50 protein-coding genes, 4 tRNA genes, 3 rRNA genes and 3 pseudogenes (2 of these 60 only partly in view) are annotated in these 57,433 nt (G+C 57.7%); 26 read left to right on the forward strand and 34 right to left on the reverse strand.

Annotated features, from left to right (window positions below; translation table 11 throughout):
* Positions 1-191, forward strand: partial view of a deoxyribodipyrimidine photo-lyase gene (phrB, locus tag ACYZT1_RS20760; RefSeq protein ID WP_462016498.1) — the 3' end only. It extends 1,255 nt beyond the left edge of the window; 191 of the gene's 1,446 nt are visible here — the last part of the coding sequence; the start codon falls outside the window, past its left edge; it ends in the stop codon at positions 189-191.
* 154 nt (positions 192-345) lie between these two features.
* Positions 346-651 carry a YkgJ family cysteine cluster protein gene (locus ACYZT1_RS20765; RefSeq protein WP_462016499.1) on the forward strand — a complete coding sequence of 102 codons (306 nt, stop codon included), beginning with the start codon at positions 346-348 and terminating at the stop codon, positions 649-651.
* Positions 652-713: 62 nt separating this feature from the next.
* On the opposite strand, the gene ACYZT1_RS20770 is transcribed toward ACYZT1_RS20765, so the two are convergent.
* The 6 genes from ACYZT1_RS20770 to hemA form a co-directional block, all read right to left on the reverse strand.
* On the reverse strand, positions 714-1,232 hold the full coding sequence (locus ACYZT1_RS20770; RefSeq protein WP_462016500.1) for an acyloxyacyl hydrolase: 519 nt from the start codon (positions 1,230-1,232) through the stop codon (positions 714-716).
* A 118-nt stretch (positions 1,233-1,350) separates the two neighbouring features.
* Entirely contained in the window at positions 1,351-2,142 is a 792-nt protein-coding gene (gene murI, locus ACYZT1_RS20775) for a glutamate racemase (RefSeq protein WP_462016501.1), read from the reverse strand.
* Positions 2,135-2,890: a molybdopterin-synthase adenylyltransferase MoeB gene (locus ACYZT1_RS20780; RefSeq protein WP_462016502.1), complete on the reverse strand. Its 756-nt coding sequence runs from the start codon at positions 2,888-2,890 to the stop codon at positions 2,135-2,137. Before ACYZT1_RS20780 ends, murI begins: the two co-directional genes overlap by 8 nt.
* Positions 2,884-3,714, reverse strand: coding sequence for a peptide chain release factor N(5)-glutamine methyltransferase (gene prmC / locus ACYZT1_RS20785; RefSeq protein WP_462016503.1), 831 nt, complete (start codon positions 3,712-3,714; stop codon positions 2,884-2,886). Before prmC ends, ACYZT1_RS20780 begins: the two co-directional genes overlap by 7 nt.
* Positions 3,711-4,790, reverse strand: a complete 1,080-nt coding sequence (gene prfA / locus ACYZT1_RS20790; protein WP_462016504.1) for a peptide chain release factor 1 — start codon at positions 4,788-4,790, stop codon at positions 3,711-3,713. Before prfA ends, prmC begins: the two co-directional genes overlap by 4 nt.
* On the reverse strand, positions 4,787-6,076 hold the full coding sequence (hemA, locus tag ACYZT1_RS20795; RefSeq protein WP_462016505.1) for a glutamyl-tRNA reductase: 1,290 nt from the start codon (positions 6,074-6,076) through the stop codon (positions 4,787-4,789). Before hemA ends, prfA begins: the two co-directional genes overlap by 4 nt.
* A gap of 244 nt (positions 6,077-6,320) precedes the next feature.
* Between hemA and ACYZT1_RS20800 the strand changes: the two genes are divergently transcribed.
* The 8 genes from ACYZT1_RS20800 (at position 6,321) to ychF (ending at position 13,251) form a co-directional block, all read left to right on the forward strand.
* A complete protein-coding gene (locus tag ACYZT1_RS20800) occupies positions 6,321-8,045 on the forward strand; it encodes a tetratricopeptide repeat protein (RefSeq protein WP_462016506.1) in 1,725 nt (574 codons plus the stop codon).
* A 4-nt stretch (positions 8,046-8,049) separates the two neighbouring features.
* Complete coding sequence (gene lolB / locus ACYZT1_RS20805) at positions 8,050-8,667, forward strand: lipoprotein insertase outer membrane protein LolB (RefSeq protein ID WP_462016507.1); 618 nt, start codon at positions 8,050-8,052, stop codon at positions 8,665-8,667.
* A 2-nt stretch (positions 8,668-8,669) separates the two neighbouring features.
* Positions 8,670-9,521: a 4-(cytidine 5'-diphospho)-2-C-methyl-D-erythritol kinase gene (gene ispE, locus ACYZT1_RS20810; protein WP_462016508.1), complete on the forward strand. Its 852-nt coding sequence runs from the start codon at positions 8,670-8,672 to the stop codon at positions 9,519-9,521.
* A 36-nt stretch (positions 9,522-9,557) separates the two neighbouring features.
* Positions 9,558-9,632, forward strand: a tRNA-Gln gene (locus tag ACYZT1_RS20815).
* A gap of 45 nt (positions 9,633-9,677) precedes the next feature.
* Positions 9,678-10,619 carry a ribose-phosphate pyrophosphokinase gene (locus ACYZT1_RS20820; protein ID WP_003171603.1) on the forward strand — a complete coding sequence of 314 codons (942 nt, stop codon included), beginning with the start codon at positions 9,678-9,680 and terminating at the stop codon, positions 10,617-10,619.
* Between the two features lie 142 nt (positions 10,620-10,761).
* Complete coding sequence (locus ACYZT1_RS20825) at positions 10,762-11,370, forward strand: 50S ribosomal protein L25/general stress protein Ctc (protein WP_462016509.1); 609 nt, start codon at positions 10,762-10,764, stop codon at positions 11,368-11,370.
* Between the two features lie 172 nt (positions 11,371-11,542).
* Positions 11,543-12,127, forward strand: coding sequence for an aminoacyl-tRNA hydrolase (pth, locus tag ACYZT1_RS20830; protein ID WP_010458286.1), 585 nt, complete (start codon positions 11,543-11,545; stop codon positions 12,125-12,127).
* A 23-nt stretch (positions 12,128-12,150) separates the two neighbouring features.
* Positions 12,151-13,251, forward strand: a complete 1,101-nt coding sequence (ychF, locus tag ACYZT1_RS20835; RefSeq protein ID WP_462016510.1) for a redox-regulated ATPase YchF — start codon at positions 12,151-12,153, stop codon at positions 13,249-13,251.
* Between the two features lie 118 nt (positions 13,252-13,369).
* On the opposite strand, the gene ACYZT1_RS20840 is transcribed toward ychF, so the two are convergent.
* From ACYZT1_RS20840 to ACYZT1_RS20855, 4 genes and pseudogenes are all read right to left on the reverse strand, one after another.
* Complete coding sequence (locus ACYZT1_RS20840; RefSeq protein WP_462016511.1) at positions 13,370-13,843, reverse strand: HIT family protein; 474 nt, start codon at positions 13,841-13,843, stop codon at positions 13,370-13,372.
* A gap of 377 nt (positions 13,844-14,220) precedes the next feature.
* A complete protein-coding gene (locus tag ACYZT1_RS20845; protein ID WP_462016512.1) occupies positions 14,221-15,438 on the reverse strand; it encodes an MFS transporter in 1,218 nt (405 codons plus the stop codon).
* Between the two features lie 401 nt (positions 15,439-15,839).
* Positions 15,840-16,034, reverse strand: a pseudogene (locus ACYZT1_RS20850) (type II toxin-antitoxin system RelE/ParE family toxin); the annotation flags it as partial.
* A gap of 88 nt (positions 16,035-16,122) precedes the next feature.
* Positions 16,123-16,368, reverse strand: coding sequence for a type II toxin-antitoxin system ParD family antitoxin (locus ACYZT1_RS20855; protein ID WP_462016513.1), 246 nt, complete (start codon positions 16,366-16,368; stop codon positions 16,123-16,125).
* Between the two features lie 105 nt (positions 16,369-16,473).
* On the opposite strand from ACYZT1_RS20855, the pseudogene ACYZT1_RS20860 reads away from it, so the two are divergent.
* The 5 genes and pseudogenes from ACYZT1_RS20860 to ACYZT1_RS20880 form a co-directional block, all read left to right on the forward strand.
* A pseudogene (locus ACYZT1_RS20860) lies at positions 16,474-16,659 on the forward strand (hypothetical protein); the annotation flags it as partial.
* Between the two features lie 115 nt (positions 16,660-16,774).
* Positions 16,775-16,851, forward strand: a tRNA-Met gene (locus ACYZT1_RS20865).
* Positions 16,852-17,013: 162 nt separating this feature from the next.
* Positions 17,014-18,846, forward strand: a complete 1,833-nt coding sequence (ggt, locus tag ACYZT1_RS20870) for a gamma-glutamyltransferase (RefSeq protein ID WP_462016514.1) — start codon at positions 17,014-17,016, stop codon at positions 18,844-18,846.
* A 116-nt stretch (positions 18,847-18,962) separates the two neighbouring features.
* Entirely contained in the window at positions 18,963-19,772 is an 810-nt protein-coding gene (locus ACYZT1_RS20875) for an AraC family transcriptional regulator (protein ID WP_462016515.1), read from the forward strand.
* A 77-nt stretch (positions 19,773-19,849) separates the two neighbouring features.
* Positions 19,850-20,218: a cupin domain-containing protein gene (locus tag ACYZT1_RS20880; protein WP_462016516.1), complete on the forward strand. Its 369-nt coding sequence runs from the start codon at positions 19,850-19,852 to the stop codon at positions 20,216-20,218.
* Positions 20,219-20,275: 57 nt separating this feature from the next.
* Here the strand turns inward: ACYZT1_RS20880 and ACYZT1_RS20885 are convergent, their stop codons facing one another.
* Complete coding sequence (locus tag ACYZT1_RS20885; RefSeq protein ID WP_462016517.1) at positions 20,276-21,589, reverse strand: MFS transporter; 1,314 nt, start codon at positions 21,587-21,589, stop codon at positions 20,276-20,278.
* 200 nt (positions 21,590-21,789) lie between these two features.
* Here ACYZT1_RS20885 and ACYZT1_RS20890 point away from each other — a divergent pair, with 200 nt between their 5' ends.
* Positions 21,790-23,208 (forward strand): short-chain fatty acid transporter, encoded by a 1,419-nt coding sequence (locus ACYZT1_RS20890; protein WP_462016518.1) that lies wholly within the window; start codon positions 21,790-21,792, stop codon positions 23,206-23,208.
* A gap of 108 nt (positions 23,209-23,316) precedes the next feature.
* Complete coding sequence (locus tag ACYZT1_RS20895; protein ID WP_462016519.1) at positions 23,317-24,486, forward strand: hypothetical protein; 1,170 nt, start codon at positions 23,317-23,319, stop codon at positions 24,484-24,486.
* 94 nt (positions 24,487-24,580) lie between these two features.
* Here the strand turns inward: ACYZT1_RS20895 and can are convergent, their stop codons facing one another.
* Positions 24,581-25,225 (reverse strand): carbonate dehydratase, encoded by a 645-nt coding sequence (gene can, locus ACYZT1_RS20900; protein WP_462016520.1) that lies wholly within the window; start codon positions 25,223-25,225, stop codon positions 24,581-24,583.
* 182 nt (positions 25,226-25,407) lie between these two features.
* Between can and ACYZT1_RS20905 the strand changes: the two genes are divergently transcribed.
* A complete protein-coding gene (locus ACYZT1_RS20905; protein WP_462016521.1) occupies positions 25,408-25,812 on the forward strand; it encodes a serine kinase/phosphatase in 405 nt (134 codons plus the stop codon).
* Between the two features lie 32 nt (positions 25,813-25,844).
* Here the strand turns inward: ACYZT1_RS20905 and rimI are convergent, their stop codons facing one another.
* Together rimI and ACYZT1_RS20915 are read right to left on the reverse strand one after the other, a co-directional pair.
* Positions 25,845-26,297 carry a ribosomal protein S18-alanine N-acetyltransferase gene (gene rimI, locus ACYZT1_RS20910; RefSeq protein WP_028624736.1) on the reverse strand — a complete coding sequence of 151 codons (453 nt, stop codon included), beginning with the start codon at positions 26,295-26,297 and terminating at the stop codon, positions 25,845-25,847.
* A complete protein-coding gene (locus ACYZT1_RS20915) occupies positions 26,290-27,027 on the reverse strand; it encodes an energy transducer TonB (RefSeq protein WP_462019295.1) in 738 nt (245 codons plus the stop codon). The genes rimI and ACYZT1_RS20915 overlap by 8 nt, the downstream gene beginning before the upstream one ends.
* 236 nt (positions 27,028-27,263) lie before the next feature.
* On the opposite strand from ACYZT1_RS20915, the gene mksB reads away from it, so the two are divergent.
* From mksB to mksF, 3 genes are read left to right on the forward strand one after another with little or no spacing between them, the layout of a single operon-like run.
* Positions 27,264-28,538, forward strand: coding sequence for an Mks condensin complex protein MksB (gene mksB, locus ACYZT1_RS20920; protein ID WP_462016522.1), 1,275 nt, complete (start codon positions 27,264-27,266; stop codon positions 28,536-28,538).
* Positions 28,528-29,229 carry an Mks condensin complex protein MksE gene (gene mksE / locus ACYZT1_RS20925; protein ID WP_462016523.1) on the forward strand — a complete coding sequence of 234 codons (702 nt, stop codon included), beginning with the start codon at positions 28,528-28,530 and terminating at the stop codon, positions 29,227-29,229. Before mksB ends, mksE begins: the two co-directional genes overlap by 11 nt.
* The gene (gene mksF, locus ACYZT1_RS20930) at positions 29,226-32,057 is read left to right on the forward strand and encodes an Mks condensin complex protein MksF (protein WP_462016524.1); all 2,832 of its coding nucleotides are present in this window, start codon (positions 29,226-29,228) and stop codon (positions 32,055-32,057) included. Before mksE ends, mksF begins: the two co-directional genes overlap by 4 nt.
* A gap of 161 nt (positions 32,058-32,218) precedes the next feature.
* Here the strand turns inward: mksF and ACYZT1_RS20935 are convergent, their stop codons facing one another.
* The 14 genes from ACYZT1_RS20935 to ACYZT1_RS21000 form a co-directional block, all read right to left on the reverse strand.
* A complete protein-coding gene (locus ACYZT1_RS20935) occupies positions 32,219-34,522 on the reverse strand; it encodes a PqiB family protein (protein ID WP_462016525.1) in 2,304 nt (767 codons plus the stop codon).
* Complete coding sequence (locus ACYZT1_RS20940; RefSeq protein WP_462016526.1) at positions 34,515-35,138, reverse strand: paraquat-inducible protein A; 624 nt, start codon at positions 35,136-35,138, stop codon at positions 34,515-34,517. Before ACYZT1_RS20940 ends, ACYZT1_RS20935 begins: the two co-directional genes overlap by 8 nt.
* Positions 35,125-35,784 (reverse strand): paraquat-inducible protein A, encoded by a 660-nt coding sequence (locus ACYZT1_RS20945; RefSeq protein WP_462016527.1) that lies wholly within the window; start codon positions 35,782-35,784, stop codon positions 35,125-35,127. Before ACYZT1_RS20945 ends, ACYZT1_RS20940 begins: the two co-directional genes overlap by 14 nt.
* Positions 35,785-35,931: 147 nt before the next feature.
* A 5S ribosomal RNA gene (rrf, locus tag ACYZT1_RS20950) occupies positions 35,932-36,047 on the reverse strand.
* A gap of 180 nt (positions 36,048-36,227) precedes the next feature.
* Positions 36,228-39,119, reverse strand: a 23S ribosomal RNA gene (locus ACYZT1_RS20955).
* 236 nt (positions 39,120-39,355) lie between these two features.
* Positions 39,356-39,431: transfer RNA gene (locus ACYZT1_RS20960), tRNA-Ala, on the reverse strand.
* Positions 39,432-39,441: 10 nt separating this feature from the next.
* Positions 39,442-39,518: transfer RNA gene (locus ACYZT1_RS20965), tRNA-Ile, on the reverse strand.
* A gap of 123 nt (positions 39,519-39,641) precedes the next feature.
* A 16S ribosomal RNA gene (locus ACYZT1_RS20970) occupies positions 39,642-41,178 on the reverse strand.
* The 16S, 23S and 5S rRNA genes sit together here with 2 tRNA genes alongside, the layout of an rRNA operon.
* A gap of 556 nt (positions 41,179-41,734) precedes the next feature.
* The gene (gene msrQ / locus ACYZT1_RS20975) at positions 41,735-42,355 is read right to left on the reverse strand and encodes a protein-methionine-sulfoxide reductase heme-binding subunit MsrQ (protein ID WP_462016528.1); all 621 of its coding nucleotides are present in this window, start codon (positions 42,353-42,355) and stop codon (positions 41,735-41,737) included.
* Positions 42,355-43,368: a protein-methionine-sulfoxide reductase catalytic subunit MsrP gene (gene msrP / locus ACYZT1_RS20980; RefSeq protein ID WP_462016529.1), complete on the reverse strand. Its 1,014-nt coding sequence runs from the start codon at positions 43,366-43,368 to the stop codon at positions 42,355-42,357. The genes msrQ and msrP overlap by 1 nt, the downstream gene beginning before the upstream one ends.
* A gap of 63 nt (positions 43,369-43,431) precedes the next feature.
* Positions 43,432-44,289: a CDP-diacylglycerol--serine O-phosphatidyltransferase gene (gene pssA, locus ACYZT1_RS20985; RefSeq protein ID WP_462016530.1), complete on the reverse strand. Its 858-nt coding sequence runs from the start codon at positions 44,287-44,289 to the stop codon at positions 43,432-43,434.
* A 145-nt stretch (positions 44,290-44,434) separates the two neighbouring features.
* The gene (ilvC, locus tag ACYZT1_RS20990; protein ID WP_462016531.1) at positions 44,435-45,451 is read right to left on the reverse strand and encodes a ketol-acid reductoisomerase; all 1,017 of its coding nucleotides are present in this window, start codon (positions 45,449-45,451) and stop codon (positions 44,435-44,437) included.
* 48 nt (positions 45,452-45,499) lie between these two features.
* Positions 45,500-45,991, reverse strand: a complete 492-nt coding sequence (gene ilvN / locus ACYZT1_RS20995; protein ID WP_003176102.1) for an acetolactate synthase small subunit — start codon at positions 45,989-45,991, stop codon at positions 45,500-45,502.
* A gap of 2 nt (positions 45,992-45,993) precedes the next feature.
* A complete protein-coding gene (locus tag ACYZT1_RS21000; protein WP_462016532.1) occupies positions 45,994-47,718 on the reverse strand; it encodes an acetolactate synthase 3 large subunit in 1,725 nt (574 codons plus the stop codon).
* 399 nt (positions 47,719-48,117) lie between these two features.
* Here ACYZT1_RS21000 and ACYZT1_RS21005 point away from each other — a divergent pair, with 399 nt between their 5' ends.
* Complete coding sequence (locus tag ACYZT1_RS21005; RefSeq protein ID WP_462016533.1) at positions 48,118-48,534, forward strand: DUF4124 domain-containing protein; 417 nt, start codon at positions 48,118-48,120, stop codon at positions 48,532-48,534.
* A gap of 115 nt (positions 48,535-48,649) precedes the next feature.
* Here ACYZT1_RS21005 and ACYZT1_RS21010 read toward each other — a convergent pair whose 3' ends face one another.
* From ACYZT1_RS21010 to mrcB, 3 genes are read right to left on the reverse strand one after another with little or no spacing between them, the layout of a single operon-like run.
* Complete coding sequence (locus ACYZT1_RS21010) at positions 48,650-48,985, reverse strand: YqcC family protein (RefSeq protein ID WP_462016534.1); 336 nt, start codon at positions 48,983-48,985, stop codon at positions 48,650-48,652.
* The gene (locus tag ACYZT1_RS21015) at positions 48,985-49,719 is read right to left on the reverse strand and encodes a tetratricopeptide repeat protein (RefSeq protein WP_462016535.1); all 735 of its coding nucleotides are present in this window, start codon (positions 49,717-49,719) and stop codon (positions 48,985-48,987) included. Before ACYZT1_RS21015 ends, ACYZT1_RS21010 begins: the two co-directional genes overlap by 1 nt.
* A gap of 16 nt (positions 49,720-49,735) precedes the next feature.
* Complete coding sequence (gene mrcB / locus ACYZT1_RS21020; RefSeq protein WP_462016536.1) at positions 49,736-52,060, reverse strand: penicillin-binding protein 1B; 2,325 nt, start codon at positions 52,058-52,060, stop codon at positions 49,736-49,738.
* A gap of 117 nt (positions 52,061-52,177) precedes the next feature.
* On the opposite strand from mrcB, the gene ACYZT1_RS21025 reads away from it, so the two are divergent.
* The 4 genes and pseudogenes from ACYZT1_RS21025 to ACYZT1_RS21040 form a co-directional block, all read left to right on the forward strand.
* Positions 52,178-53,734 carry a bifunctional aminoglycoside phosphotransferase/ATP-binding protein gene (locus ACYZT1_RS21025; protein ID WP_462016537.1) on the forward strand — a complete coding sequence of 519 codons (1,557 nt, stop codon included), beginning with the start codon at positions 52,178-52,180 and terminating at the stop codon, positions 53,732-53,734.
* Positions 53,735-53,824: 90 nt separating this feature from the next.
* The gene (locus ACYZT1_RS21030; protein ID WP_462016538.1) at positions 53,825-54,169 is read left to right on the forward strand and encodes a pentapeptide repeat-containing protein; all 345 of its coding nucleotides are present in this window, start codon (positions 53,825-53,827) and stop codon (positions 54,167-54,169) included.
* Between the two features lie 240 nt (positions 54,170-54,409).
* Positions 54,410-54,682, forward strand: a complete 273-nt coding sequence (locus tag ACYZT1_RS21035; protein ID WP_007971093.1) for a TfoX/Sxy family protein — start codon at positions 54,410-54,412, stop codon at positions 54,680-54,682.
* Between the two features lie 66 nt (positions 54,683-54,748).
* Positions 54,749-54,918, forward strand: a pseudogene (locus ACYZT1_RS21040) (cAMP-binding protein); the annotation flags it as partial.
* 219 nt (positions 54,919-55,137) lie between these two features.
* Here ACYZT1_RS21040 and ACYZT1_RS21045 read toward each other — a convergent pair.
* The 3 genes in view from ACYZT1_RS21045 to ACYZT1_RS21055 are tightly spaced (at most 21 nt apart) and all read right to left on the reverse strand, a layout consistent with a single transcriptional unit that may run on beyond the window.
* Positions 55,138-55,989: a ChaN family lipoprotein gene (locus ACYZT1_RS21045; protein ID WP_462016539.1), complete on the reverse strand. Its 852-nt coding sequence runs from the start codon at positions 55,987-55,989 to the stop codon at positions 55,138-55,140.
* A gap of 21 nt (positions 55,990-56,010) precedes the next feature.
* The gene (locus ACYZT1_RS21050; RefSeq protein ID WP_462016540.1) at positions 56,011-56,778 is read right to left on the reverse strand and encodes a heme ABC transporter ATP-binding protein; all 768 of its coding nucleotides are present in this window, start codon (positions 56,776-56,778) and stop codon (positions 56,011-56,013) included.
* Positions 56,778-57,433, reverse strand: the 3' portion of a protein-coding gene (locus tag ACYZT1_RS21055) for a FecCD family ABC transporter permease (protein WP_462019296.1). Its footprint extends 328 nt past the window's final position; 656 of the gene's 984 nt are visible here — the last part of the coding sequence; its start codon lies beyond the right edge, outside the window; it ends in the stop codon at positions 56,778-56,780. Before ACYZT1_RS21055 ends, ACYZT1_RS21050 begins: the two co-directional genes overlap by 1 nt.

Here is a 57,433-nt window from a genome sequence, read left to right on the forward strand (position 1 = left end):
TCAAACGCTGGCTTCCGGAACTGGCGGCGCTCAATAAAAAGGACGTGCACAACCCGAGCCATCTGGGTGGCCTCTTCGGTGTGGCGGATTATCCGTCACCGATCGTCAACCTCGGTTCGTCCCGTGCTCGCGCGCTGGCAGCGTTCAGGAACTTGCCTTCTCGACAACCTGCCGGAGGTGAAGGCGATTGAGTACGGACTTTTTATCATTACCCGGCTGAACAATCGTTGCGATTGGTAAACGAATCATGCGCAGACAGCCACCGATCATGGCTAGTCCGGGGCTGCCCTGAACGCCCGTCAGGCCTTCACCCGCAATCAAGCGGTTTGCCTTACACTGCGCACCATGAAAACCATCGCCCACACGCAAATCGTCGAGCCCGCTGTCACGTGCTCTAGCTGCGCAGCCTGCTGTTGTCAGCTCGAAGTCATGCTGATCACGGACACCGGTGTGCCTGAACGGTTTATCGATACCGATGATTGGGGTGGGGAAGTGATGTTGCGTCTGGAGGACGGCTGGTGCGCCGCGCTGGATCGCGACAGCATGATGTGTACGATTTACGAAAAACGTCCGCTGATCTGCCGCGAATTCGAGATGGGCGCACCGGAGTGCCTCGAAGAACGCCAGGGCATCACCACGGCGTATCGCTGAGAGCGCCAGTGCCGGATATCCAATGTGGGAGCGAGCAAGCTGACTCCCACAGCGTCATCCCGTTACAGCGGCATCGTGTAGTGCAGCGCGTAGCTCTCTACACCATCGTTTTCACTGCTCAGGCCGGCGTTGGAATAGTGCGTGGCACGGATCCCGACTTCATGCCCGCCCTTGAAGCGCAAACCGAAACCGAGACGGTCTTCAAACTGGAAAGAACTGCCAAGGTTGTTGCTTTCGTATTCGGTGTTGGAAAAGAACGCCACACCGATACCGGCTTCAACATAAGGCTTCACGTTTTCCCCGGCGAACTCATAAACAAACACGGGAGAGAACGACAGGCTGTTGTTGCTGGATGTCTTGTCGCCTTCCCAATAGGTGTAAGCGCCGCTCCAGTAACCGGTCACCCGACCGACATCACTTTGCAGCCAGCTCTTGTCCCAGTCGAACTGCATGCCCAGTCGGTAGGTCATGGTCGAATCGCTGGTCGCGCCAACTCCAAACTCCACACCTGCCGCCTGTGCGGTGTAAGTGTGCCCCATCAGTGCGGCCGCAATCGCGGCCAAGCAGAATAGTCGCTTCACTTGTAACATCCTTTTTGCGAACTGAATTCGTAAGGTTTTTGGTCACTCAACAGACTAGCTATAGAAATCGACGTTTAAGCAGAAGTTCAGCCCGTTCAGGCGTTATTTCACATTTTTTTTACAATTCGAAGCTTCGCACATTGCCGGCCGAATTCCAAAGCGTCGGCAGGACATTCCGGAAATGCTCCGGATCGGCGCTGGTCCAGAACTGCGCGGCGCGTACAGGCCCCTCCGCCAGCAGGTCCCGCGCCGCCAGCAAGCGTTGAAGTTGCCGTGCGACTGCGGCGCCGGTGTCGATCAGGCTGATGTCATCCGCAAGCATCTGCCGGAGCATAGGTTTTAGAAACGGATAATGTGTGCAGCCGAGAATAATCGTGTCACACCCGGCGGCCAGCAACGGCTGGACGTAGCGCTCCAGCAACTGACGCAGGACGGGGCTGTGCAGGTCGCCCTTTTCAATCAGCTCCACAAGGCCCGGACATGGCTGGGTAATCACTCGCACATCCGTGGCAAAGCGGTCGAGCAATGCCGCGAATTTGGCACTCTGCAAAGTGCCGGTCGTGGCCAGCACTCCGACCACGCCGCTGCGGGTCGCGGCGGCAGCAGGCTTGACCGCCGGCTCCATGCCGACGATGGGCCAGTCGGGATAATCGCGGCGCAAATCGGCGACGCCGGCCACGGTCGCGGTGTTGCAGGCGAGCACGAACGCCTTGGCGCCCTGCTGACGAAAAAAACCGGCCATCACGCTGCAACGCTGACGAATGAATTCCGGCGTTTTTTCGCCATAGGGAACGTTGCCGCAATCGGCGACGTACAACAAGGACTCATTGGGCAGCAAGCGCTGGATTTCACCGAGCACCGACAATCCCCCGACCCCGGAATCGAACACCCCGATCGGCGCTTCACGCATGTGTCGGCCCACAGACACTGCAACCGGGATCACGCCTGACCCGCAGTTCTCGAAATCGCGAGCCCAGGGCATCGATCAACAACAGCCGTCCCACCAGCGGTTCGCCAAAACCTGCCAAAAGCTTTAACGCTTCCAGCGCCTGGAGGCTACCGACCAGGCCCACGAGAGGCCCGACGACACCGGCTTCACTGCACGTCAGCTCGGCTTCGCTGCCATGCCCGTATAAACAGTGATAGCAGGGACTTTCCGGGCGGCGCGGGTCAAACACCGACAGCTGCCCTTCAAGGCGAATCGCCGCGCCGCTCACCAGAGGCTTGCCGCCCGCCACGCACGCAGCGTTGACCGCTTCGCGGGTAGAGAAATTATCTGAGCAGTCCAGCACCAGGTCGACCGCAGCCACGACAGAGGCGAGCGAATCGTCGTCCAGCGCTGCGCGATGGGCGACCAGACCGATCTCGGGGTTGATGGCGCTCAACCGGCGCATCGCCGAGTCGACCTTGCTCACGCCGACGCTGCTGGTGTCGTGAATGATCTGGCGTTGCAGGTTGGTTAGATCGACCGTGTCGAAATCAGCCAAATGCAGTTCACCCACGCCTGCAGCGGCGAGGTAAAGCGCGACCGGCGAGCCGAGACCACCGAGGCCGACGATCAACACGCGGCTGCCCTTGAGTCGTAGCTGACCTTCGATGTCGACGTGCTGCAGCAGAATCTGCCGACTGTAGCGCAACAATTCCTGATCATTCAGCACGGCAGGCGCCCCAGACTGATGCGTTGGTGGCCGCCCAGATCGATGCGGCTATGGACTTCTTCGAAACCATGGGTCAGCAGCAAATCGCGCACGGCTTCAGCTTGATCGTAGCCGTGTTCGAGCATCAACCAGCCGCCAGCCTCGAGGTATTGCGGTGCCTGGGCGGCGATCAAACGTAAATCGTCGAGCCCATCGACACCTGCCACCAAAGCGCTCTCGGGCTCAAATCGAACATCGCCTTCGGCCAGATGCGGATCGGACGAGGCGATGTAAGGCGGGTTGCTGATGATCAGATTGAAGTGCTGACCCGCCAGGGCGCTGAACCAATGACTGCTGAGCACCGTGGCATTGTTCAGATGCAGGCGCTCGCGATTGCGTTCGGCCAGCGCAACGGCTTCGAGCACACGATCAACGGCCGTGACCTTCCAGGCCGGACGCTCGCTCGCGAGGGCCAATGCGATGGCGCCGCTGCCGGTGCCCAGATCCAGCACGTTGGCAGGCGTCGCCGGGAGCAATTCCAGCGCGGCTTCCACCAGCAGTTCGGTGTCCGGGCGCGGGATCAGCGTGTGCGGCGCGACTTCCAGATCGAGCTTCCAGAAACCCTGCTGGCCCAGAATATAAGCGACGGGCTCACCACCGCGGCGACGCTGCAAATAGGACGCAAACTTCAACGCCGCGTCGCTCGGGACAATGCGCTCCGGCCAGGTGTGCAGAAAACTGCGTGATTTGCCCAGCGCCGCCGCGAGCAGCAATTCGGCGTCCAGACGCGCCGTCGGCGAATCGGGCAGATCGGCCGCGCGCAGCAAACTGGCAATGATCGTCATTCTATCGCTGCCAATTGGTCAGCCTGGTATTCGGCCAGCAGGGGCTCGATGACCGCATCGACGCCGCCTGCAAGAATCTCATCAAGAGAATACAGCGTCAGGTTGACGCGATGGTCGGTGACCCGGCCCTGGGCAAAATTGTAGGTGCGAATGCGCTCGGAGCGATCGCCGGACCCCACCAGCAATTTGCGTTCGCTGGCGATCGCATTGGCGGCGGCGCTGGTCTGCTGGTCATTGAGTTTGGCCGACAACCATGCCATCGCCCGGGCACGGTTCTTGTGCTGCGAACGTTCTTCCTGACACTCGACAACGATGCCCGAGGGAATGTGCGTGATTCGGATCGCCGAGTCAGTCTTGTTGACGTGCTGGCCGCCGGCCCCCGAAGATTTGTAGGTGTCCACCCGGATATCCGCCGGGTTGATCTCGATCGCTTCCTGCTCATCCGGCTCGGGCAATACGGCCACGGTGCAGGCCGAGGTGTGGATTCGGCCCTGCGATTCTGTCGCCGGAACGCGCTGCACACGGTGCGCGCCGGACTCGAACTTCAACTTGGCGTAGACGTTCTCGCCTTCAACCCGGGCGATGACTTCTTTATAGCCGCCATGCTCGCCGATGTTTTCCGAGAGGATTTCCACGCGCCAGCCGCGACGCTCGGCGTACCGCGAATACATGCGGAACAGGTCGCCGGAGAAAATCGCCGCTTCGTCACCACCGGTGCCGGCGCGGATTTCGAGAAAGACGTTACGCCCGTCGTTGGGATCTTTGGGCAGCAGCAAACGTTGCAGGCTCGCCTCGATTTCGAGCAATTGTTCCTTGGCTTCGCGAACTTCTTCCACGGCCATTTCGCGCATGTCCGGGTCGCTGTCCTTGAGCAGTGCCTGCGCACCTTCGAGGTCGCTTTGCACTTTGAGCAGCTGTTTATAGGTATCGACCACCGGTTCGACTTCGGCGTATTCCTTGGAATAGGCGCGAAACCTGGTCTGATCGGCAATGATTTCGCCGTCGCCAAGCAACGCGGTCAGTTCTTCGAAACGATCCTGGAGGATGTCCAGCTTATTGAGCAGTGACGCTTTCATTGCGGTTTCTTATCCGAAAAGCTATCCGATGAGCCCTCACCGAGGGCAAAGAGTTCCTGGGCCATGGCCAGTGCGTCGAGGCGACCTTCGGCAGAAAGCTTTTTCAACTGCACGCTCGGGGCATGCAGGAGTTTGTTGGTGAGCCCGCGCGCCAATTGCACCAGCACGTCTTCGGCGCTGCTACCGTTGGCCAGCATGCGCTGGGCTTTCTGCAGTTCTTCATCACGCAGGCGCTCGCTCTGTTGGCGATAAGCCTTGAGCACATCCACCGCCGCCAACTCGCGCAGGCGCACCATGAAATCTTCGGCGCCGACCGAGACCATTTCTTCAGCGGCCTGGGCTGCACCTTGCCGGCTCTTGAGGTTTTCGGCGACCACTTCGTGAAGATCGTCGACGCTGTAAAGATAAACGTCGTCCAGCTCGCCGACTTCCGACTCGATGTCCCGCGGGACGGCGATATCCACCATGAAGATCGGCTTGTGTTTGCGCAGTTTCAGGGCGCTTTCCACGGCGCCCTTACCAAGGATCGGCAGCTGACTGGCGGTGGAACTGATAACGATGTCGCTGCGCACCAGCTCCGCCGGAATGTCCGAAAGCAATACCGCATGGGCACCGAACTGCTCGGCCAGGATGCTCGCGCGTTCCAGGGTGCGGTTGGCGACCACAATGCGTTTCACGCCCAGCTCATGCAAATGGCGAGCGACCAGAGTGATGGTCTCGCCTGCACCGATCAAAAGCGCCTGACTGCGTTGCAAATCACTGAAAATCTGTTTCGCCAGGCTCACCGCGGCGAATGCCACGGAGACCGGGTTCTCGCCGATGGCAGTGTCGGTTCGCACTTGTTTGGCGGCATTGAACGTCGCCTGGAACAAACGCCCCAGCAGTGGACCGATGGTGCCGGCCTCGCGGGCTACGGCGTAGGCCGACTTCATCTGGCCAAGAATCTGCGGCTCGCCCAGCACCAGCGAGTCGAGCCCGGAGGCGACGCGCATCATGTGACGAACTGCCGCATCATCTTCGTGCACATACGCACTGGCGCGCAGGTCTTCGAGGCTCAGATGATGATAATCGGCCAGCCAGCGCAACACGATGTCCGCCGAAAGGTGATCCTGTTCTATATAGAGTTCACTGCGATTGCAGGTAGAGAGGATCGCAGCTTCGCGGCTGTCGGTGAGTCGGCAGAGCTGCTGCAAGGCCTCAACCAGTTGCTCAGGGGTAAAGGCCACGCGCTCGCGGACGTCTACTGAAGCAGTCTTGTGGTTGATACCGAGTGCAAGGAAGGCCATTCAAAGTCGCTGGTGGTGACGTGAAGCCGGCAATTGTCCTACTTCGACAGATTGAGAACAACTACTCGATATCTATTGGGGTGGCAGGTTTTGTACAGGGCTGGGAGTGGTTCTCGTTTACACCCGCCCCTGTAAGAGCCGGCAGAGGTTGCGTGCGGCTTACGTCGTAAAATAGTCGGCGGTTATGTTTGGCCAACGCTTGTGTCATGATGATCCGACCGCAGGTTAGTCGTCCTCCTCCTATATGAATAGATCCTCCGCGTTGCTCCTCGCTTTTGTCTTCCTCAGTGGCTGCCAGGCCTTGGCACCCGTTCCGCCGGACGGTACGCCTCCGGTCGAAGACAGCGTTCCAGCTCCTGAAAAGCCCAAGGTTTACGGCTCATTCAGCGAAGAAACCGTCTTCAGCCTGTTGAGCGCCGAACTCGCTGGCCAGCGCAATCGTTTCGACATTGCCCTGGACAATTACGTCACTCAGGCAATCAATACCCAGGATCCGGGCGTCTCCGAAAGGGCATTCCGCATCGCCGAATACCTGGGCGCCGATCAGGCTGCCCTGGATACTGCACTGATCTGGGCGAAAAATGCCCCGGACGATCTCGAGGCGCAACGGGCTGCGGCTGTGCAACTGGCGCGGGCCGGTCGCTACGACGACTCCATGGTCTATATGGAAAAGGTCTTGCTGGGCAAAGGCGATACGCATTTCGACTTCCTTGCGCTGTCCGCCGCCGACACCGACCAGGAAACCCGCAACGGTCTGACGAAAAGTTTCGACCGGTTGCTGCAGCGCCATCCCAACAACAGCCAGCTGATTTTTGGCAAGGCCTTGCTCATGCAACAGGACGGAGACGCCAAAGGCGCGCTGGCCCTGCTGGAAGACCATCCGCCGGAAGCCGGCGAGATCGCCCCGATTCTGCTGCGTGCGCGCCTGCTGCAAGCGCTCGATCGTGGCGACGAAGCCTTGCCGCTGTTGAAGAAAAGCATTCGGACGTTTCCGGATGACAAGCGTCTGCGCCTGACTTATGCACGAACGCTGGTCGAACAGAACCGCATGGACGACGCCAAAGTCGAATTCTCCAGCCTGGTTCAGCAGTATCCGGAAGACGACGAACTGCGTTACTCCCTGGCACTGGTGTGCCTGGAGGCCAAGGCCTGGGACGAGGCCAAAGGTTATCTCGAAGATCTGATCGCACGGGAAAGCCACGTTGATTCGGCGCACTTGAACCTCGGTCGTATCGCTGAAGAGCGCAACGATCCCCAAGGCGCGCTGATCGAATACGCCCAGGTTGGGCCCGGTAACGATTACCTGCCGGCGCAATTGCGTCAGGCCGATATCCTGATGAACAACGGCAAGACCGGCGAAGCGCAACGGCGTCTGGCGACCGAACGTGACGAGCAACCCGACTACGCGATCCAGCTCTACCTCATCGAAGCTGAAACCCTGTCCGCCAACAAACAGGGCGACAAGGCCTGGTCGGTGCTGGCCAAGGCCTTGCAGCAATACCCGGACGACTTGAATCTGCTGTACACGCGGGCCATGCAGGCGGAAAAACGAAATGATCTGGGGCAGATGGAAAAAGACTTGCGCCTGATCATCAAGCGCGACCCGGACAATGCGATGGCGCTGAACGCTCTGGGCTACACCCTGTCGGATCGTACGACCCGTTATGCCGAAGCCAAGGCGCTGATCGAACAGGCGCACCAGATCAGCCCGCAAGACCCGGCAGTACTCGACAGTCTCGGCTGGGTAAACTTTCGCCTCGGCAACCTTGATGAGGCTGAACGCTATCTGCGTCAGGCCCTGGAGCGTTTCCCCGATCAAGAAGTCGCCGCACACCTTGGCGAAGTGCTTTGGGCCAATGGCAAGCAACGCGAAGCCCGGCAAATCTGGAGCAAGTTCCTCAAGGAACAACCCGACAGCCCAATCCTGCGCAGCACCATCAAGCGCCTGACCGGATCAGAGACCCTTTAAGATTATGTTTTTGCGCCACTTCATCGTGTTCAGTTTCATCGCCCTGCTCGCCGGTTGCGCGGGCTTCGGTGCCCGCGAGTCAGTCCAGGGTCAAGGCGATCCGGGACAATGGCGTGAGCACAAACAACAGCTGACTGGCCTCGACGGCTGGCAGATCAATGGCAAGATCGGCATTCGCGCACCCAAAGATTCCGGAAGCGGCACCCTGTTCTGGTTGCAGCGCCAGGATTACTACGACATTCGCCTGTCCGGCCCGCTGGGGCGCGGCGCAGCACGTCTGACAGGGCGCCCCGGCCAAGTGTCGCTGGAAGTGGCCAATCAGGGACGCTACGAAGCGCCGACCCCTGAGCAACTGCTCGAAGAACAACTGGGCTGGAAACTGCCAGTGTCTCACTTGGCCTGGTGGGTGCGCGGGCTCCCGGCGCCAGACAGCAAAAGCCGCCTCACCCTTGATGCCGACAGCCGCCTGGCGGGTCTGGATCAGGACGGCTGGCAGGTCGAATACCTCAGCTATGCCGAGCAGAACGGCTTCTGGCTGCCCGAGCGCATCAAGCTGCATGGCACCGACCTTGACGTCACGCTGGTGATCAAGGAATGGCAGCCGCGCAAACTGGGTCAATAATCATGAACGCTCCGCGCCTGACGCTGCCCTCCCCGGCCAAACTCAATCTGATGCTGCACATTCTTGGCCGCCGGGAAGACGGTTACCACGAGTTGCAGACTATTTTTCAGTTTCTCGATTATGGCGATGAAATCACTTTTGCCGTGCGAGAGGACGGTATGGTCCGTCTGCACACCGAATTCGATGGCGTGCCCCACGACAGCAATCTGATTGTTCGCGCGGCGAAAAAACTTCAGGAGCAATCCGGTTGTTCGCTCGGCATCGACATCTGGATCGAAAAAATCCTGCCCATGGGGGGCGGTATCGGCGGCGGCAGTTCGAATGCCGCGACCACATTGCTGGGTCTGAATCACCTTTGGCATCTCGATTGGGATGAGGATCGGTTAGCGGCTCTGGGCCTGACGCTTGGCGCAGATGTCCCGGTTTTCGTGCGCGGTCACGCGGCTTTTGCGGAGGGCGTTGGCGAGAAACTGACCCCTGTAGATCCCGAAGAACAGTGGTATCTCGTACTGGTGCCGCAAGTATCTGTAAGTACAGCAGAAATTTTTTCAGATCCACTGTTGACACGTAACACTCCTCCCATTAAAGTGCGCCCCGTTCCCAAGGGAAACAGTCGAAATGACTGCTTGCCGGTGGTAGCAAGGCGTTATCCAGATGTTCGTAACGCATTGAATTTGCTAGGTAAATTTACCGAAGCAAAACTCACCGGAACTGGAAGTTGTGTGTTTGGGGGCTTCCCAAGCAAAGCTGAAGCTGATAAAGTCTCGGCCCTTCTTACAGAGACCCTTACAGGGTTTGTAGCAAAAGGAAGCAACGTTTCGATGTTGCATCGCAAGCTGCAAAATCTGCTCTAAAGGAATCGAGTACTGGGTACTCGTTGCAACAGATACAGGGGCGTCGCCAAGCGGTAAGGCAGCAGGTTTTGATCCTGCCATGCGTTGGTTCGAATCCAGCCGCCCCTGCCATTTTCAATACTCATCCAGGTTACCCTCAGCCTCTAGGTACTGCGCGTGTCCAAGATGATGGTCTTTACGGGGAATGCTAACCCCGATCTGGCTCGGCGTGTTGTACGTCAGCTGCATATCCCTCTCGGTGACATCTCTGTCGGCAAGTTCTCCGACGGCGAAATTACTGCCGAGATCAATGAAAACGTCCGCGGTAAAGATGTCTTCATTATTCAGCCGACTTGCGCTCCGACCAACGATAACCTGATGGAACTGGTAGTGATGGCTGATGCCTTCCGCCGCTCCTCGGCTACTCGTATCACTGCTGTAATTCCTTACTTTGGTTATGCCCGTCAGGATCGCCGTCCGCGTTCCGCACGTGTGGCTATCAGCGCAAAAGTTGTCGCTGACATGCTTACCGTAGTCGGCATCGACCGTGTTCTCACGGTTGACCTGCATGCTGACCAGATTCAGGGCTTCTTCGATATTCCCGTCGATAACATCTACGGCTCCCCGGTTCTGGTGGACGACATTGAAGATCAGCGCTTCGAAAACCTGATGATCGTATCCCCGGATATTGGCGGCGTCGTGCGTGCACGTGCTGTGGCCAAATCTCTGGGCGTGGATCTGGGGATCATCGACAAACGCCGTGAGAAAGCCAATCACTCTGAAGTGATGCATATCATTGGTGATGTCGAAGGGCGCACCTGCATTCTGGTCGATGACATGGTCGATACCGCCGGCACTCTGTGCCACGCGGCAAAGGCTTTGAAAGAGCATGGCGCAGCCAAGGTTTTCGCCTACTGCACCCACCCTGTGCTGTCGGGTCGTGCAATCGAAAACATTGAAAATTCCGTGCTGGACGAGCTGGTGGTGACTAATACCATCCCGCTGTCCGCTGCAGCACAAGCCTGTGCGCGTATCCGCCAACTGGATATCGCACCGGTAGTTGCCGAGGCGGTTCGCCGCATCAGCAATGAAGAATCGATCAGCGCGATGTTCCGTTAAGGGCCCTGCCCTTTTCATTACATCTCGTTGACGAAAAGCGCCCCGCCCCGGCATTCCTGTCGGGGCGGGGCTTTTTTGCCCATATCGCCTTTAGCGCTGGTCGCAAACGCTGGGGCGAATGTGGTTATTTTGGAGATACAACATGAACGATTTTACTCTGAATGCTGAAGTGCGTTCCGACCTGGGGAAAGGTGCGAGCCGCCGCCTGCGTCGTCTCGCAAGCCTGGTTCCAGCTGTAGTTTACGGTGGCGACAAAGCCCCTGAATCCATCAGCATGCTGGCTAAAGAAGTTGCCAAACTGCTCGAAAACGACGCGGCTTACAGCCACATCATCGAGCTGAACGTTGGCGGCACCAAGCAAAACGTAATCATCAAAGCTCTGCAGCGTCACCCGGCCAAAGGCCACGTGATGCACGCCGACTTCGTGCGCGTTGTAGCTGGCCAGAAACTGACCGCTATCGTGCCTGTGCACTTTGTTGGTGAAGAAGCTCCGATCAAGAAAGGCGGCGAAGTTTCACACGTCACTTCCGAAATCGAAGTAACTTGCCTGCCGAAAGATCTGCCTGAGTTCATCGAAGTCGACCTGTCGAACCTCGAAATCGGCGACATCGTTCACATGTCCGACATCAAAGCCCCTAAAGGCGTTGAGTTTGTTGCTCTGGCACACGGCGATGACAAGGCTGTTGCCAACGTCCACGCCCCACGTGTCGTTGCAACAGAAGATGCTCCTGAAGAAGGCGCTGCAGAGTAATTATTGCTCTGTAATGCCGGAGTGAGCAGGTTACATCGCGGACTGGAACGTAGCGAGAAAGCGGGCGGGAACGCGGAGTTTACATAATGGTAAATGAGCACTTGTCGTCCACTTTCGCCGCACACACCGATTGCGGCGATGTTATCCACTACTCCAAGGAAGGGCCCCTATCGTGACTGCCATCAAACTGATCGTTGGCCTGGGTAATCCAGGCGCTGAATACGAACAGACCCGGCATAACGCAGGGGCCCTTTTTGTTGAGCGCATCGCGAACGCACAGGGCGTGAACCTTGTGGCGGATCGCAAATATTTCGGCCTGACCGGGCGCTATTCGCATCAGGGTCAGGATGTTCGTCTGCTGATTCCCACCACGTACATGAACCGCAGCGGCCAGGCCGTGGCGGCACTCGCAGGATTCTTCCGCATTACGCCTGAAGAAATCCTCGTGGCGCATGACGAACTCGACCTGCCTCCAGGCGTTGCCAAGCTCAAACAGGGCGGCGGCCACGGCGGTCACAACGGGTTGCGCGACATCATTGCGCAACTGGGCAATCAGAATACCTTCTACCGCTTGCGGCTTGGCATTGGCCACCCGGGCGTAGCCAGTATGGTTTCAAATTTCGTCCTGGGTCGTGCGCCACGCGCCGAACAGGAAAAACTCGATGCCAGCATCGACTTTGCCCTCGGCGTGCTGCCGGATATCCTCGCCGGTGAATGGAACCGCGCGATGAAAAACCTGCACAGCCAGAAGGCCTGACTCTACTCCTCGGGGAAAACACCATGGGATTCAATTGCGGCATCGTCGGCCTGCCTAACGTCGGCAAGTCCACCCTGTTCAACGCCCTGACCAAATCCGGGATCGCGGCCGAGAACTTCCCCTTCTGCACCATCGAGCCGAACACCGGCATCGTGCCGATGCCGGACAGCCGCCTCGAAGCCCTGGCAGCCATCGTCAATCCCAAACGCATCCTGCCGACCACCATGGAATTCGTCGACATCGCCGGCCTGGTTGCCGGTGCGTCGAAAGGTGAAGGCCTGGGCAACAAGTTCCTCGCCAACATTCGCGAAACCGATGCCATCGCGCACGTGGTCCGCTGCTTCGAAGACGAGAACGTGATTCACGTTTCCAACAGCGTCGACCCAAAACGCGACATCGAGATCATCGACCTGGAATTGATCTTCGCCGACCTCGACAGCTGCGAGAAGCAACTGCAGAAAGTCACCCGCAACGCCAAGGGTGGCGACAAGGATGCTGTGGTCCAGAAAGCGATGCTGGAGCAATTGATCGCCCACTTCACCCTCGGCAAACCAGCTCGCACGCTGATGAAAGGCATGAATGCCGACGAGAAAGCGGTGCTGCGCGGTTTCCACCTGCTGACCACCAAACCGGTCATGTACATCGCCAACGTTGCCGAAGACGGTTTCGAGAACAACCCGCTGCTGGACGTGGTGAAGGCCATCGCCGAAGAAGAAGGCGCGATGGTGGTTCCGGTCTGCAACAAGATCGAAGCTGAAATCGCCGAGCTGGAAGACGGCGAAGAGAAAGACATGTTCCTCGAAGCCCTGGGCCTCGAAGAGCCTGGTCTGAACCGCGTAATCCGCGCCGGCTACGAAATGCTCCACCTGCAGACTTACTTCACTGCCGGTGTCGAAGAAGTCCGCGCCTGGACCGTTCGCGTCGGCGCCACAGCACCGCAAGCGGCTGGCGTGATCCACACCGACTTCGAAAAAGGCTTCATCCGCGCTGAAGTCATCGCCTACGATGACTTCATCCAGTACAAGGGCGAAGCAGGTACCAAGGAAGCCGGCAAATGGCGCCTGGAAGGCAAGGACTACATCGTCAAGGACGGCGACGTGATGCACTTCCGTTTCAACGTCTGAGTTCATTCAGAACGAGAAACCGCCCAAGAAAAAGCCGCGTTAATTCGCGGCTTTTTGTGCATGGTTGTAATTCACTGAATCATACCCAAGGACAATGTGAACTGTGACTTTGATAAATTTAAGGCAGTAAATCCATGCGTCCAGATAAAACATTTGCTAATGATGCCAGATGATCATCATCTGCACGCATCCCATCATGAGAAGAAATATATCCTTCGTACTTATTGAAGTACTTATCTACGTTTGACGATATCTTTTTAAAATTACTATTTTGGCCGGTACCATGCATGGGGAATAACTTTGCATGTAAATGATCGATTCCGTAACCCTCGAACACCATAGCGGTCCGACCTACACCCTCCAGCGTCTCATCCAGAATTCTGGCAACCTTTTTTGAAGCTAATACCAAGTTAGATAACACTTCATCACTCTGCTCAAATGCATAACTTGAGAAATGCGCTTTAGGAATCACGACTGAAGCGCCTACTGTATTTGGGAAAATAGATAAAAAGGCGATATGCCTTTCGTCCTCCCATATAACATGGGCTGGCGAATTACCTTGCACTATGTCACAGAAAATACATGATCGCATTCGTCGTATTACTCCCTCAATCCCGGAGCGAAAATAGTTCGAGAGTCCCACCGAGCAATACTTGTTCTCTGGACCCCGAATGACTTGACAGCTAAAGATGCTAGTAAATTCGCGCTCAACATGGAAGCCAAACACAAATTCATTGGTCCATAACTAGGCATGATTGCGCTGGGCAGTGAGTAGCGTGGTCACGTGTGGAACTGACTTCCGCTCCTTGGTTGTGAGTTGGTTAACTTCTTTTTGAGGAACAATTGAGGCGTTTACGACCGGCGCCATCTTTCCGTAGCAAGCTGTCTCGCAGCACCAAAACTTGCACTGGGTACAGTTAGCCATGGGCGATTGTAGGTGCATGCTTACTCCCACAGGGCCGTGTGCGTTCAAGCCTTTCTGGTCCTCGGCAAAAAAATCGCCAGCACGCCCAGCAGTGGCAGGAACGAGCACAGGTAATACACGTATTCAATCCCGTGAATATCTGCCAGGTGCCCGAGCAACGCTGCACCAATCCCGCCGAAACCGAACATCAAGCCGAAGAACACCCCGGCGATCATGCCAACGTTGCCCGGCACCAACTCTTGGGCATAGACCACGATGGCCGAGAACGCCGAGGCGAGGATGAAGCCGATCACTACGCTGAGCACCGTCGTCCAGAACAGGTCGACATGGGGCAACATCAAGGTGAATGGTGCGACCCCAAGAATCGAAAACCAGATCACTGCCTTACGCCCGATCTTGTCGCCGATCGGTCCACCAAAGAATGTCCCCGCAGCCACCGCGCCCAGAAACAGGAACAAATGCAGTTGCGAACTCGCCACCGACAGGTCGAACTTCTCGATCAGGTAAAAGGTGAAGTAGCTGGTGAGACTCGACATGTAGAAATACTTGGAGAACACCAATAAACCGAGTACCACCAATGCACTGGTGACCCTGCCTTTCGACAGCCCGTGTGTTGCCGCCTGGCCTTGTTTTAGCTTGAACAGGTTCAGGTGATTGGCGTACCAGCGGCTGATCCGGTAGAGCACAAACAGTGCAAATACCGCGAACAAACCGAACCACGCCACGTGGCCCTGACCGAACGGGATGATGATTGCCGCGGCCAGCAGCGGCCCGAATGCCGAGCCCGCGTTGCCGCCGACCTGAAACGTCGATTGCGCCAAACCGTAGCGCCCGCCAGAGGCGAGTCGTGCCACGCGTGACGCTTCCGGGTGAAAGGTCGACGAGCCGATCCCGATCAACCCCGCCGCCAGCAAAATCATCGGAAAGCTGCCGACCACCGACATCATCAAAATGCCGATCAACGTGCACACGGTCCCCGCCGGGAGCAACCAGGGTTTGGGATGGCGATCCGTGTGGTAACCCACCCACGGTTGCAACAACGACGCCGTCAGCTGAAAAGTCAGCGTGATCAGGCCTACCTGGGTAAACGTCAGTCCGTAGTTGGCCTTGAGCATGGGGTAGATCGAAGGCAGCACGGACTGGATCAGGTCATTGATCAAATGCGCCAGCGCCACCGCGCCGATGATGCGCATGACCAACGGGCTGCTTTGGGAAGTCGCGGACGCCGGAGCTGTGCCGGTCTGGGCGTTGCTGATAGCCATGAGTTTTTCCGTACAACAGGTGGGTGCAAACAGCGAGTGGGCCAATGTGCCATTTTTCGGTGCACCAGCGCCATCCCCTTAGCGAGCTAACGAACAGTACCGGCCGTGATAGCGCAACGCCATGGTCTAAATCTGGGGGGCCGGGGAGCAGTGGAACCGAAAACCAACGTAAGCACGAATTAGAGTTCGCTGTACTCGTTATAGGTCGTGGAACAGCGAACTTTGATTGGTGAAACGAGTTTATCGCACCACTTGGGGGTAGTTACGGCCTTTCTTGGTGCTCGCTGAAAAGGTTTCATAAAACGGTGGTTTTATCGAACCACCTAGGCTGCACACGGGTTTTCGGGCAGGTACTGAAGCTTAAATGCACTTTCTGTTCCATTGCTCCCCAACACTCAGCATCACAAGTGGCGTGTTGCATCCATTGCTTTGTGCAAAATACGCACAATAGCAACGCCGTAAGGTTCTACGGTTAAGTAGACCGTGTGATGTTCAATGCTTATGCGGCGATAGCCCTTTCGGATTTCATCGCAGCCCCTAGCCCTTTCGGGCCACGCCGCTAAGTCATCAAAGGCGGTCGTTAGGATATCTATGTAGTCGTGGGCCTGTTAGAGACTCCACGTCTGAGCGGTGTAGCGCCAAATATCCTCCAGATCCATTTCTGCGGCAGGCATAAGTCGATATTCAACCATGCTTATTCATCATGCGTTGTTTGAATGCTTCCGCATTGAATGGGTGAGGCTCACCGCTGGCTTCACCGGCGATCAGTGCGGAGCGGATAGCTTCAAGGCTATAGCGTTGTTCCTGCTCTCGGCGGATGAGGTCGCGGATACATTCGCTGTCGTTCGTGTACTGACCGGAATCAATTTGAGCCTTGATCCAGCTGTCTTGCGCGTCGGTCACAGTGATGGTTTTGCGCACGGTAGCCATGATTTACCCTCAAGGTTGTTGATAGGTGCAAAATATCATACTAGTGATGCGTTTTTTCGCGGCGGTGAGCTTACGTTGGTTTTTGGTTCCATTGCTCCCCCAACCCCAATCGCCACAGCGGTCGACGAACAAGCGACAACCGCGGATGAAGTCAGCGGCAACATCCAGCAAGTTGATCAGGCGGCGATGCGCCTGCTTGAAGGTGCTCGAGCGGTTAACGTGGCAGCAGACACTTTGAGCCAGGGCAGTAAGGCATTGAGCGCGAATACTGGCAGATTTCAGCTCAGTTGAGCCGGGCTGAGTCAGACTTCTGCGAGGTAGAGGGATAAGCGGTTGAAAGCGCAGAGAAATATTTTGGATTTACGCTTGACGCATCCACCATAGCGGTGAATAATGCGCGCCACTTGGCTACATAGCTCAGTTGGTTAGAGCATAGCATTCATAATGCTGGGGTCCGGGGTTCAAGTCCCTGTGTAGCCACCAAGTACTAAAAACGGCTTACCGAAAGGTAGGCCGTTTTTTTATGCCTTCAGAAAAGTGACCGAATACGACGGCCAAATACGTCTCGACCACAGTCCGCTGTTTGCGCCCACCCCCATCCGCCGATAAAGTCCCTGGATCTTTCTCACGGATGGAGCGCCCCGCGTGTTTTCGATTTCGCCTCTGAGCTGCCATCGCCGGTCCACACTTTCACTGATTGCGCTCGCGCTGACCCTCGCTGCCTGCAGCGCCCCGCCCTCCTCCACGTTGCCGACTGCCCCGGAAGTCGGTTCGGGCTATCGCACCGACCTGCAAACCCGATATGCCGCGAAACACATGGCCGCAGCGGCGAATCCGCTCGCGGCGCAAGCCGGGCGGGAGATGTTGCGTGAGGGAGGGTCAGCGATTGATGCGGCCATTGCGATGCAAGCAGTGTTGACGCTGGTCGAGCCGCAGTCGTCGGGCATCGGTGGCGGTGCGTTCATCGTGCTCTGGGATGGTCAGAATGTGCGCACTTATGACGGTCGGGAAACCGCACCGGCCGGGGCCACCGAAAAGATGTTCCTGCAAGCGGACGGTACGCCGATGGGGTTCCCTCAGGCGCAGATCGGCGGCCGCTCGGTGGGCACTCCGGGCGTGTTGCGGGCGCTGGAACTGGCCCATCGAAAACACGGGCGCCTGCCGTGGGCACGACTGTTTGAGCCGGCTATCAGACTTGCCGAGCAAGGATTCGCTATCTCGCCTCGCTTGCATCAATTGATGACCTCGGACAGATTCCTGCGCAGTTCACCGGAAATGATCGCCTACTTCCTGAATGCCGACGGCAGCCCGAAAGCCGTCGGCACCCGCTTGAAAAACCCGGCGCTGGCCGCGGTGTTGAAACGCATCGCCAGAGAAGGCCCGGATGCGCTTTACAAAGGCGCCATCGCGCAGGAGATCGTCGCCAAGGTTCAGGGCCACGCCAATCCCGGCAGCCTGTCGCTGAGTGATCTTTCCGATTACACCGCCAAGGAACGCCCGCCACTGTGTACAGACTACAAACGCTGGCAGATTTGTGGCATGCCTCCGCCGTCGTCTGGCGGTGTCGCCCTCGCACAGATCCTCGGCACCTTGCAGGCACTGGAACAGCGTGACCCGCGCTTCAACCTCGCCGCACTCGCGCCGGTCAAAAACGCCAAACCAGCGGGCATGGAACCGACATCGCAAGCCGTGCACCTCATCTCCGAAGCCGAGCGTCTGGCCTACGCCGACCGCGCGCAGTACCTGGCGGATGCAGACTTCGTACCCGTCCCGGTCAAAGGGCTGGTGGATCAGGGTTATCTGACCCGCCGCGCTGCCCTGATTGGCGATCGCAGCATGGGCACGGCCAAACCTGGCACGCCTGCTGGCGTTCAGGTTGCTTATGCACCCGACCGTTCGCCGATGCGTATTTCCACCTCGCAAGTGGTCGCGGTCGATAACGCCGGCGGCGCGGTCTCGATGACCACCACCGTTGAATCGGCCTTTGGCTCGCACCTGATGGTTCAAGGTTTTATCCTCAACAACCAGATGACCGACTTCTCGTTCATTCCTGAGGAGAACGGGCAAAAGGTTGCCAATCGCGTCGAGCCGGGAAAACGACCGCGTTCATCCATGGCGCCGACCCTGATCTTCGATCGCCAGACCGGCGAATTCCTCGCCACCCTCGGCTCGCCGGGCGGTTCGCAAATCATCGAGTATGTAGCTAAATCCGCCATCGGCCTGCTCGACTGGAACCTCGACCCGCAAACCGCCATCAACCTGCCCAACTTCGGCAGCCGCAACGGCCCGACCGAACTGGAACAAGGGCAGTTCAGCGCCGAGCTGATCCAGGCTTTGAAAACCAAAGGGCACGCCATCAGCGAAATCGACATGACCAGCGGCACGCAGGCGATTGTCCGGATCAAGGATGCACAAGGCAAAGCGTCGCTCGCGGGCGGTGCGGATCCGCGGCGGGAGGGTGAGGCGGTTGGGGATTAAATTCGGCGCAGCACCCAGGTGAATAAAAAGCACTGCGTACATTCGGATCCCGTCCGCTGGAAGACAGCCGACCGACTCCGGGTTAATGTAATCCGCATGACATCAAGACCATCACCATGACCAGACACCCGCCCCGCCACGACTGGTTTCATCGCGCCCCCGACGTCAACGGCCTGCAGCGTTTCGAGGCGTATTTCGCCGGGCACGGTTATGATCTGCACCGCCACGATACTTACGCCATCGGGCATACCCTGGCCGGCGTGCAGAGTTATCAATACCGCGGCGCCTGGCGGCACAGCCTGCCCGGCGCGACGATGGTGCTGCATCCGGACGAAGTGCACGATGGCGAGGCCGGGACCGAAACAGGGTTCCAGTACCGGATGATGTACATCGAACCGGCGCTGATCCAGCAGATGCTGGGCGGTCAACCGTTGCCTTTCATCAAGGACGGACTGTCGGCCGACCCACGCCTGTTCGCGGCGACACAAACGCTGTTGCGCAGTATCGAGTGCCCCCTTGATCCGCTGGAAGAGCAGGACGCGCTGTTCGATCTGGCCCACGCGTTGAACAACGAATCCGGCGTGAAGGCCGCCCGATCCAGCTTCGATTATGTCGCCGCAGAACGCGCCCGGGAATACATGCACAGCGCACTGGATCGCACCGTGACCCTGGAAGAACTGGCGCAGCACAGCGGTCGGGATCGCTGGAGCCTGTCGCGGGACTTTCGCCTGTTGTTTGGCACCAGCCCCTATCGCTACCTGACCATGCGCCGCCTGGATCTGGTCCGCTCGCTGTTGACACAGGGCCAGTCGCTGGTCAGCGCCGCATTGATTGCCGGTTTCACCGATCAGAGCCACATGACTCGCCAGTTCAGCAAAACCTACGGCCTGTCACCGGCACGCTGGATGAAAATGCATCGCCGCTGATGCCACGCACAATCGTACAAGAATCACCTTGATGCGCTGGTTATCGTGGCTTGACGATCAACCACGAGACCTGCCGCATGAAAGCTTATGAAAGCCTTAATTTCGCCGAAAAAATAGCCCGGATCGGCCCCCACTGGACGCCGCGCGTCATCGCCGAGATGAACGACTACCAATTCAAAGTGGTGAAGCTGCTCGGTGATTTCATCTGGCATGACCACCACGACACCGACGAAGCATTCATCGTGCTCGAAGGCCAGCTACGCATCGACTTTCGCGACGGCCACGTCCTGGTGAATGCCGGTGAAATGTACGTAGTGTCCAAGGGTGTCGAGCACAAACCCTTCGCCGAGCAGGAGGTGAAACTTCTGCTGATCGAACCCAGGGGTGTTCTTAACACGGGTGACAAGGGTGGCGAGCGCACGGCGCAAAATGACGTCTGGCTGTAACCCCGCAATGCAGTGAATGCGCGCTTGGGTCGACAAGTGATTGGCAAACTGGCGTGCTCAGGTGGCACCGGCACCCGGGCAGCTTTCACGCCGAGGCATCCGGGTGCCAAAGTACGCGGCACTGCTCATGCCGACGGCCCCCATCAGTGCGCAGAAAATGACGCAAATCCACGGACTCCAAGGCATCAGACCGATCAACAGCAGCGGTGTGATACTCGCCCAGGCGGCGTAGGCAATGTTGTAGGTGAACGAAATTCCCGAGACGCGAATTCGAGCGGGAAACAGGCTGATCATCACCGAAGGCACTGCGCCGACCACGCCACAACCGAGCCCGGCAATGGCGTAAGCCAGGCCGGCCCAGTCGCCGCCGGTGATCAGGCAGGTATAAAGCACGCCAATGCCCAGCGGCAGTAACAGGCTGTAAAGCATCACTGTGCGCCAGGCGCCTGTCCGGTCAACCAGCAACCCGGCCAGCACGCAGCCAATATTGAGAAAAACGATGCCCAACGCGCTCAAGGCGAAGGTGTGGCTGGCGGTCATGCCGAAGGTTTTCTGCATCATGGTCGGCGTGATGACCACAAACACTACGACCGCCGACGTCAGTACGCAGGTAAGGAGCATTGCCGGCAGCATCGCCAGGCGATGCTCACGCAGCACCGTGCGCAGCGGCAGTTCGACGGTGGCCTCGCGCTGCGCCTGCAGCGCCATGAACACCGGGGTTTCGCTGAGCCAGCGGCGCAACCAGACGCCGAGGATGCCGAACGCGCCGCCGAGCAGAAACGGGTAACGCCAGGCGTAATCGAGAATCTCCTGCGGGGTGAACACTTGCGCGAGGAAGGTCGCGGTCAGGGCGCCGATCAGATAACCGAACGTCAATCCGGCCTGCAGGAAGCCGAGGGCATAACCGCGATGCCCGACCGGTGCATGCTCGGCGACGAACACCCAGGCGCTCGGCACTTCGCCGCCCACCGCCGCGCCCTGGAAAATCCGCAGCGCCAGCAATAACAGCGGGGCGAAATAGCCGATTTGCGCGTAGGTCGGCATGATGCCGATCAGCAGACACGGCAACGCCATCATCAGGATACTCAGGCTGAAAACTTTCTTGCGACCCAGGCGATCGGCGAAATGCGCCATCAGAATTCCGCCCAACGGCCGCGCCAGATAGCCCGTCACGAAAATCCCGAAGCTTTGCAGCAGGCGCAACCATTCCGGCATTTCCGGCGGGAAAAACAGCTGGCTCAAGGTCAGGGCAAAAAATACGAAAATGATGAAATCGTAGATTTCCAGCGCGCCGCCAAGGGCAGCGAGCCCCAGCGTTTTGTAGTCCGAACGGCTGAACGGCGCCGGGCGCGAATCGATTGTAGCGGTCATCAAAATAGCTCTGGCAGAGGCAAAAAACCGAGTCGGCCATGGTCTACGTAAATGCGCCGACGAACAAGCCGTTAGACCATAGTCCTGCATGGCTGAAAGTTCGTCACAAATCGTGTGTTATTGATTTACTGTTGGCACCTGTCCAACCGGGCCTTCGCGGCCTGAAGACCACAACAAACATAAAAATTCGAGGTACGCCCGTGGCCGCTGATATCGAAGATAGCCGCTCCGCCCGTTTTGCCCTGCGCTGCTCCAGTTTTGCCGAACGCTGGTTCCCCGATTCCTGGGTGTTCGCCGCGTTGGCGGTGATCATTGTCGCTGTCGCCACGTTGTTCATGGGTGCCAAACCCACGGATGCCGCGATGGCCTTCGGTGATGGTTTCTGGAGTCTGATCCCGTTCACCATGCAAATGGCCTTCGTGGTCATTGGCGGTTATGTGGTGGCCAGTTCCCCGCCTGCGGTGAAGTTGATCGATCGTCTGGCGCGGATTCCAAAAAACGGTCGCTCCGCGGTGGCGTGGGTGGCGTTGATTTCGATGGTCGCGTCGCTGCTGAACTGGGGCCTGTCGCTGGTATTCGGCGGTTTGCTGGTGCGCGCCCTCGCCCGCCGCACGGATCTGAAAATGGACTACCGTGCCGCCGGCGCTGCCGCTTATCTTGGTCTTGGCGCGGTGTGGGCTTTGGGCCTGTCATCGTCCGCCGCACAATTGCAGGCCAACCCGGGCAGTCTGCCGCCCTCGATTCTGTCGATTACCGGGGTGATCCCGTTTACCCAGACCATTTTTCTCTGGCAGTCCGGGGTGATGTTACTGGCATTGATCGTGATTTCGCTGATCATCGCCTATGCCACCGCGCCCGGCCCGAATTCCGCCCGTGACGCCCAGGCCTGTGGTATCGACCCAAGTTTCAACCTGCCTCCGCTGCAACCGCGCACGCGCCCCGGCGAATGGCTCGAACACAGTCCGCTGCTGATCATTGTGCTGGTGCTGCTGGCCGCGGGATGGCTGTTCCACGAGTTCTCGACCAAACCGGCAATCAGTGCGATTTCCGGGCTCAACACTTACAACTTCCTGTTCATCATGCTCGGTGCGCTGCTGCACTGGCGTCCGCGCAGCTTCCTCGACGCGGTGTCCCGCGCGGTGCCGACCACCACCGGCGTGCTGATCCAGTTCCCGTTGTACGGCTCGATTGCCGCGCTGATGACCACGGTCAAAGGCACGGATGCGCAAACGCTCGCCCATCACATCTCGACCTTCTTCGTCAGCATCGCTTCCCACGACACCTACGCGCTGTTGATGGGCGTGTACTCGGCGATTCTCGGTTTCTTCATACCGTCCGGTGGCGGCAAATGGATCATCGAAGCGCCTTATGTGATGCAAGTGGCGAATGACCTGAACTACCACCTGGGTTGGGCGGTACAGATCTACAACGCAGCCGAGGCGCTGCCGAACCTGATCAATCCGTTCTACATGTTGCCGCTGCTTGGCGTGCTTGGCTTGAAGGCGCGGGATCTGATCGGTTTCTCCTTCGTGCAACTGCTGGTGCACACGCCGCTGGTGCTGTTTATGCTATGGGCGCTGGGGACGACATTGACTTACACGCCACCGGTCATGCCTTAACGTTAAAAAGGGCCGATATTTTTATCGGCCCTGCTTTTTGTTCAGCGCGGTCTGTTTCAGTATGTGAGCGCCCCGCTTCCGGGCTCACACGCTGCAAAGGATCCGAGCATGTTCAAATTCACAGGAATCACCCTGGCCGCACTCACCCTGAGCGCCGCCGCCCACGCCGATGTCGACTTGAAGCTGGGCAGCACCGAACGCGTCACCCGACTTTTTGCCTACCCCAACAACTGCAACGTGATCTGCTTTCGCAACTGGACGCTGGAGCAGACCGTCGAGCATTACCTGACGCAAAGCGTGCGGCGCGATGGTTACAACGCCGCAAAGGTCAGGGTCAAAACCGACGACGACCAGCTTTACGTTGAAATCAAAGGCGTTCCCGAAGGTTACGAAAAACCGCTGGCAGCGCTGCTCGATGCCGGCGACCTGGCCTACACCGGCGCCAGCAAACTGAACGCCGCTGGCAAATGGGCCTACGACTGGTATTTGTTCCTGCCGCTGGGCATGGCGTTGGAGAATCGCAAAAGTGTCGAGCTGCTGCACTTTCCGCCCGATTATTCGCTGACCCAGGCGCAGGACTACTTGCGCTCGGCGACCACGGATCGCTGGGCCACGCTGCTCACCGCCAACGGCATCGCCGCTCAACAGACGCCGGGCTACCAGACCATCATCGACATCGCCCCGATTGCCGCGCCGTCCGACGCGGGCAAGGATCTGGTAGGTGTGTATGACTATTTCAAGGATTACCAGACCACCATGGTCCGGACCGTCAGCCAGCACCCGGGCGGCACTGCCTTGCCGATAGTCGCTTTCGGAGCGCCGGTGCGCAACTGGATCAAGCAGCAATATGGCCCGACCGTGGATGTCTTGGGATTGGCGACAATCAGCCCGAGCGACGGGCTGAAGGTGCCGGTCCTGGGTTCCAATCACCCCAGTTATATCTGGTACGCTGCCGACCCGGACAGCTACACCGGCAGCGACGCTCAAGCCAAGGCCGATGCGGCGGGGTTGAAAGTAATGGGCCAGGACCTGAGCGCCGCGTGCTGGCAAGCCGCAATGGGCAGCAACCCCGCAAGCGACCCTCAGGCGCAGCTCAAAAGCTGTACGCAAACCTGGCAAGTCACGCAAAAAGAAAAAACCTGCGAGCTGTTTTACACCTCGATCCGCGATTTGCCGGTCGAACAAGCCACCGCCAAATGCGCAACCGCGCCGATCCGGTCTGAACTCCGACAGCTGCAAGTTCCAGCGCCCACGCCCGCCACACCGCCGCCGCTCTGACAACCGCCGAAGACGGATCGTCGGTTGCGAAGAGTTGCTGAATGCCGAGGGCCAACACCGTTTCGAGCAGTGACGCCTGCCCCTCGGTTGACGGTTACAGCGTTTCGACCGGACGCAAACGGTATTGCGCCGGTAGCTGCTCGGAACCACTGATGGTCACATCCAGGCTTTTCCAGCGACCATCCTTGATGCCGTAGATGCAACCGTGGATCGACAGCTTTTGCCCGCGATGCCAGGCGTTTTGCACAATGCTGGTGTGCCCGACGTTGGCCACTTGCTGAATCACGTTGAGTTCGCAAAGACGATCGACCCGCTCTTCTTCGGTCGGCAGCTTTGCCAGCTCTTCGCGCTTCTCGTAATACAGATCGCGAATCGAGCGCAGCCAGCCGTCGATCAGGCCCAACTGGCGATCCTGCATCGAGGCACGCACGCCGCCGCAACCATAGTGGCCCGTGACGAGGATGTGTTTGACCTTGAGCACGTCGACCGCGTACTGAATCACGGACAGGCAGTTGAGGTCGGTGTGCAGCACGACATTGGCCACGTTGCGATGGACAAACAGGTCGCCAGGCAGCATGCCGACGATTTCGTTGGCCGGGACGCGCGCATCGGAGCAGCCGATCCACAGGAATTCTGGAGTTTGCTGACGGGCCAGCTTGGCGAAGAAGTCAGGATCTTCCTGCTTGATCGCATCGGCCCAACGCGCGTTGTTATCAATCAGATCTTGTAATTCGTTCATGCAATGACGCCTCGTGAATAATGCGCTGTTCTGACAGACGACCCTTCGTCGGGGTCACGCGCGAGATGCAGATCACCGTTTTCGCGCTGAACAATATTACGGCGATCCGGCGCTCAATGCCGGTGGAATTCTCGCGAGCTCAGTGGGTCCACCTAGTAAGGCCCACAGTATGAGGAATTGCCATGACTGATCCACGACGTCCGTTCGATGCAACGCAACCCGAGCCGATCGATGACAACGAAGACCGCATGGGCTCGATGCACGAGCTGGATTTTGACGAAGACGAACCCAGCGCGAAAATCGGTGACGAATTGCCGGAAAACGAGCGCGAGCACTTGATGCCGGAAGAACGTGTTCGTGAGGCCGGCATGACCGGCGCTTCGACTGCAGACCATGAGCCAACTGATGACGACATGAGCCCGGAAACGTTGATTCGTGAGGACGGTGCGCGGGATGCGCGAGAAGCTGGCGAGGGTGAGGCGGCCGATTGGGATTTGAGCATTGTCGATGAAAATGACATTGGCGGTGGCAGCGGGCTGGATGAAGAAGAGCTGGCGCGGCGGGATCCGTTGGACGGCAATCGTTGAATTCACGGCTGACCGAATCCCCCTGCAGGAACTCAATCCACCAGTGTGCAGGCCATGACCACTGCGTCTTCACGTCCGCCCACCGCCGGGTAATAATCCCGGCGTCGGCCGATCTCGTTGAATCCATACCGCTCATACAAGCGAAACGCGCCGCGATTGCTGTCGCGTACTTCCAGAAAACACTCCCGCGCCTCTGCCTTGTAAGCGATCGACATTAAGTGCTCCAGTAGCGTCAACCCCAGCCCGCGCCCCTGATTCTCCGGTTTGACCGTGATATTCAGCAGATGCGCTTCGTCCAGAATGATCTGCACCACCCCGTGGCCCACCTGTTGCTGCCCCTCGAACATCAGCCAGATCTGGTACTTGCCCAGCCCATCGAGAAAAATCCCGCGGGTCCACGGATGGCTGTACGCCGCGTATTCGATTTTCAGCACAGCGTCGAGGTCCGCCTCGGTCATCGGGCGAAACGATACAGCGTCACTCATTGGGTTCTTTCCAGCGCGCCATCAGCCGACGCATGGCTTGCCAGACATCAGCCTTACGCTGTGGCTCTTCCATTAATAATTCCAGGCCGGGCAAGGCCCAGACCGGGCCGAGGCTTTCGACTTCGAGCTCACGGTTGAAGGATTCTGCATTCGCTTCACCGGCAAACCGCACGGCCGGCAGACCGATCAGCCACACGCAGACGCAGGGCGCATCCTCCAGTCGCGCAGAAAGGAAACCCTGTATGAAATCGCGCGCGGCTTCCGGCCCCTGGTCCATGGTGCCGCGGGCCAGCAGCGGCCAGCGCACCGGTTCGCCGACGATTTGCGGGCTGTCCGGCAGGCCGGCGGCGCGCAGCATGTCCTTGAGCAGAAGATAAGCCGGATCGCGGGTCTGGAACGTTTCGCCTGTGGGTAACTCCACCAGCAGCAAGCACCGTCCGGCGCGCAGCAATTGCAAAGCGAAACGCGGCGGCGGCACCACGGGCGCCTTGACGACGACTGGCGCCTCTTCTTCAGGTTTGGCGTTGGTGCGCGTGCTGGCCAGTGATGGCCTTGGCACCTCGAGCTTGACCCGTTCGGCAGGTCTGACGATGGGCTCAACAGCCATATCGGCAACCGGAGCGGGCGTTACGGGGGTGACGAGCAGCGGCTCGGGCATCTCGAGCAGCTCGGGACGCGACGGTGCCGCAAAGGGCAATTCGGTGCGCGGCAGCCAGTTGACCACCTGCATGGCGGTCAAATAGGCGCGGCGGCGAGACTCGATTAGCAAAGGTCGGCCACTTGTGGATAACTGAAGTGCGCAGATTCTACCGCCCTTCGCTGAAGATCGCCCGCGCTGTTGATCGATAGAACCACCGATAGCCTTTCCACCCATGAAAATGGCGACAGCCCGTCCCGAGAGTGAATCGCATCGGTCCCGATGCAGTACAATCGCGGCTTTTCTTCGCCAACCAGCCGGCCATTCCGATGATCGAACCCAAGCGCGTCTTGCGCGCCCTCGCTGAACACTGGGCACTTCTGGAGCCACTGTGCGAGCACTTCGACCAAGGCACCCTGAGCCTCAACGAACTGCGCACGCAACTGGCCGCCCAGCAACTCGACAGTACGCCGCAGGACATCACCAGCCTGCTGGACGTATGGATCCGCCTCGACATTCTGGTGCCCGTGGCAAAAAGCCCGAACCGTTTCGAGCTCAACGCGCAGATCCACGATTTTCTCGCCTACCTGCGCCGTGAACACCGTCTGGGCCTGTGCCTTGAAATCGAAGCCTATTTGCGTCACCTCGAACGCCTGGCCGGTTACATTCAGGACGCCTTCGACATTCGTGACGGCAACGATCTGGCGCGCCAGCTGCGGCTGCTCGACATGCGTGTTCGCGATGTCCTGAAGAAGCTTGCCAACGACGAGCAGGCGCTGGTAGCCGTGGCCGAACGCGCCAAGACCAGCGATCGGCAGATCCCGCTGCGTCAGCGTTACGCCGAAGTGCTGGCGACCTGGGACGAATACGTCGAGCCGATGATTCAATTGGTGAACGCCGATGGCGCCTTTGAACAAGGCGTGCGTAAAGTCGAGAACGTTCTGCTGAAAATGCTTACCGAACAGCAACGCCTCGGTCATCTGGTCGACGACGACATGCTGCTGCGCACCCACGCGCGCATTCTCGAAATGCAGACCAGTGCGCAACTGACACTGCGCCATGCCCGTGAGCTGCTGCTACCGTTGCGCGAAGAAGCGCGGCGCCATAACGCCGTAACCCGTGGCGCCGCGCTGGCCCTTGCGGCTATCCGCCGTAAAGGTCTGGACGCGGTGCCGCAAGCGGCGATGCCGATGTTCACCCGTCCGCAAAGCACCTTCCTTGGCAGCGCCAGTCAGGTGGAAGCCTACGTTTACGCACTGGCCCGTTTCGAGGCGAAACCGGCGCGCTTCCCCAAGGCGCACAAGACCCGGAAAGGCGAAGCCCCGCGCGCACCTCGTACCGTTCGCGAAATGCTCGATCGCTGCGAAGACGCCCTGCCGATGCCGGACCTGATGACCTGGCTGCTGGAGCAGGAACCGAACGGCGCGACTGACGAATTGCTCTACTGGTTCTCGCGCCTGTCGCGGGAAAAACGCTTCAAACGCGAGCGACTCGAACGCCGCGATTATCACACTCATGAGCATCAGGTCAGCCTGCGCTCCTTCGCCCTGCTCTCGGCCCGCGACACCGCCGAGGATTCTGCGAGCACTCCTTATGCATCTTGATCTATCCGAACTGTCCCAGCTGGCACCGATTTTCCGCGAGTTGTTCAAAGGCTACCACGTCAGCCGCCGCGACCCGGAGCTGTACGCGCAACTGTCGAACTTCCAGGATCAGTACCGCACGCTGTTCAAGGCATTGGGCTTTGAACTGGTCTGCGACACCCGCGGTTTCTACTATTTCGTACCGGAACTTGCCGCCGCAGCCGTCAACAAGACTGCTCAGCGACTGGCGCTGTTCACTTTTATCCTTGTCGAGCATCTGGCGGATCAGGGCCGTGATCCGATTGCCGTGCTCGACGGTGGCAGCCTCGGTCGCGACGAATTGCCCTCGTTGCTGGAAAAATATCGTGACCTGTTCATTCAGGCCGAAGTACAAACTGTCGAAGAACTCGAAGAAAAAATCATGCGCCGCATGACTCAGCTCGGTTTTGCCAGCGAAGAGACCGGCATCTACCGCTTCCTGCCGCCCATGCACCGTTTCCTTGATGTTTGCCTGTCGGTTCAACAGGACCGCGATCTGGCAGCCAGCCTGCACAGCGTATTGCCGCTGCCGGTTCCGGTTTTGATCGACGACGACAGCGACGAAAAACTGTTGAAGACCGATGACCCGCTGGACCTCACGGATTTTGAAGAAGAAAGCGAAGAAGACGCCATGGCCCGCGCCATCGCCGAAGAACAGGAGACCGACGCATGAGCAAGGAACGCTACGGCATTCGCCGCTTCGCCCTTTTGAACACCGCCGGTTACAGTCTCGGCCTGTTTCCGCTGGAGGAACCGCTGTCGGTTTACGGCGCGAACAACCTCGGTAAATCCGCCTCCATCAACGCCTTGCAGTTCCCGATTCTGGCGCGCATGTCGGACATGAGTTTCGGCAAGTACAGCCTCGAACAATCGCGCCGTTTCTACTTTGCTTCGGACACCAGCTACATCCTCGTCGAGGTCTCGCTGCCCCACGGCCCGCACGTCATCGGCGTGGTCGGGCGCGGCCCCGGCGGTGGTTTCGGTCACCAGTTCTTTGCCTACGCCGGCAAGCTCGATCTGGCTCATTATCAGAAGAACGACACCTGCCTGCGGCAGAAAGAACTGTTTACCAATCTTGAGCAGGAAGGCCTGAAAGCCTATGAACTCAAGCCGGACGAATTGCGCCGTTTGCTGGTGGGCGGTCACACCTCCATTCCGCTGGACCTGACGCTGATCCCGCTGCGCTCCACCAGCGAACAGAGTCTGAAGACCTTCCGCGCCTTGTTCATCAACCTGCTGCACATGCGCGAGATCACGGCGGCCAAGCTCAAGCAATTGTTCCTGGATGCGTTCGAACACAGCCTGCGTTCCGGCAGCGTTGATTACATTGCCGCGTGCGAAGAAGCCTTCCGCGATGTACGACGCATGGAGCAGGACTACAACTCGCTGGTCACCGCAGGCCCGCTGGTTGAAGCGCTGGCGTCCGGCGTTGCACAGCGAAACATTCTGCGTGGCAAACTGCATCGCATCTCGCCGCTGCTCGATTCGCTGCTCGGCACCTGGTCGGACTACGCCACTGCGCGCAAGGAAGAACTGACGATTCAGGCCGAGCATTACCGTAACGAACAGGACGCACTGCAAAACGATCAGCGCGGTGGCACCCAGGAGCTGATGCGTCTCGAACGGGAAATCAGCGGCATTCAGCGCTGGCTCGGCGAGTTGTCCGTGCTCAAGCATCGCTTCGCCCTGGTGACCGACGTCAAAGTCCTCGAACAGCAACTGCTCGCAGCCAAAGACGCGCACGATGAACTGGCCGGCGCATTGGCGCAGTCGCGGCAGTTCAGTGCCGAAGACCTCGAAGAGCGTCTGCGCGATCTGGAGAAACGCCTGAAGTCGGTCAAGCAACAACTCGATCACGCGGACAACAACAGCTACGCGCGTCTGCGAGAAGAGTTTTCGCAACAGGACGTCGAGCGTCTGATGCGTCTGTTCAACAGCGCGCTGTTCAGCCTGCCGCTGGGCGAACACGGGATCACGCTGGACGAGGACGGCCAGTGGGTCAAATCCATGGAGCTGATCCTCGACGGTTTCAAAGGCGAGCGCTTCGAAGTGCCCGGTCTGTCCATCGACATCACCCACATCGAGCCGCCGGCGTTGCAAGCCCTGGCCGACCGCGCAGCGTTGCGCGATCAGAAAGAGCGTCTGGACAAAGAACTCAAGCAGTTGAAAACCCAACAAGCCGTGGCCGCTGACCGCGCCGCGAGCAAAATCCGGACCGAAGCGCTGTATCAGCAAGTGCTGGACGCGCAGAAAGCCCTGGAAGATTTCCGTCGCGCGCAAACCTTGAGCGCCGAGGAAGACGACAAGCTTGAGCAGCTGGCACAGATGGAAGCCGCGCAGGACGAATTGAAGCGTTCCAGCGACGCTTTTACCGAACGCGTCCAGCAGCTGTCGGCCAAGCTGCAACTGGTCGGCCGTCAGATCGGCGACATGGAAGCCAAGCAGCGCACCCTCGACGACGCCCTGCGCCGCCGTCAGCTGTTACCGGCCGACATGCCATTCGGCACGCCGTTCATGGACCCGATTGATGATTCCATGGACAACCTGCTGCCGCTGCTCAATGACTATCAGGACAGCTGGCAGGGTTTGTTGCGCACAGACGGGCAGATCGAAGCACTGTATGCGCAGATCCGCCTCAAAGGGGTGGCCAAGTTCGACAGCGAAGACGACATGGAGCGGCGCCTGCAGCTGCTGATCAACGCTTACGCGCACCGCACCGATGAGGCCCTGACACTCGGCAAGGCGCGTCGTGCAGCGGTCACCGATATTGCGCGAACGCTGCGCAACATTCGCAGCGACTACGACAGCCTCGAGCATCAACTGGCGCTGTTCAACCGCGAGATCAACAAGCGTCAGGTCTCCAACCTGCAGAGCTTCCGCATCGTCCTCGCGCCGAACAAGGAAGCACTCAAGCACATCGACCAGATCATCCACAGCGCCGGCCAGTACGAAGAGGGTGAAACCCTGTCCGTCTTCGACCTGAACCAAAGCGCCGATCAGGACAACAAGAACGAAGAGGCCAAGGAATATCTGGCACGGCTTGTGGCCGCCAATCACAACCAGCTCGGTCTCAAGGATTTGTTCGAGCTGGCGTTCGAGATCACCAAGGTCAACGGCTCGCCGGTCATCCATACCGACATCGACGGCGCCGCCTCCAACGGCACGACGATGACCATCAAGGCGTTGACCAACATGTATTTGTTGCTGCACTTGATGGACCGCGACCAGGCCGGTCGCGTGCGCCTGCCTTACTACCTCGACGAGGCGGCGGATATCGACGAGAAGAACCAGGCCGCTCTGCTGGAAACCAGCCTGCAACTGGGTTTCGTGCCGATTCTGGCGAGTGTGAAGCCGCAGGTTTGCGCCAGTGTCGCCATCGACCTCGAGGGCGGTAGCGGGCCGAACGGTATCTACATTGATGAGGCGGACTGGAAGTACATTCGTCGTCACGATGAGGTTAAGGCAGTTGTTCATGCAGAAGCGGAGCTGGATGCCGTCTGATTTGGTTTGAATCGGAGGCGATAAAAAAGGCCGCGATCCAATGGATCGCGGCCTTTTCGTTTAAAACTTCAAGCGTTTGTTTTAGGGCGGTTCGACTTCCACAGTAAATCTACTGTGTGAGCGAGCCTGCTCGCGATGGCGGCATCCATGCCGCGTTTACGCTACTTCCCGATCGCAATCTTCGGCGCCCAGGTCAGCCATTCATCCTCGAACTGATCGAACAGCGGGAATGTTTGCTGCGGCCGCGCCGGGTTACCCATGCGATCACCGTCCGGCGTCGCGAAAGCGATGCCGCCCTGAATCAAGGTTTCCAGCGATTCAGTCCGCACAGTCGCGCCTTTGAACAAACCGTAATCCAGACCAAATCCGCTGGTGTTCCAGAAGCGCGATCCGCTGCGCACCAATGGCGCGTATTTAGGTTCGATCAGAATGTGCACCAGCACACGATCAGCAGTCTGGCCCAATTCATAACCGGTGACCTTGCCTACCGTCACTTCCCGATAAGTTACGGGAACGCCGGTTTTCAACGAGCCACGGCGAGCAGCGCTCAGTACCAGGCTCAAGCCTGCCTCTTTATTGACCGCTTCCGGCGGCTCGGCCAAGGCGACGAAATTCTTTTGTGGACCGAGATTTTTCGCCGCGGGCTGAACCTCGATGTATTGCCCGGTCACCAGGGTTTCAAGATTTGAGGTCTTGATCAGACCCAGCTCCGGCTTCACCACCCAGAACTGACTGCCGGCCCGCGCAATACGCTCGGGCACCTCGGTAATCCGTGCCGTCAGCAGCACCGACTGCAGATCATCGCTGAGGTCGACATCCTCGATCTTGCCGACATCGAGTCCTTTGAATTTCACCGGGGTGCCGCTACGCAAACCATCAGCGCGATCGACCCGAATCGTCACAACCGTGCCTTTCTGATTGGCTTCGTCATGGCTGGCGTGTAGACGGAAGCGTGGAATGCGTTTTTGCAGCGGGGCGTTTGCGACGGGTGTTTCAAAGGCGATACCGCCGGCCATCAGGCTCTGTAACGACTCGCTTTTGACCTGAATGCCGCCAGTCAATCCGCCTGTGAGCGTAATCCCGCTGGCATTCCAGAACCGGGTCGAGGCGTTAACCAGCCCTTCGTATTCCTTTTCGATATGTACGCCGATGACCAGTTGCTTCTTGGTGCGGGAGAACTGATAGCTCTGCACCGAACCGACCTTGACCTGTTTATAGAGAATCGGGCTGCCGACTTCCAGCGAACCCAGGTTCTCGGTAAACAGCACCAGGTGCAGGCCCGGCGAGCGCAGATCGAGCGGCGGCGCTTTCGGTCTTGCCACAAACTCACGCTGCGGCGCGGCGCCTTTGTCACCCGGGCGAATGGCGATGTAGTTGCCTTTGACCAAGGCCTCCAGGCCAGTGATACCAGCGAGTGAAATCGACGGTTTGACCACCCAGAACTGCGTGCCATCGACCAGATAGTCTTCAGCCAATGGATCGAGGGTCAATTCGGCAGTGGCGGTAGACAGATCCGGATCGACCTTCAACGCTTTCAGATTGCCGACCTGAATGCCTTTGTACATCACCGGTGTGCGACCTGCCTGAAGGCCTTCGAAATCGCTGAGTTTGACCTTCACGCGCAGACCGGCGGCGGCGGCATCGAAATCCTCGTACAGCCGAAACGGCAGGCTCGGATCGGTGGCAGGGCTGTCCTTGCGGTTTTCCGGTGTAGCGAAAGCGATGCCACCCGCGACGATGCTGGCCAGCGACTCGCTGCGTACTTTCACACCGGACAAGTTGGCGTCGATGCTGATGCCACTGGCATTCCAGAATCGCGTGTGTTTGCGCACCAGCTTGGCGTAGGTCGGCTCGATAAACACCTTGAGTTCAACGGTACTTTGGTCTTCGGACAGCAAGTAGCTTTTGACCTGGCCGACCTTGATCTGCTTGTAGAACACCGGGCTGCCGCGATTCAGTGAGCCGAGGCGATCAGCCTTGATGGTCAGGTGCAAGCCGGGCTGGGCATCGGACAGCGGCGGTTCTTCGGCGAGCGCCTTGAACTTGCGGGTCGGCTCGCCTTCGCCTGGGCTGATCGCGACGTAATTGCCCGACACCAGGGTTTCAAGGCCAGTGATGCCGGCCAGGGTGACACTCGGTTTGACCAGCCAGAAGCGCGTGCTGGTCTTGAGGTATTGCTCGACATCCTTGTTCATCTCGACGGTTGCGATCACACCTTTGGCAGTGCCTTCATCGTCTAGTTTGAGTGTCTTTACCTTACCAACCGACATGCCCTTGTAGACGACTTCGGTCTTGTTGGCTTGAATGCCTTCACCGCTTTCAAAACGCACCTGGACCTCGAGTCCGGTCTCGTTGTAGGCACGCCAGCCGAGCCAGCCACCGATAATCAAGGCGATCAGTGGCAACACCCAGATGGCAGACCAGTTGGAGGCCGGTCGGGTTTTCGCTGTAGGCAAATCAGTCATGGTCGTCGTCCGACTCCGTGTTATCCCAAATCAGTCGGGGATCGAAAGTTACTGCGGCAAGCATCGTCAGAATCACCACACTGGCGAAAGCGATGGCGCCAAGATTGGCTTCGACGCTGGCAAGGCGACCGAAATTCACGACGGCCACCAGAATGGCTATCACGAAGATGTCGAGCATCGACCAGCGGCCAATAAACTCGATGAAGCGGTACATCCAGATCCGCTGGCGCGCCGAAAGCGGTTGGTGACGTTGCACCGAAAACAGCAATAATGCGAGCCCCACCAATTTGAACGTTGGCACCAGAATGCTGGCGATGAAGACCACTGCTGCAATCGGGATCATGCCGTGCTGAACCAGCTGAATAACACCGGACATAATGGTGCTGGGATCGCCCTTCCCTAACGAGGTGACCGTCATGATCGGTAGCACGTTAGCGGGGATATAGAGAATTGCCGCGGTGATCAGCAGCGCCCAAGTGCGAACCAGACAATTCGGGCGACGGGCGTGTACCACCGCGCCACAGCGGGTGCAGTTTTGTTCTTCTATGTCTGCTTCCTGCTTATTCAATTCATGGCATTCAGTACAAATCAGAATGCCTGCATCAATCGCCCGCATGGGCATCCTCTCCTGACAAAGCCTGCCAGATCTGATGAGGCGACATGGCAACCTCCAGCCAGACCTGAACCAACAACAAGCTGATAAAACATGCGAACCCCAGCCCTATGGTGATCGCGGCCATGTCCGCTAATTTGACAATCGCGACCAGGACGCCCATGAGGTATACCTCAAGCATCCCCCAGTCCCGTAAATGGTGGTAGATACGGTAAAGGAGCAGACCGTAACTGCGACCGATATCAAAACGGATGGTAAGCAGTACGGCTAACTGACAGAGCAATTTGAGCAGCGGGATCGCCATGCTGCACAGAAAAACGATGATAGAGACGCCCTGCATGCCGGTATTAAACAGGCCGACGACCCCCGTCCAGACGGTGTCTTGCGCTGACTGCCCGAGTAAATTGAGCTCCATGATCGGTAAAAAGTTCGCCGGGATGTACAACAACAGGGCGGCGATGACCAACGCCAGACTGCGTTGAACTACGTTATGTCTATGCGCATAGAGTTCGAAGCCACACTGCGGACACTCAGCCTTTTCGCCACGCGAGAGCACCGGCTTGCGCATCAACAAGTCGCATTCATGACACGCCACCAACTCGTCCAGCGGTAATTCTGACAGCCCTTGGGCGTCTACCTTAACTGGCATAAAGGTCTGACTCCGAAAAATTGGGATCTATTCTAGTGTCATGGCTCGAAAATAAATGTGCAAATTTGTTCGCTGGTATGACGACACTTTGTTTCGAGAAAAACAAAACCCCTATCTGCATACGCAGATAGGGGTTTTGGAATTTAATCTTGACGATGACCTACTCTCACATGGGGAAACCCCACACTACCATCGGCGATGCATCGTTTCACTGCTGAGTTCGGGATGGGATCAGGTGGTTCCAATGCTCTATGGTCGTCAAGAAATTCGGTAGCCAGGTCGTGGGCCTTTTCAGGTTCACGCTCCAGCGAATGGGTATGCGATAGTTTGTGTGCTGCTGGTGAGTACAACCTGCGAACTTTCGGTTCATGTCGTCTTCACACACCGCAATCTGGTGCCCTTTCGCTTGTTAGCTCAAAGCCTGCAAATTGCTTGGGTGTTATATGGTCAAGCCTCACGGGCAATTAGTATTGGTTAGCTCAACGCCTCACAGCGCTTACACACCCAACCTATCAACGTCGTAGTCTTCGACGGCCCTTCAGGGGACTCAAGGTCCCAGTGAGATCTCATCTTGAGGCTAGTTTCCCGCTTAGATGCTTTCAGCGGTTATCTATTCCGAACATAGCTACCCGGCAATGCCACTGGCGTGACAACCGGAACACCAGAGGTTCGTCCACTCCGGTCCTCTCGTACTAGGAGCAGCCCCTCTCAAATCTCAAACGTCCACGGCAGATAGGGACCGAACTGTCTCACGACGTTCTAAACCCAGCTCGCGTACCACTTTAAATGGCGAACAGCCATACCCTTGGGACCGGCTTCAGCCCCAGGATGTGATGAGCCGACATCGAGGTGCCAAACACCGCCGTCGATATGAACTCTTGGGCGGTATCAGCCTGTTATCCCCGGAGTACCTTTTATCCGTTGAGCGATGGCCCTTCCATACAGAACCACCGGATCACTAAGACCTACTTTCGTACCTGCTCGACGTGTCTGTCTCGCAGTCAAGCGCGCTTTTGCCTTTATACTCTACGACCGATTTCCGACCGGTCTGAGCGCACCTTCGTACTCCTCCGTTACTCTTTAGGAGGAGACCGCCCCAGTCAAACTACCCACCATACACTGTCCTCGATCCGGATAACGGACCTGAGTTAGAACCTCAAAGTTGCCAGGGTGGTATTTCAAGGTTGGCTCCACGCGAACTGGCGTCCACGCTTCAAAGCCTCCCACCTATCCTACACAAGCAAATTCAAAGTCCAGTGCAAAGCTATAGTAAAGGTTCACGGGGTCTTTCCGTCTAGCCGCGGATACACTGCATCTTCACAGCGATTTCAATTTCACTGAGTCTCGGGTGGAGACAGCGCCGCCATCGTTACGCCATTCGTGCAGGTCGGAACTTACCCGACAAGGAATTTCGCTACCTTAGGACCGTTATAGTTACGGCCGCCGTTTACCGGGGCTTCGATCAAGAGCTTCGCGTTAGCTAACCCCATCAATTAACCTTCCGGCACCGGGCAGGCGTCACACCCTATACGTCCACTTTCGTGTTTGCAGAGTGCTGTGTTTTTAATAAACAGTCGCAGCGGCCTGGTATCTTCGACCGGCATGAGCTTACGGAGCAAGTCCTTCACCCTCACCGGCGCACCTTCTCCCGAAGTTACGGTGCCATTTTGCCTAGTTCCTTCACCCGAGTTCTCTCAAGCGCCTTGGTATTCTCTACCCAACCACCTGTGTCGGTTTGGGGTACGGTTCCTGGTTACCTGAAGCTTAGAAGCTTTTCTTGGAAGCATGGCATCAACCACTTCGTGTTCTAAAAGAACACTCGTCATCAGCTCTCGGCCTTAAGATCCCGGATTTACCTAAGATCTCAGCCTACCACCTTAAACTTGGACAACCAACGCCAAGCTGGCCTAGCCTTCTCCGTCCCTCCATCGCAATAACCAGAAGTACAGGAATATTAACCTGTTTTCCATCGACTACGCTTTTCAGCCTCGCCTTAGGGACCGACTAACCCTGCGTCGATTAACGTTGCGCAGGAAACCTTGGTCTTTCGGCGTGGGTGTTTTTCACACCCATTGTCGTTACTCATGTCAGCATTCGCACTTCTGATACCTCCAGCAAGCTTCTCAACTCACCTTCACAGGCTTACAGAACGCTCCTCTACCGCATCACCTAAGTGATACCCGTAGCTTCGGTGTATGGTTTGAGCCCCGTTACATCTTCCGCGCAGGCCGACTCGACTAGTGAGCTATTACGCTTTCTTTAAAGGGTGGCTGCTTCTAAGCCAACCTCCTAGCTGTCTAAGCCTTCCCACATCGTTTCCCACTTAACCATAACTTTGGGACCTTAGCTGACGGTCTGGGTTGTTTCCCTTTTCACGACGGACGTTAGCACCCGCCGTGTGTCTCCCATGCTCGGCACTTGTAGGTATTCGGAGTTTGCATCGGTTTGGTAAGTCGGGATGACCCCCTAGCCGAAACAGTGCTCTACCCCCTACAGTGATACATGAGGCGCTACCTAAATAGCTTTCGAGGAGAACCAGCTATCTCCGAGCTTGATTAGCCTTTCACTCCGATCCACAGGTCATCCGCTAACTTTTCAACGGTAGTCGGTTCGGTCCTCCAGTTAGTGTTACCCAACCTTCAACCTGCCCATGGATAGATCGCCCGGTTTCGGGTCTATTCCCAGCGACTAGACGCCCTATTAAGACTCGCTTTCGCTACGCCTCCCCTATTCGGTTAAGCTCGCCACTGAAAATAAGTCGCTGACCCATTATACAAAAGGTACGCAGTCACCCAACAAAGTGGGCTCCCACTGCTTGTACGCATACGGTTTCAGGATCTATTTCACTCCCCTCTCCGGGGTTCTTTTCGCCTTTCCCTCACGGTACTAGTTCACTATCGGTCAGTCAGTAGTATTTAGCCTTGGAGGATGGTCCCCCCATATTCAGACAAAGTTTCTCGTGCTCCGTCCTACTCGATTTCATGACAATAAGATTTTCGCGTACAGGGCTATCACCCACTATGGCCGCACTTTCCAGAGCGTTCCGCTAATCTTAAAGCCACTTAAGGGCTAGTCCCCGTTCGCTCGCCACTACTAAGGGAATCTCGGTTGATTTCTTTTCCTCAGGGTACTTAGATGTTTCAGTTCCCCTGGTTCGCTTCTTAAGCCTATGTATTCAGCTTAAGATACCTAACTTGTGTTAGGTGGGTTCCCCCATTCAGACATCTCCGGATCAAAGTCTGTTTGCCGACTCCCCGAAGCTTTTCGCAGGCTACCACGTCTTTCATCGCCTCTGACTGCCAAGGCATCCACCGTATGCGCTTCTTCACTTGACCATATAACCCCAAGCAATCTGGTTATACTGTGAAGACGACATTCGCCGAAAATTCGCAATACTCTTAAGAGCAACTCACAAATTTTACCTTAGCCTGAGCCCCACCAGTGAAAGTGGGGGCCAGTCTATCTTTCTATCACATACCCAAATTTTTAAAGAACGATCTAATCAAAGACTAGAAATCAATATTCTCGGTGGAATACTCATTTCTAAACTCTAACGGCACAAAGCAGTTTATGGTGGAGCCAAGCGGGATCGAACCGCTGACCTCCTGCGTGCAAGGCAGGCGCTCTCCCAGCTGAGCTATGGCCCCATAACAAAATTGGTGGGTCTGGGCAGATTCGAACTGCCGACCTCACCCTTATCAGGGGTGCGCTCTAACCAACTGAGCTACAGACCCAATTTCGAGCTTGTAACTGTTAGCCATGAGCTATCAGCTTGGAGCTTAAAGCTGCTTCTATCGTCTTCTTCAATGAATCAAGCAATTCGTGTGGGAGCTCATGGAGCAGCTGATGTCGTCGATTAAGGAGGTGATCCAGCCGCAGGTTCCCCTACGGCTACCTTGTTACGACTTCACCCCAGTCATGAATCACACCGTGGTAACCGTCCTCCCGAAGGTTAGACTAGCTACTTCTGGTGCAACCCACTCCCATGGTGTGACGGGCGGTGTGTACAAGGCCCGGGAACGTATTCACCGCGACATTCTGATTCGCGATTACTAGCGATTCCGACTTCACGCAGTCGAGTTGCAGACTGCGATCCGGACTACGATCGGTTTTCTGGGATTAGCTCCACCTCGCGGCTTGGCAACCCTCTGTACCGACCATTGTAGCACGTGTGTAGCCCAGGCCGTAAGGGCCATGATGACTTGACGTCATCCCCACCTTCCTCCGGTTTGTCACCGGCAGTCTCCTTAGAGTGCCCACCATAACGTGCTGGTAACTAAGGACAAGGGTTGCGCTCGTTACGGGACTTAACCCAACATCTCACGACACGAGCTGACGACAGCCATGCAGCACCTGTCTCAATGTTCCCGAAGGCACCAATCCATCTCTGGAAAGTTCATTGGATGTCAAGGCCTGGTAAGGTTCTTCGCGTTGCTTCGAATTAAACCACATGCTCCACCGCTTGTGCGGGCCCCCGTCAATTCATTTGAGTTTTAACCTTGCGGCCGTACTCCCCAGGCGGTCAACTTAATGCGTTAGCTGCGCCACTAAGAGCTCAAGGCTCCCAACGGCTAGTTGACATCGTTTACGGCGTGGACTACCAGGGTATCTAATCCTGTTTGCTCCCCACGCTTTCGCACCTCAGTGTCAGTATCAGTCCAGGTGGTCGCCTTCGCCACTGGTGTTCCTTCCTATATCTACGCATTTCACCGCTACACAGGAAATTCCACCACCCTCTACCATACTCTAGCTTGTCAGTTTTGAATGCAGTTCCCAGGTTGAGCCCGGGGATTTCACATCCAACTTAACAAACCACCTACGCGCGCTTTACGCCCAGTAATTCCGATTAACGCTTGCACCCTCTGTATTACCGCGGCTGCTGGCACAGAGTTAGCCGGTGCTTATTCTGTCGGTAACGTCAAAACAGCAAAGTATTAATTTACTGCCCTTCCTCCCAACTTAAAGTGCTTTACAATCCGAAGACCTTCTTCACACACGCGGCATGGCTGGATCAGGCTTTCGCCCATTGTCCAATATTCCCCACTGCTGCCTCCCGTAGGAGTCTGGACCGTGTCTCAGTTCCAGTGTGACTGATCATCCTCTCAGACCAGTTACGGATCGTCGCCTTGGTGAGCCATTACCTCACCAACTAGCTAATCCGACCTAGGCTCATCTGATAGCGCAAGGCCCGAAGGTCCCCTGCTTTCTCCCGTAGGACGTATGCGGTATTAGCGTCCGTTTCCGAGCGTTATCCCCCACTACCAGGCAGATTCCTAGGCATTACTCACCCGTCCGCCGCTCTCAAGAGAAGCAAGCTTCTCTCTACCGCTCGACTTGCATGTGTTAGGCCTGCCGCCAGCGTTCAATCTGAGCCATGATCAAACTCTTCAGTTCAAACATCTTTGGGTTTTTAAGAAACCCTAAACTTGGCTCAGCAATCGTTGGTTACATCTTTGATTTCTCGCGGAGTAACTTGTGATGCTGATAATCTTGTTGACTATCAGTCTGACTCCACAAGCACCCACACGAATTGCTTGATTCAGTTGTTAAAGAGCGGTTGGTTAAGATCTTTCGTCTCAACCGAGGCGCGCATTTTACAGCGCTCCGTGTATCTGTCAAGCGGTTACTTCAAGAAGTTTTCAAAGTTTCGCTGGGAAATCCTTAACAACTTCAACCACTTGCGCTTCCGATCTCTCGTTAGCGGGAGGCGAATTCTACAGCGTTACTCGCTGCTGTCAACACCTCTTTTTCTCCGCTTTCGACCGAGAAGATCGAATCGTCAAAAGAGCCCAACAACACTGCCCTTTCAACTCCTTCCAGGCTTCGATGATCTGAAGCAAGCTGCTGTCGAAAACTGCGTAACTCTTTGTTTACCAAGGAGTTTTCCGTTTCGACTGCGCCGGAAGTGGGGCGAATTATAGACTTCCAGAATTTGCCGTCAACCCCTAATTCAAGCTTTTCCTGCAGAAGCTGGTTTTTTCGTACTTAGGCGAGGAATTCGTCGAGCAACAGGAGGTAAACGTAGTGCTAAGAGAACCACGCCTATAGATGCATAGATCGCCCATTCCTTGAGATCGGCACGCACGATCCACAACATGTGCAGCAATCCCAACCCTAGAACGCCATAAACCAGTCGATGCAGCTTTTTCCAGCGAACTCCCAAGCGTCGTTGACTGTAGCGATTGGAAGTTATTGCCAGTGCCAGCAGACCAAGGAAACCCAGTACTCCAACAATGATGTATGGCCGTTTGCGCAGCTCGACGCCGAGCTGTGACCAATCGAAGCCCAGAATGAATGCGGTGTACCCCGATAAGTGCAGGACGACATAAGCGAAGCACCACAAACCCAATTGCCGCCGGACAGCTATCCATCCCGCCCAGCCAGTAAGCTTTTGCAGAGGCGTCATGCTCAAGGTAATCAACAGCAATATCAATGTCCCGAGACCGAGCCGATCAACCAGCACCTTGCCCGGATCCGGTCCGAGTACATCTGCCCACGCCTCATAGAGCCAAAGCAGCGGCCATATCGCCGCCGCTATAAAGACGCCCACACGCCAAAGCGGAAATCGCATCAGTAATTCTTCCGCAAATCGAGCCCTGTATATAGAGAGGCGACTTCATCCGAATAGCCGTTGAACATTTGTGTATCCCGCACATTGGGCTTGAACAACCCGCTCGGCAAACGCCGCTCCCGTGCCTGAGTCCAACGCGGGTGATCGACCGTCGGGTTCACGTTGGCATAAAAACCGTATTCATCCGCGGCAATACTTTGCCATGTGGTCTTCGGCTGCTCACTGACCAGGCTGATCCGCACGATAGATTTGATGCTTTTGAACCCGTATTTCCATGGCACCACTAAACGCAGCGGCGCGCCGTTCTGGTTAGGCAATTCACGGCCATACATGCCCACCGCAAGAATGGCCAATGGATTCATCGCTTCATCCAGACGGAGCCCTTCTATATAAGGCCAGTCAATCAAGGCAAAACCGGAGCGTTGTCCGGGCATGGTCCTGGGATCCTGCAACGTTTCAAATCGGATAAATTTAGCGTTGGACGTCGGCTCCACTTCCTTGAGCAAAGCAGCGATGGGAAAGCCAATCCACGGAATCACCATGGACCACGCTTCGACGCAACGCAGGCGATAGATACGCTCCTCCAACTGGTAAGGCTTCATGAAGTCTTCCAGCGCATACCGCCCAGGTTTTGCGACCTCACCGTCGATCACCACACTCCACGGTTCGGTCTTGAGGGACCCGGCATTCGCTGCGGGATCACCCTTGTCGGTGCCGAACTCATAAAAGTTGTTGTAGTGGGTAGCGTCCTTGAATGGCGTGATCGCCTCGTCCTTGACGGTAACCGCCTGCCATTTGGTAGCCGACAGCTTCTCGTTTAGCCACCCTGGCGCCTTGCCCGGCTCAACGTCCGGGTAACGCGCAGGCTGATCGGCACTGGCCCAACGCGGAAGGCTACTGGCAGCGACAGCAGTCAGCGCCCCTCCCAACAAGCTGCGGCGAGAGAGATAAAAGGATTCGGGGGTGACATCCGATTCGTGACAATCGGACGTTTGGGGGATTTTGATTAACATGGCAACTCCGCAGTTTTGGAGACCTGATGCACCAATAGACTGCGGAGTATGGGGAACATTACATTAAGGCAATGTTTTGCGCCGACGCAGATGCAGCAAATATTGCACCGGACCCGATGCCGCATAAGCGAGGAATACCAACAGCAAGATTCGCGGCGGATCGCTGAACACTACTGCGAACACAAGCACCACTGCGAGGATCGCCACAAAAGGCACGCGCCCCTTGAGATCCAGCTCCTTGAAGCTGTTGTACTTGATGTTGCTGACCATCAGCATGCCCGCCGCAGCAACCATCAGGGCAACCAGAAACGACATTTTCGACCCCTGGATCCCAAAATCACTGAACGCCCAGACGATACCCGCGACAACACCCGCCGCCGCCGGACTGGCCAGACCAATGAAATAGCGTTTGTCCGCAGTGCCTACCTGAGTGTTGAAGCGCGCCAGGCGAAGCGCTGCGCCAGCCACATAGATGAAAGCCACCATCCAGCCGACCTTGCCCATATCGCCCAAAGCCCAACCAAATGCCAGTAATGCTGGCGCAACACCGAATGCAACCATGTCCGACAGAGAATCGTACTCGGCGCCGAAAGCGCTTTGGGTATTGGTCATGCGCGCAACGCGACCGTCGAGACCATCAAGCACCATCGCAACAAAAATGGCGATCGCCGCAAAGGCGAAGTACTTGCTTGCGTTGACCGAGTCACCGGCACTCAATGCCGCCTGGGCACTCATGGAGTTGATGATGGAATAAAACCCGGCGAACAGGTTCGCGGTGGTGAAAAGGTTCGGCAGAAGATAGATACCACGATGCCGGACCTTACGGCCTTCAGCATCATGCCCTTCTTCGACATGTTCATCGACGGGCAGCAGGCTTTCGGCGTCAGAGGCCTGGTTTGGCTCTTCGGGACGTTCGCTCATGGACAATACCTTGCAACTGGGTGGAAAAATTTCGACAAGTGTCTGGGACCACGGTTCGGCCGCAAACGATGCAGCTTTATACCAGAACCAATCGCCCAAACGAAAAAACGCGGCCTGGGCCGCGTCTTCCGTACAAGCGTGCGACTTAGTTTTTGGCTTTGTCGACGATCTTGTTGGCACCGATCCACGGCATCATGGAGCGCAGTTGCTCGCCGATGATTTCGATACCGTGAGCAGCGTTGTTACGGCGCTTGGCGGTCATCGAAGGATAGCCGGTCGCGCCTTCGCTGATGAACATCTTGGCGTATTCGCCGTCCTGAATACGTTTCAGGGCGTTGCGCATGGCCTGACGGGATTCGGCGTTGATCACTTCCGGGCCGGTCACGTACTCGCCGTATTCGGCGTTGTTGGAGATCGAGTAGTTCATGTTGGCGATGCCGCCTTCGTACATGAGGTCGACGATCAGCTTCAGTTCATGCAGGCATTCGAAGTAGGCCATTTCCGGCGCGTAGCCAGCTTCAACCAAAGTTTCGAAACCGGCTTTCACCAGCTCAACGGTACCGCCACAGAGAACGGCTTGCTCGCCGAACAGGTCGGTCTCGGTTTCATCCTTGAAGGTGGTTTCGATGATACCGGTACGGCCGCCGCCAACACCGGCAGCGTAGGACAGCGCAACGTTTTTGGCGTTGCCCGAAGCGTCCTGATAGATAGCGATCAGGTCAGGGATGCCGCCGCCTTTGACGAACTCGGAACGCACGGTGTGGCCCGGTGCTTTCGGCGCGATCATGATCACGTCGAGGTCAGCGCGAGGGACCACCTGGTTGTAGTGGATCGCGAAGCCGTGGGAGAAGGCCAGGGTGGCGCCCTTCTTGATGTTCGGCTCGATTTCGTTCTTGTACAAGGCAGACTGGAACTCGTCCGGGGTCAGGATCATGACCAGGTCGGCAGCAGCGACAGCGGATGCAACGTCGGTCACTTTCAAGCCGTGGGCTTCGGCCTTGGCAACAGTGGTCGAACCTTTACGCAGGCCAACGGTGACGTCCACGCCGGAGTCTTTCAGGTTGCACGCCTGAGCATGGCCCTGGGAACCGTAACCGATGATGGCAACTTTCTTGCCCTGGATGATCGACAGGTCGCAGTCTTTTTCGTAATAAACTTTCATGAAATTCCCCTATATATCGCGGCCGTTCAGGCCATTCGCCAATTTGGTTTAGATGCTGAGTACTTTGTCGCCGCGCGCGATTCCGGTTACGCCGCTGCGGACGGTTTCCAGAATCGAAGCGGTGCCGATGGACTGAATGAAGCTGTCGAGCTTGTCGCTGGTACCGGTCAGTTGAACGGTATACACGCTGGCGCTGACATCGACGATCTGCCCACGGTAAATATCGGTCGTGCGTTTGATCTCGGCGCGCTGGGCGCCCGTAGCCTTGACCTTCACCAGCATCAGTTCGCGCTCGATGTGAGCACTCTCCGACAGGTCGACCAGTTTGACCACTTCGATCAGCTTGTTCAGATTCTTGGTGATCTGCTCGATGACCTCATCGTGCCCCACGGTGGTCAGCGTCAGACGCGACAAAGTCGGGTCTTCGGTTGGCGCCACGGTCAGGCTTTCGATGTTGTAGTTGCGCTGCGAAAACAGGCCGACTACACGAGACAGAGCGCCCGGTTCGTTTTCCAGAAGCAGGGAGATAATATGTCGCATGATTAAGTTCGCTCCGTCTTGCTCAGCCACATATCGCGCATGGAGCCGTCTTTGATTTGCATCGGGTAGACGTGCTCGCTGGTGTCGACCGAAACATCGATGATCACCAGACGATCTTTCATGGCGAATGCCTCGGCCATCTGCGATTTAAGGTCTTTGGAGTCGGTGATGCGCACGCCGACATGACCATAAGCCTCGGCCAGCTTGACGAAATCAGGCAACGATTCCATGTAGGAATGAGAGTGGCGGCTGCCATAACTCATGTCCTGCCATTGACGAACCATGCCGAGCACGCCGTTGTTCAGAATGACGATCTTCACCGGCAAACCATACTGCAGGCACGTCGACAGTTCCTGAATGTTCATCTGGATGCTGCCTTCGCCAGTCACGCAAACGACGTCATCATCCGGAAAACTCAACTTGATGCCCATGGCTGCCGGAAAACCGAAGCCCATGGTGCCGAGACCGCCTGAGTTGATCCAGCGGTTCGGCTTGTTGAATGTGTAGTACTGCGCCGCGAACATCTGGTGCTGGCCGACATCGGAGGCGACATAAGCATCGCCCTTGGTGACTTCGCACAGGGTTTCGATCACGGTCTGAGGCTTGATGACGCTGCCGTCGCCCTTTTCATAAGGGAACAGGCCGCGATTACCGCGCCACTCGTCGACCTGCTTCCACCAGCTGGCGACCGAGTCCTTGTTCGGGGTCTCGCCGATTTCCTTGAGAATGGCGACCATTTCGGTCAGCACGCTCTCGACCGGACCTACGATAGGCACGTCGGCCTTGATGGTCTTGGAGATCGAAGCCGGATCGATATCGATGTGAATGATCTTGGCATTCGGGCAGAACTTCGCCGGACCGTTGATCACACGGTCATCGAAACGCGCACCGACCGCGATAATCACATCGGCATGGTGCATCGCAAGGTTCGCGGTGTAGCTGCCGTGCATGCCGAGCATGCCGATGAACTGACGGTCAGTGCCCGGATAAGCGCCCAGGCCCATCAAGGTATTGGTGACCGGCAGGTTGAGCATTTTCGCCAGTTCGGTCAGCGGCGCGGAGCCACCACCGAGGATCACGCCGCCGCCGGCGTACATCACAGGACGTTTGGCCGCGAGGAGCATTTCTGCCGCCTTGCGAATTTGCCCGGAATGACCACGAACGGCCGGGCTGTAGGAACGCAGCTTGGCTTTTTTGGGGAAGATGTATTCGAACTTCTCGGCCGGGTTGGTCATGTCTTTCGGGATATCGACAACCACCGGACCGGGACGCCCCGATTGCGCCAGGTAGAACGCTTTTTTCATGACTTCCGGGATTTCCGAGGCGTGTTTGATCATGAAGCTGTGCTTCACGATCGGCCGGGAAATACCGATCATGTCGGTTTCCTGGAACGCATCGGTCCCTACCATGGTGCTGGGCACCTGACCGGAAATGACCACCATCGGAATGGAATCCATGTAGGCCGTGGCAATACCGGTGATGGCGTTGGTTGCGCCCGGGCCGGAAGTCACCAGTACCACACCGGCTTTACCGGTGGCACGGGCGTAGCCGTCAGCCATATGGGTCGCGGCCTGTTCGTGACGAACCAGAATGTGGGTCACTTCCGGTTCTTTGAACAGGGCATCGTAGACATGAAGAAGAGCACCGCCCGGGTACCCGTAGATGTATTTGACGCCTTCGTCACGCAAAAAGCGGACGAGCATCTCACCGCCAGATAAAAGCTCCACGTTGTTCACCTCTAAAACGCCAGAATACCGCCCACATAAAAAAGGACGGGTCTTAATAGGTTTACTTCTCGGCAGAGCATGAGCGACGGTGGTCGCCGACTACGTCAGCACTGACTGAGCAAGTATTGGGATCGTCCCAGTGTTGCGGGCTTTTCCCACCCAGCGCGAGGTAACGCGTTGCGGGTGTAACAGGTCGGCGCGGGTGTGCGCCTCATGATCTGCCGAGTGGGTCTGCTTCTGACAGTCCCTCTACAGCGGACTTTGGATTCTTCTGTTTCGCCCTCTCCAAGTCAAGCCGTCAATGTGCTTTATTGAAGTAAGCACATGAGAAAGCAAGAAAAAACCGCCAAAGTGTCACTGTGTTAGCTTCAATTGCGCAACCCACCACAAGGAAATGCCATGCGACCGTTGTTCCTCATTGCCAGCCTGCTGATCGGCCCTGCGTGCATGGCGGGCCAAATCTATAAATGGGTCGACGCCCAGGGCGTAACTCACTTTGGCGCTCAGCCACCTCAAGGTCAGGAGGCGAGCACGGTAACGCCCTCTGCCCCGCCCGCCAGCAAACCGCTGTCGTCGCAGGGCAGCACGCCTGTCGGCGACCAGCAGGCAATTGATAAAAAAGTGAAAAAACAGGTCGCCGAGCAGCAAGCCGAGCTGAAGGTTTTTTGCGAACAGGCCCGCACGAATCTGGCGCAACTGCAGAACAATCCGCGAGTGCGCGAAGATGTGGAGGGTGAAATGCGCCGATTGAATGAGGAGCAGCGGCAGGAGCGGATTGTCGAAGCTCAGCAGCAGATTGCGGAAAATTGCTCTTGAATCCGACGCCCAATCCTGAGCCGAGCTGCTCACAATGGCGACCTGGCATTCAACATTCAAGTTGATTGTTACGCCGCTATCGAGGGCAAGCTCGGCTCCTACAAGTACCTCGGTGTCAGCGGGACTGGGTGATCAGCAGATCGAACTCTTTGAGCAGCACCTGCAACTGCCGATCCTTGCCATGAACGTTGCGGGCCGCGAAGACCATCTCGGCCATTTCCTGAATTCCGGAAGCATTCGGCAGCGGCAGATCCTGCTCGAGGATGATCTTCATGCGAGGCAGGAAGATCCATTGCAACCACTGCTCGAAGTCCAGCGTGTCGACCGCGAAAGGTTCGACACTGGACAACGCTTCAGCAGAGGGCGACACATCGTCCCACCAGCCTTGGACCCGCAGTTCGCGCTCGATCAGCAACAGCTGTTCGGCAATCCTCGGGAAGCGTGCGTCCATCACGAGGCTACCTTGGCCTTCTGACGGGCCAGTGCGGCGCCAGCGGAATCACCCTGTTTTTCGCGGGCCTGAGCGATCAAATCCCACAGGCTGGCCTGCAATGCAGGGCGACCGTTGGCGAACGTCAGAGCACGACGGGCGAACTGCTCGGCCTGGGCCGCATCACCTTGAGCCATGCGTACTTGCGCCAGACGATAAAGGACTTGCGGTTCCCGTGGCGCAACACGCTGAGCGCGTTCGAGACTGGAAGACGCGCCATTGAGATCGCCGCCCGCCTGCTGTTGCTGCGCGGTGGTCAGCAGCGCCAACACCGGACCGTCGAGTTGCTCGTCGGCAGACAGACCGCCCGGGTTCGCCGAAGGAATACCGCTGGGCGTTGCCGGCATGCTGTAGCTGCCCTGATTGACCGGCGCAGACTGCATGGGCGAGGTATCTATCGGGCCTGGGGTGATCGGCCCGGGAGTGATCGGCGTGGTGCTGATCGGCGCCGACGCGACTGCGCCGCCACCCGGCACCATCACGACCACGCCGGTATCACCTTGGGGAATCGCTTGAGTCTGGTTTTGCGCAGGACGTTGTACCGTCGTTTGACGGAAGCCGCCGTTGGCCGAAACACGTTCGCTGTTGGACACGGCGCTGCCGGAATCCACAACCGGAATCGAACCGCGCTGCACGCTGGAGCAACCGCTGAGCAAAGCCGCGGCGGTCACCGCCGGAATCAACCATTTGTTCACTTGAAACCCTCTTCGCTTAGTTCATCCAGCCCTTGACCCAATCCATCACCGTTTCGCCGGATGCAGGGCTGTCGCCAACACAAGCCGGGCCGGGAGGTGGTTCGCTGCCGCGAATATACGGCATCTGTACGGCGCCTGGGCAGTTGCCGTCGGAACCCTGCCCGGTTCGGGAATCAACCCAGGCCTGAACGATATTGTCCGGTTGCGGCATATCCAGTGGCAACGGGTCCGCCTTGCGCATGAAACTGGTCCAGACCTGCAACGCACCGGTGGCACCGGTGAACGGCGTCTTGCCGTTGTCGTCGCGCCCCAGCCAGACAACGGCCAACAGATCCTGACTGAAGCCGGCGAACCAGCTGTCCCGCGAATCGTTACTGGTACCGGTCTTGCCGGCCAGGGTCAGGGTTTTCGGCAATACGTTGTAAACCGAACTGCCGGTACCCTCGCGCATCACTCGCTGCATGGCGCTCTGCACCAGGTAGATGGAAGCCGGGTCGAAACGCTGCTGAATCTGGAACGGATAGCGCTTGAGGGGCTCACCCTCGGCCGTCAGGACGCTGCGGATCCCGCGCATCGGCGTATTGAAACCGCCGTTGGCCAGCGTCTGATACATCGTTGCCACTTCCATCGGCGTCAGACCGCCAGCGCCCAGCAACATCGACGGGAATGCCGGAAATTCGCGGCTCACACCCAGGCGCGCCAACGTCTTGAGGACATTCGGCACGCCCACTGCCAAGCCGAGACGTGCGGTCGACAGGTTGTAGGAATGCGCCAGGCCTTGATAGAGGAAAACCGTACCGTGGGAGCGGCGATCATAGTTCTGCGGCTTCCAGACCTGGCCATCCGCGCCTTTGACCGAGAACGAATCGTCCGACAGCCAACTGGTCAACGTGTACTGGCTGGGCTTCTCAAGCGCTGTCAGATAAACCGCCGGCTTGATCAGCGAGCCAATCGGGCGCACGGCATCCAGCGCCCGGTTGAAACCGGCAAAACTGGCCTGACGACTGCCGATCATGGCCTGCACTTCGCCGGTCTCCGGGTTGGTCACGACCATTGCCGCTTCCACTTCATCGGAGCCTTTGCGTCCGGACAACCGCTTGAAGGTGTCATTGACCGACGCTTCAGCTTTCATCTGCAGGATCGGGTCGAAACTGGTGAAGATCCGCAGACCTTCTTCGGTCAGGTCTTCGTCTCGATAGTCCTCGCGCAGCTGACGTTTGACCAGGTCGATAAAACCGGGGAACGAGCTGTCGGCCAACTTGCCGCGCGTTGTCACACCCAGTGGCATTTTCTTCGCGGCGGCAACCTGCTCAGCGCTGGCAACACCTTGTTGCTCAAGCACATCGAGCACGAGGTTACGTCGCTCAAGCGCCCGCTCCGGGTTGCGACGCGGGTTGTAGTAGGAAGGCCCCTTGACCATGCCGACGAGCATGGCGACCTGATGCAACTTCAGCTCCGACAGCGGCTGCCCGAAGAAGAACTGACTGGCCAGACCGAAACCGTGCACCGCGCGTTGGCCGTCCTGACCGACGAACACTTCATTGAGGTAAGCCTCAAGAATTTCGCGCTTGTCGTAATGCAGCTCAAGCAGCATTGCCATCATGGCTTCGGTGAGTTTGCGGGTCAGGCTGCGTTCGCTGGTCAGGTAGAAATTCTTCACCAACTGTTGCGTCAGCGTACTGCCGCCCTGGGTCATCCGGCCGCCCGAAGTATTGACCCAAACGGCGCGGGCGATCGACTTGGGCGAAACACCCCAGTGGCTATAGAAGTCGCGGTCTTCCACGGCCACCAGGGTTTCCAGCAGATAAGGCGGGACCTGGTCCAGCTTGATCAGAATGCGGTCTTCAAGATTCTTGGGGTAAATCCCGCCGATCAGCAGGGGCTCCAGCCGCACGACGGACAGTTTCGAACCATTGGTTGCCGACAGTTCGGCCACGTAGTCGCCGGAGAACCGCACACGCACGGGCTGTGCTTTCTCCAGGCCTTCATAGAACTGGAAGCCACGGGTGTTCAGGTCGACGGTGTTGCCGGTGACCGCCGCAGCGCCCGGACCGTTACTCACGCTTTCACGGCGATAGCCCAAGGCATCGAGTTCGGTGAGGAAGTCTTCCTTGCTCAACTTCTGTCCGGTGAACAGCTCCAGCGGGCGGGCGTATACCTTGGCCGGTATGGTCCAGCGCTTGCCGGAAAACTTCTCCTGGACAATCGCGTCAAGGTAAACCGCGAATCCGGCAAGCACAACGAGGCCTACCAGACTGAGTTTGAGGGCCCAGCCCAGCCAGGGGCGCATGCCCTTGGAAGGTGGTTTTTTGGGGGTGCGGGGGGATCGAGTACGAGTCATGGCGGCGGATTATACGCACTTTATTGATACTCGACAGACGCCCTCCGAGGTTTGCGTCAGGCGGACTTGCCGCCATAATGACAGCCGTGAATTTCCCCAGACTCTGAAGGAACGCCTGTGAGCCAGTCCCTGATCGCTGCCCTGCAAAATCCCGCCCTCTACCCGCATCCCGTAGACGGGTTTCAGGTCATCGAGACCCATATTTCCTGGGTCATTCTCACCGGCCCTTTCGCCTATAAATTGAAGAAACCGGTGAATTTCGGCTTCCTTGATTTCACTACCCTCAAGGCTCGCGAGCATTTCTGCGCTGAAGAGCTGCGCCTCAATCAACGTCTGACCCAGGATTTGTATCTCGAAGTATTGCCGATCACCGGCAGTGCCGAAGCGCCGCAGTGGGGTGGCGATGGCCCAGTCGTCGATTTCGCTTTGAAAATGCGTCAATTCCCACAAAGCCAGTTGCTCAGCACCCTGCAAGCCAATGGCGAATTGACCACTGCACACATCGACCAGATGGCCGCGCAAATCGCTCAATTTCACCTCGACGCGCCCAAAGTGCCGGCCGAACATGACGCCGGCACGCCAGACAGTGTCATGGCGCCGGTAAGGCAAAACTTCGAGCAGGTTCGCCCGTTCCTCAGCGACAGGGCCGACCTGCTGCAACTCGACGCTCTGCAGGCCTGGGCCGAAAGCAGCTTCGAACGTCTCAGGCCATTGTTCGCGCAGCGCAAGGCCGACGGCTTCATCCGCGAATGCCACGGTGATATTCACTTGGGCAACGCCACGGTGATCGACGGCAGCGTGGTGATTTTCGACTGCATCGAATTCAACGAGCCGTTCCGTTTCACCGATGTATACGCCGACACCGGTTTCCTCGCGATGGACCTTGAAGACCGCGGGCTGAAAAGCCTGGCCCGGCGCTTCGTCAGCCAATACCTGGAGCTCACCGGCGATTACCAGGGCCTGGAGGTGATGAACTTCTATAAAGCCTACCGTGCGATGGTTCGCGCGAAGGTCAGCCTGTTCAGCATGCCGGCCGAAGCCGACCCGGTGCAGCGCGCCACGACCCTGCGCCAGTACCGCAACTACGCCAACCTCGCGGAAAGCTACAGCACCATTCCTTCGCGATTCATGGCGATCACCCACGGCGTCTCCGCTGTAGGCAAGAGCCACGTAGCCATGCGCCTGGTCGAAGCGCTGGGCGCTATTCGCCTGCGCTCCGATATTGAACGCAAACGTCTGTTCGGCGAGCAAACCGTGGCGAACGATCCACAGGCCGGCATCTACAGTGCTGAGGCCAGTGCTGCGACCTATGCGCGCCTGCATGAAATTGCCGGAGTAATTCTGCATGCAGGGTTCCCGGTAGTCATCGATGCGACCTACCTCAAGCACGAGCAGCGGAACGGCGCGGCAGCCGTAGCCGAATCAACCGGGGCGCCGTTCCTGATTCTTGACTGCAACGCCCCACAGGCCGTCATCGAAAGCTGGCTGACGCTGCGTCAGGCGGATAACAAGGATCCGTCTGACGCGACATTGGCCGTTATCGAAGTCCAGCAAGCCAGTCGCGAGGCGCTCACGCCGGCAGAGATTCTTTACAGCAAACGCGTTCAGACCAACGAGAGCGGGACACTTGACACCGTTGTCGCCCAGATTCGCCAGCGCCTGCCGGGCCTGTAAAAACTATTTCAGCCGTGGAGCGCTTGACGGCTTCACGGCTGCCAAATAGTGGCCCTATACTGGCGTCATAAAACCATCAGGTGATGTGACATGAGCCAGCCCAAACTTCTCGACACTCCGCTTTATGCCTTGCTGCACAAAGACGATATCACCGGTTTCAACAACGAACGTCCTTCAGGCGGAGCCGTGGACATGGTAGGTGGCGACTTTCGCGGCCTCGACCTGCGCGAACTGAACGCTGACGGTATCGATTTCGGCGATGCCTACTTCCGCTCGGCTGACCTGCGCGGCATTGATTTCAGAAATTCCAATCTGCAAGGCGCAAGCCTGGCCCATGCGCAAATATCCGGGGCTTACTTCCCTGCGGAACTGAGTGCAGACGAGATTCTGATGTCGATGAACTTCGGTACGCGCCTGCGATATCGCACCCGCTAAAGGTTATAGCTGACAGCAAGTCCGGCGCCCTCGCTTGCGCTGGACTCGGACAGGCCTGGCCGTGTCCCGTCATCCACTCCCCCGTTTTTTGAGAACTCGCGCATTCTTCGCTGTCGGCAGTTCCGGCGTCTTAGAACCTTTTTGCATTGAAGCCGACCAAACAAGCACACTTTTCCTACTGATGACTACACTCCCTCAGAGGCTTGCCCACGCACCATTCGGCCGTCGCAAGGAGGCTTGATGAATGATGAACTGCAGCACCTGAAAAATCTCGGCAAGACGTCGGCGCAGTGGCTGCATGCCGTAGGCATTCACAGTGCCTCGGACTTGCGCCGTCTGGGGGCGGTGGATGCCTATCGAGCCGTCCGCACGCGCGGGTTTCGGGCTTCCAAAGTACTGTTGTATGCAATAGAAGGTGCCTTGATGGATGTGCACTGGAACGACATCCCCGCGGAGCGCAAAGAAGCCTTGAACAAACAACTTGAAGCAATCTCGTCACGCCACAAGAACTGAACGGGCAACGCTGCATCTACTTACTTGGAGAACAACCGGCTTACGCCGATGCATCAGCACATTTTTGCAAGTGTGATCGCCAGTGAACCGAGCACTGGGATTCCAAGGATGAGTTTTTCACGCTGACTCCAAGCAATCCGAAAATCGCTCACAGCCTGATCGAGAGCATGGCTCGGCGCATTGATCATCTGAACAAGCAGATCACGCAATTGACCAAATCTGGCTATCCACCCTGAACAGCTGGAAATTCAAGGGCTTCAGCGAGGTTTTGAAGTAAACGAAAATCAGCGGTTGACATGGTAATGAGAATCGCTATGATTATCACAACTGGTCGCGAGACTGGTCGATATTTGAAAGGTCCTTGGTTCGGACTCTCAGATATCTCCTCATCAGGCTAATCACGGTTATTTGACCCGGCTCTTGTCGGGTCTTTTTTTGCCTGCAGAAAACTGCGATTACTTCTGGAACTGCTTGCGCATCGTCGCGCAGTAATCCGCCGCCGGCGTTGCAGGCGTGTACCAGACGTAATCCGCCATGGCGGTTGTGACCTCAGTGCCCTGCTGCGCCAGCATTAGAACCGTCGGTGCATCGGGCTCACCCAAGTCGAGCACATGGATGGGCACGCCAACGTCCTTGCGTGCGTGGAAAGCACCCGCCAATAGCAATGACGGTATCGGTGCCTCGAGCAAGCGTTCGGCCATGCGTCGGTCACGTTGCTGTTGCACCGCGAGCATTGCCGGAATTTGCGAGGAAGGCAGCAGGCCGCAATGGGATTCAGTGATTTGCCCCAGCAACTCATTCTTGACTGAGGCAGCATTGGATCGCGCGCCGCTCAAGGTGGGCGACTGCGCATAAAACGCGCGCAGCTCGACAACATCCAGGTTGGCGGCCAGCAGCGGATACGGCTGGCTCAGTGAGAACCGGATGACCGGCTCATAAAGCGTCCAGTCCCACCCCTCGTGCCACGCCAAGGCGCCGGGCAAATCAGCCGGTATAGAGGAAGCGCGGCGCACTTCGTCTACTTTGGGTTGTTGATCCGGCGTGAGCATTTCCAGCAGCAAACTGCCTTGAGGTCGCTGCTCTCCCAGCGCTCGCAGCAGCCACAGCTGCAGTGCGTGGTGATCGCGATTGTCGTGTTGCTCTCCCACAATCAAGCGAGAAGGTCTGGCCAGTTGCGCGATCAGCGCTTGTGGTGTCATGGCCTGACCGCTGCGCACGTCGCGAATCTCGCCCACGACCGGCGGTGGAGCCGGTACATGCTGACAAGCACTGAGCCACAACGCTGCCGCAATCAATATCAGACGCATGCCCTTCCCTCTTTGACCAGCTCAGCGGGCGATGATCAGCGGATGCCCGCGCTCCGGATGCGGCTGTACCAGCACCTCCAGACCGAAAACGGCTTTGAGCGGTTCCGGCCGAAGTACTTGCTCGGGCGTATCAAGCGCGACGGGCCGCCCGCCTTCCAGCAGCAACAGACGATCACAATAACGTGCGGCCAGGTTCAGATCATGCAGAATGACCAGCACTGCCGCGCCACGATCAGCGAACTCGCGCACCGCTTGAAGGGTGGTGTGCTGGTGCAGCGGATCGAGCATTGAGGTCGGCTCATCGAGCAATAACGTTTGCCCCGCTTCGCCCGGCCACAGTTGCGCCAGTACCCGCGCCAAATGCACCCTCTGGCGTTCGCCACCGGACAGTGCCAGATAGCTGCGCCCCTGCAAATGGCCGGCGTCGGCTGCCTGCAATGCTGCCGCGACAATTTCATCATCCCGAACGCGGCCACTCTGATGCGGCAAGCGGCCCATGCCGACCACTTCTTCGACGCGGAAGGCGAAGTCCAGGGTTGATACTTGCGGTAATACGGCCAGGCGTTGTGCCCGCTGAGTGCCGGTCCAGTGAGCCAACGCGCTGTCATCAAGCATGACGCTTCCGTGGTCGGGCGATAGCTCACCACACAACGCGCCCAGCAACGTACTTTTTCCGGCGCCGTTCGGCCCCAGCACGCCGAGGACTTCCCCAGGCGTCAGCTCCAGGGAAACGTCGTTCAGGACCATCTTGCGGCCCCGGCGTATTTGCAGGTTGTGCGTTCGCAACATCAGGCACGCCCTCGCAGCAACAGATACAGGAAAAACGGCGCACCAATAAACGCAGTAACGATGCCGATCGGCAACTCGGCAGGCGCCAGCGCCAGCCGTGCGACCAGATCAGCGAACAACAAAAGACTGCCGCCCGCCAGCACCGAAGCTGGCAACAGCACTCTATGATCGGGCCCGGCCAGCAGGCGCACCAGATGCGGCACCACCAGTCCGACGAAGCCGATCATCCCCGCCGCCGCCACCGCTGCGCCAACGCCCAGTGCTGTGCAAAACACCAATTCTCGTTTGAGCCGCTCGACATCAATGCCGAGATGACCGGCTTCGGACTCTCCCAACAGCAATGCGTTAAGGGCTGTTGCACGGCGCGGCAACCACAGCGCCACTCCGACCGTGATCAGCAACAACGGCCAAAGCCGCGAATAGCTGGCGCCATTGAGACTTCCCAGATTCCAGAATGTCAGTGTGCGCAGGGTTGCGTCGTCCGCCAGATAGGTGAACAGCCCGACGGCGGAACCGGCCAGCGCTGTCAGCGCGATACCCGCCAGCAACATGGTGGCGACATGGGTCTGCCCGTTACGGCGACCCAGCCGATACACCAATGCAGTCACGCCAAGGCCGCCAAGAAACGCGCACAGCGATAACACGTAAGGCCCGA

The organism is Pseudomonas sp. PB3P13, assembly GCF_054897735.1.

What these genes read in the sequence shown, in the direction of transcription:
- ACYZT1_RS20855 (WP_462016513.1), bottom strand. Translation starts at nt 16,368, where the DNA reads ATGGCTACCGTGCGCAAAACCATCACTGTGACCGACGCGCAAGACAGC.
- ACYZT1_RS20935 (WP_462016525.1), bottom strand. Translation starts at nt 34,522, where the DNA reads ATGACTGATTTGCCTACAGCGAAAACCCGACCGGCCTCCAACTGGTCT.
- mrcB (WP_462016536.1), bottom strand. Translation starts at nt 52,060, where the DNA reads ATGACTCGTACTCGATCCCCCCGCACCCCCAAAAAACCACCTTCCAAG.
- mksB (WP_462016522.1), top strand. Translation starts at nt 27,264, where the DNA reads ATGATCGAACCCAAGCGCGTCTTGCGCGCCCTCGCTGAACACTGGGCA.
- ychF (WP_462016510.1), top strand. Translation starts at nt 12,151, where the DNA reads ATGGGATTCAATTGCGGCATCGTCGGCCTGCCTAACGTCGGCAAGTCC.
- msrQ (WP_462016528.1), bottom strand. Translation starts at nt 42,355, where the DNA reads ATGCGATTTCCGCTTTGGCGTGTGGGCGTCTTTATAGCGGCGGCGATA.
- ispE (WP_462016508.1), top strand. Translation starts at nt 8,670, where the DNA reads ATGAACGCTCCGCGCCTGACGCTGCCCTCCCCGGCCAAACTCAATCTG.
- ilvN (WP_003176102.1), bottom strand. Translation starts at nt 45,991, where the DNA reads ATGCGACATATTATCTCCCTGCTTCTGGAAAACGAACCGGGCGCTCTG.
- ACYZT1_RS20845 (WP_462016512.1), bottom strand. Translation starts at nt 15,438, where the DNA reads ATGGCTATCAGCAACGCCCAGACCGGCACAGCTCCGGCGTCCGCGACT.
- ACYZT1_RS20940 (WP_462016526.1), bottom strand. Translation starts at nt 35,138, where the DNA reads ATGCGGGCGATTGATGCAGGCATTCTGATTTGTACTGAATGCCATGAA.
- ACYZT1_RS20885 (WP_462016517.1), bottom strand. Translation starts at nt 21,589, where the DNA reads ATGACCGCTACAATCGATTCGCGCCCGGCGCCGTTCAGCCGTTCGGAC.
- ACYZT1_RS21030 (WP_462016538.1), top strand. Translation starts at nt 53,825, where the DNA reads ATGAGCCAGCCCAAACTTCTCGACACTCCGCTTTATGCCTTGCTGCAC.
- prmC (WP_462016503.1), bottom strand. Translation starts at nt 3,714, where the DNA reads ATGACGATCATTGCCAGTTTGCTGCGCGCGGCCGATCTGCCCGATTCG.
- ACYZT1_RS20880 (WP_462016516.1), top strand. Translation starts at nt 19,850, where the DNA reads ATGAAAGCTTATGAAAGCCTTAATTTCGCCGAAAAAATAGCCCGGATC.
- ACYZT1_RS21010 (WP_462016534.1), bottom strand. Translation starts at nt 48,985, where the DNA reads ATGGACGCACGCTTCCCGAGGATTGCCGAACAGCTGTTGCTGATCGAG.
- ACYZT1_RS20800 (WP_462016506.1), top strand. Translation starts at nt 6,321, where the DNA reads ATGAATAGATCCTCCGCGTTGCTCCTCGCTTTTGTCTTCCTCAGTGGC.
- mksF (WP_462016524.1), top strand. Translation starts at nt 29,226, where the DNA reads ATGAGCAAGGAACGCTACGGCATTCGCCGCTTCGCCCTTTTGAACACC.
- ACYZT1_RS20945 (WP_462016527.1), bottom strand. Translation starts at nt 35,784, where the DNA reads ATGCCAGTTAAGGTAGACGCCCAAGGGCTGTCAGAATTACCGCTGGAC.
- ilvC (WP_462016531.1), bottom strand. Translation starts at nt 45,451, where the DNA reads ATGAAAGTTTATTACGAAAAAGACTGCGACCTGTCGATCATCCAGGGC.
- ACYZT1_RS20765 (WP_462016499.1), top strand. Translation starts at nt 346, where the DNA reads ATGAAAACCATCGCCCACACGCAAATCGTCGAGCCCGCTGTCACGTGC.
- mksE (WP_462016523.1), top strand. Translation starts at nt 28,528, where the DNA reads ATGCATCTTGATCTATCCGAACTGTCCCAGCTGGCACCGATTTTCCGC.
- ACYZT1_RS21050 (WP_462016540.1), bottom strand. Translation starts at nt 56,778, where the DNA reads ATGTTGCGAACGCACAACCTGCAAATACGCCGGGGCCGCAAGATGGTC.
- ACYZT1_RS20905 (WP_462016521.1), top strand. Translation starts at nt 25,408, where the DNA reads ATGACTGATCCACGACGTCCGTTCGATGCAACGCAACCCGAGCCGATC.
- ACYZT1_RS21005 (WP_462016533.1), top strand. Translation starts at nt 48,118, where the DNA reads ATGCGACCGTTGTTCCTCATTGCCAGCCTGCTGATCGGCCCTGCGTGC.
- prfA (WP_462016504.1), bottom strand. Translation starts at nt 4,790, where the DNA reads ATGAAAGCGTCACTGCTCAATAAGCTGGACATCCTCCAGGATCGTTTC.
- ACYZT1_RS21035 (WP_007971093.1), top strand. Translation starts at nt 54,410, where the DNA reads ATGAATGATGAACTGCAGCACCTGAAAAATCTCGGCAAGACGTCGGCG.
- ACYZT1_RS20895 (WP_462016519.1), top strand. Translation starts at nt 23,317, where the DNA reads ATGTTCAAATTCACAGGAATCACCCTGGCCGCACTCACCCTGAGCGCC.
- msrP (WP_462016529.1), bottom strand. Translation starts at nt 43,368, where the DNA reads ATGTTAATCAAAATCCCCCAAACGTCCGATTGTCACGAATCGGATGTC.
- can (WP_462016520.1), bottom strand. Translation starts at nt 25,225, where the DNA reads ATGAACGAATTACAAGATCTGATTGATAACAACGCGCGTTGGGCCGAT.
- ACYZT1_RS21045 (WP_462016539.1), bottom strand. Translation starts at nt 55,989, where the DNA reads ATGCGTCTGATATTGATTGCGGCAGCGTTGTGGCTCAGTGCTTGTCAG.
- murI (WP_462016501.1), bottom strand. Translation starts at nt 2,142, where the DNA reads ATGCGTGAAGCGCCGATCGGGGTGTTCGATTCCGGGGTCGGGGGATTG.
- ACYZT1_RS20915 (WP_462019295.1), bottom strand. Translation starts at nt 27,027, where the DNA reads ATGCAGGTGGTCAACTGGCTGCCGCGCACCGAATTGCCCTTTGCGGCA.
- ACYZT1_RS20825 (WP_462016509.1), top strand. Translation starts at nt 10,762, where the DNA reads ATGAACGATTTTACTCTGAATGCTGAAGTGCGTTCCGACCTGGGGAAA.
- hemA (WP_462016505.1), bottom strand. Translation starts at nt 6,076, where the DNA reads ATGGCCTTCCTTGCACTCGGTATCAACCACAAGACTGCTTCAGTAGAC.
- ACYZT1_RS20840 (WP_462016511.1), bottom strand. Translation starts at nt 13,843, where the DNA reads ATGCGATCATGTATTTTCTGTGACATAGTGCAAGGTAATTCGCCAGCC.
- ACYZT1_RS20875 (WP_462016515.1), top strand. Translation starts at nt 18,963, where the DNA reads ATGACCAGACACCCGCCCCGCCACGACTGGTTTCATCGCGCCCCCGAC.
- lolB (WP_462016507.1), top strand. Translation starts at nt 8,050, where the DNA reads ATGTTTTTGCGCCACTTCATCGTGTTCAGTTTCATCGCCCTGCTCGCC.
- rimI (WP_028624736.1), bottom strand. Translation starts at nt 26,297, where the DNA reads ATGAGTGACGCTGTATCGTTTCGCCCGATGACCGAGGCGGACCTCGAC.
- pssA (WP_462016530.1), bottom strand. Translation starts at nt 44,289, where the DNA reads ATGAGCGAACGTCCCGAAGAGCCAAACCAGGCCTCTGACGCCGAAAGC.